Below are 54832 nucleotides of genomic sequence, written 5' to 3'. Positions count from 1 at the left end.
CAGCAGCTCGTGCCACGCCAGCTCGCCCGCCACGCCCCAGCCGTTGCTGGTACGCTCGAGGTTATCGTCGTGCAGCAAAAAGATTTGCCCGTCCTTCGACAGCTTGGCGTCGAACTCGATCATGGTATGACCAAAGCGAGCGCCGGTGTCGATAGCGGCGAGGGTATTCTCCGGCGCCAGCTTTCCGCCGCCGCGATGGGCGACGATATGGGGGTAAGGCCAGTTACTCATGCGCGTTGTCCTGTTTCACCATCAAAGAGGTGCAGATGATCCTGCGGCAGATGCAGCCACAGCGTGCTGCCCGCCGCCGGGCGCTGCTGATGTGGCAGCCTGACGACCAGCTTCTGCTCGCCCCAGCGCCCGTGGGCGAGGTTATCGGCACCTAAAATTTCCAGCGTATCCATCACCAGCGGTACGCCGCCCTCCGTTTCGGGGCCTGCGGCAAAATGCTCCGGACGGATACCGAGGGTCATCTTACGCCCGGCGTGGCGACGATGCTCGCTATTGATCGGCAGGCGCAGGCCGCCTTCCAGTTCAAAACGGCTGCCGTCATCGCTGATGCGGCCGTCCAGCAGGTTCATCGCCGGGCTGCCGATAAAGCTCGCTACAAAGCGGCTGGCCGGCTTTTCATAAACCTCTACCGGCGTGCCAATCTGCTCGGCCACGCCTTTATTCATCACCATCACCCGCTGGGCAAGGGTCATCGCCTCGACCTGATCGTGGGTGACGTACAGCGAGGTGGTTTTCAGCCGCCGGTGCAGCTGCTGAAGCTCCAGGCGCATCTGCACGCGCAGCTTGGCGTCAAGGTTCGACAGCGGCTCATCAAACAGGAATACCGCCGGGTCGCGAACGATGGCGCGGCCCATCGCCACACGCTGGCGCTGGCCGCCGGAGAGTTCGCGCGGGCGGCGCTTGAGCAGGCCATCGAGCTCCAGAATGCGCGCTGCTTCCTGCACCCGCTCGTCAATCAGGCTTTTGCCCATCCCGCGAATTTTCAGCCCCCAGGCCATATTCTCCTCCACGCTCATATGCGGGTAGAGGGCGTAGTTCTGGAACACCATCGCGATGCCGCGATCCTTCGGCTCCATCTCGGTGACGCGCTGGCGGTTAATCCAGATATCGCCGCTGGTCACCCGCTCAAGCCCGGCCACCATCCGCAGCAGCGTCGATTTGCCGCAGCCGGAAGGCCCGACCATTACAATAAACTCCCCGTCCGCGACGTCCAGCGTCAGCGGCTGAATCACCTGGGTTTTGCCATCCCAGCTTTTGGTTACTGCCTGTAGTTTAAGTCCTGCCATTTTATTTCTCACTGTCCACTAAACCGCGCACAAACGCACGCTGCATGGCTAAAACGATAACAACCGGGGGAATCAGCGTCAGCAGCATCGCCGCCATCACCTGATTCCACTGCGTGGTGCCCTCGCCGGTGGCGATCATGCCTTTGATACCCGCCACCGCGGTGCCGAGATTAACGTCCTGAATAATCAGCAGCGGCCACAGATACTGGTTCCAGCCGTAGATAAAGGTGATCACAAACAGCGCCGCGAGATTGGTTTTCGATAGCGGCAGCACGATGTCGCGGAAAAAGCGCATCGGCGAGGCGCCGTCGATGCGCGCCGCTTCAATCAGCTCATCCGGCAGGGTCATAAAGAACTGGCGGAACAGGAAGGTGGCGGTCGCCGAGGCCATCAGCGGCAGCGTCAGGCCGGCGTAGCTATCGAGCATCTTCAGGTTGGCAATCACCTCCACCGTCGGGAAGATTCGCACCTCAACCGGCAGCATCAGGGTGATAAAAATCATCCAGAAGAACAGGTTGCGCAGCGGAAAGCGGAACCAGACGATGGCGAACGCCGACAGCATCGACACCACGATTTTGCCCACCGTAATACTGAACGCCATGATGAAGCTGTTGAGCATCATCAGCCAGAACGGCGCGCTGTTGGCCCCCACGCCCTGTTTCCAGATAATGGCCATATTTTCCAGAAGATGGCCGCCGGGGATCAGCGTCATCGGCGTCTCGAAGACCGCCTTGTTGTCCAGCGTGGCCGCGACAAAAGCGACGTACAGCGGAAACAGAATGACGGCAATCCCCGCAATCAGCATGGTGTGGCTGAAAATCGTCAGCCCGGGGCGGTTCTCAATCATTGGTAGCGCACCTTACGTTCAACATAGCGGAACTGAACCACCGTCAGCACAATCACCAGCATCATCAGCACCACCGACTGCGCGGCGGAAGCGGAGAGATCGAGCCCGGCAAAACCTTCACGGTAGATCTTATAAATCAGCGTCGTCGTCGCCTGAACCGGACCGCCGGCGGTGGCGGCATCGATAACCGGGAAGGTATCGAAGAAGGCGTAAACCAGGTTAACGACCAGCAGGAAGAAGCTCACCGGCGCAATCAGCGGCAGCGCCAGCTTGAAGAAGCGGCGGATCGGACCGGCCCCGTCAATTGCCGCGGCTTCCACCAGCGAGCGCGGGATCGACTGCAGCGCGGCAAAGAAGAACAGGAAGTTGTAGCTAATCTGCTTCCATACCGACGCAAACACCACGAGGAACATCGCCTGGCCGCTGTTTTGCGCGTGGTTCCAGTCGTAGCCCATCTCGGCGAGGAAATGGGTGATCAGCCCGCGCCCCGGGTTAAAGAGGAAAATCCACAGCACCGCGGCGACCGCGGGCGCGACGGCGTAGGGCAGCAGCATCAGCGTCTGATAAAGGCGGCTGCCGCGTATCACGTAGTCGACCAGCGCGGCGAAGAACAGCGAAACGATCAGACCGCTGAACGTCACCAGCGAGCTGAACTTGATGGTGGTCCAGAATGAGTCCAGATAGTACGGGTCGTGAAACAGAGTGACGAAGTTATCCAGGCCGACGAACTGGCTGGAGAGACCAAAAGGATCGACGCTCTGCAGCGAATACCACAGCGCTTCGCCGGCGGGCCAGATAAAGAAAATAATGGTGATAATCAGCTGCGGCGCAACCAGCAGATAGGGCAGCCAGCGCGAGCGGAATACCGGACGGGTTGATGACATGAGGTTACTCTTTTGCTCAATGAGGCCAAATGATTCGCTGTTGGCGGCGATCGCCAAAGGCAGAATCCCCCGGTAAGCGCAGCGCTACCGGGGAACGTCCGTTGTATCTACTGCCCTGAATCAATCGGCATCAATACGTTACGACTTAGTCGACTGCTCGAAACGACGCAGCAGCTGGTCACCGCGCTCAACCGCTGAATCCAGCGCCTGCTGCGGGGTTTTCTTGCCGGTCCATACGCTTTCCAGCTCCTCGTCCACAACGTTGCGGATCTGCGGCATATTGCCCAGGCGCAGGCCTTTGGTGAACGGCAGCGGCGGCTTGTTCAGCATCTGACGGGTGGCGATATCGGCGCCGGGGTTCTTATCATAGAAGCCCTGCTGACGGGTCAGATCGTAAGCGGCGGTAGTGATCGGCAGATAGCCGGTTTTCTGGTGCCATTCCGCAGCGATTTCCGGTTTTGTGAGGAACTCGAGGAATTTCGCCACCCCGGTGTAGGTCTCTTTATCTTTGCCCTGCATGACCCACAGGCTCGCCCCACCGATAATGGCGTTCTGCGGCGCGCCCTTAACGTCGGCATCGTACGGCATCATGCCGACGCCGTAGTTGAATTTGGCGTACTGGCGGATATCAGCCAGCGAACCGGAGGAGGCGGTGGTAATCGCGCAGTCGCCGTTATAGAACTTCTCGGTGGACTCGTCTTTACGCCCGAAATAGCTGAAGTCGCCCTTCTTGTTCATCGCTTCCAGCATGGTGATATGCTTCACCTGCTCCGGCTTGTTGAACTCCAGAACCGCGTCGGTACCGTCGAAGCCGTTGTTCTTAGTGGCCACCGGCAGACCGTGCCAGGCGCTGAAGTTCTCAATCTGAATCCAGCCCTGCCAGCCGCTGGCGTAGCCGCACTTCATTCCGGCGGCCTTCAGCTTCGCGGTATAGGCGGCCAGATCCTGCCAGGTTTTCGGCGGCTGCTCCGGGTCTAAGCCGGCTTTTTTGAAGGCGTCTTTGTTGTAGTACAGCACCGGAGTGGAGCTGTTAAACGGCTGGGAGAGCAGATGGCCGGTTTTAGAATCGGTGTAGTAGCCGGAAACGGTCGGCACGAACTGCGACTCATCAAACTTAATGCCCGCATCGGTGAAGACCTGATACACCGGCTTGATGGCCTTCGACGCCATCATCGTCGCGGTGCCCACTTCATAAACCTGGAGGATCGCCGGGGCGTTGCCGGTACGGAATGCGGCGATACCGGCGCTCAGGCTCTGCTCGTAGTTACCTTTGTACACCGGCGTAATTTTGTAATCCGGATTGGCTTCGTTGAAACGCTGCGCCAGAGAATCAACTTCCTTACCCAGCTCCCCTTCCATTGAGTGCCAGAACGGAATGGTAGTTACTGCGAGGGCCTGGCCGGCAAATGCCAGGCTAAGCGCCAGTCCTAAAGCCGTATGTCGTAACGATATCATCGGTTATCTCTCTTGTTGTTCCAGATGCGCGATTTCACGCGTTTGATGTTCGCGGGGGTAACATGACATGCTCGAATTACAGAAAAATAACTCTTTTATTACAAAAAAAAGATAGTAAGGCGTCAGAGAGATGGCAAGACGATGAAAGATCGGAGACTGGAAAGTGGGAGCTGCGACACGTCAAGGGGATATCCCGGCCGGGTGGCCGGGAATTAGCGTGAAAGGATTGGATTATCCTCCCAGATAGGCACTACGCACCGCTTCGTTAGCCAGCAGGGCATCGCCCGTATCCTCAAGCACCACGTGGCCGTTTTCCAGCACGTAGCCGCGATCGGCGAGCTTCAGCGCCTGGTTGGCGTTCTGCTCAACGAGGAAAATGGTCATTCCCTGCTCGCGCAGCTGTTCGATGGTGTTGAAAATCTGCTGAATAATAATCGGTGCCAGGCCCAGAGAAGGCTCATCAAGCAACAGCAGGCGCGGCTGGCTCATCAGCGCGCGGCCAATCGCCAGCATCTGCTGTTCGCCGCCGGACATGGTGCCCGCGCGCTGGATGCGGCGCTCAAGCAGACGCGGGAACAGTTCGTATACCCACTTAATGCGGGTCTGGAACTGGTCACGGTCGGCAAAGAAGCCGCCCATCGCGAGGTTCTCTTCAACCGTCATACGCGAGAAGACGCGACGCCCTTCCGGAACAATCGCCACCGCTTCACGCATGATTTTCGCGGTCTGCCAGTCGGTAATATCATTACCGTCAAACACCACCTTTCCGCTGCTGGCGCGCGGGTCGCCGCACAGGGTGCCAAGCAGCGTGGTTTTACCCGCGCCGTTGGCGCCAATCAGGGTCACAATCTCACCCTGATTGATATGCAGGCTGACGTTATGCAGCGCCTGAATCTTGCCGTAGTGGGCGCTTACGTTGTCAAAAGATAACATCACTTTTTCCATGCTTATGCCTCACCAAGGTATGCGCGGATCACGTCCGGGTTGTTGCGGATCTCTTCCGGCGTTCCGTTGGCCAGCGGCGTGCCCTGGTTTACCACGTAAATGCGATCGGAAATGCCCATCACCAGCTTCATATCGTGCTCAATCAGCAGGATGGTGGTGTTGTGATGACTGCGCAGCTCGGCGATCAGCTCGTCGAGCTCCTTGGTCTCTTTGGGGTTCAGACCCGCCGCCGGTTCGTCGAGCATCAGGATTTCCGGCTGCGTCACCATGCAGCGGGCGATCTCCAGCCGCCGCTGATCGCCGTAGGCGAGGTTGCTGGCCTGGCGGTTAGCCTGCTCCAGCAGGCCGATACGCTCGAGCCAGGCGGCGGCGCGATCCAGCGCTTCGCTCTGCGCGCGGCGGAAGGTCGGCGTTTTCAGCAGCCCGGAGAAGACGCCGGTTTTCAGCTGCTGATGCTGCGCCACCAGCAGGTTTTCAATCACCGTCATCTCGCGGAACAGGCGCACGTGCTGGAAGGTACGCACGACGCCCATGCGGGCAATCTGCTGACCCGGCAGCCCTTCCAGGTGCTGGTCGCGCAGCATAATCGAACCGCCGGTCGGCTTATAGAAGCCGGTGAGGCAGTTAAACACCGTGGTCTTCCCGGCGCCGTTAGGGCCGATCAGCGAAACAATTTCCTGCGGGCGCAGCTCGAGCGACACGTTGTTGACCGCCAGCAGGCCGCCAAAGCGCATCATCAGGCCGCTTACGGATAATAATGGCTGACTCATGCCTGCTCTCCTTTGGCCTGACCTTTTTTCAGCTTCAGCTGCGGGCGCGTCATCGGCAGCAGACCCTGCGGACGCCAGATCATCATCAGCACCATCAGACCGCCCAGCATCAGCATGCTGTATTCGTTGAAATCACGCATCAGCTCGCGCGATACCACCAGTAAAATAGCCGCCAGAATGACCGCGAACTGCGAGCCCATTCCGCCCAGCACGACGATGGCCAGCACGAAGGCCGACTCGGCGAAGGTAAAGGATTCCGGACTAACGAAGCCCTGGCGGGCGGCAAACAGCGTCCCGGCGAAACCGGCAAACGCGGCGCTGATGGTAAAGGCGGTCAGCTTGATGCGCGTCGGATTGAGGCCCAGAGAACGGCAGGCAATCTCATCTTCACGCAGCGCTTCCCACGCGCGGCCCAGCGGCATGCGCAGCAGGCGGTTAATCACGAACAGCGAGAGGACCACCAGCAGCAGCGCCACCAGGTAGAGGAAAATCACCCGATCGCTGGGGTCGTATTTGACGCCAAAGAAGTTGCTGAAGGTATCCCATCCGCCTTCGCGCGCGCTGCGGCTAAACTCGAGGCCAAACAGCGTCGGCTTAGGGATCTGGCTGATGCCGTTCGGGCCGCCGGTTACCTCGGTGTTATTGAGCAGTAAAATACGCACGATTTCACCGAAGCCGAGGGTCACGATCGCCAGATAGTCACCGCGCAGGCGCAGCACCGGGAAGCCCAGCAGGAAGCCCGCGGCGGCCGAGACCAGCCCCGCCAGCGGCAGGCAGGTCCAGAAGCCGAGGCCGTAATAGTGGTTCAGCAGCGCGAAGGTATAGGCGCCGATAGCGTAGAAGCCGCCGTAGCCGAGCACCAGCAGGCCGGACAGCCCCACCACCACGTTCAGCCCCAGGCCGAGGATGATGTAAATCATGGTCAGGGTGGCGATATCCACCGTGCCGCGCGATACCATAAACGGCCACGCGACGGCGATGACCAGCAGCGCCACCAGGAACAGCTTCTGCTTAACCGTCGACCCGTCGATGGCCGGCAGAATAAACTTCGGCCCGGAGACGTTTTTCAGGGTTTTCTGGAACAGCGGGCGCATCAGCTGGAAGAGGAAGACCACCGCCGTGCCGATGAAGATCCACTGCCAGCGGATATCCGCCGCGGTATCCACGACCAGCCGGGTGCCGTCCAGCTCCAGCTGCACGCCCATAAAGACGCCAGCCAGAATAAAGAACATCACCGCAGAGAGCAGCGCCATTGCAATATGCATCGGTTTCATACTTTCTCAACCTCCGGGCGACCGAGGATGCCGGTAGGCATCACTAACAGCACCAGAATCAGCAGCGCGAAGGAGACCACGTCTTTATATTCGGTGCTGAGATAGGCGGAGGAGAGCGCTTCGGCGATCCCCAGAATCAGGCCGCCGATCATCGCGCCAGGAATACTGCCGATACCGCCCAGTACCGCGGCGGTAAAGGCTTTCATCCCGGCCATAAAGCCAATATAGGGGTTGATAACGCCGTAGAACTGGCCGAGCAGTACCCCGGCGACCGCCGCCATCGCGGCGCCGATAACAAAGGTCAGGGCAATCACGCGATCGGTGTTAATGCCCAGCAGGCTGGCCATCTTCAGGTCTTCCGCGCAGGCGCGGCAGGCGCGGCCCATGCGCGAGTAGCGGATAAACAGCGTCAGCGCCAGCATCGCCACAAAGGTGACGATCCAAATCACCAGCTGCATGGTGGTGATCGTAGCAGAGAAGTTTTCGCTGCTGCCCACCGTCCACTGGCCGTTAAACAGGCTCGGCAGCGCCACGTCGCGCGACCCTTCCGTCAGGCTGACGTAGTTTTGCAGGAAGATTGACATCCCGATAGCGGAAATCAGCGCAATCAGGCGCTTGGAGCTGCGTACCGGTCGATAGGCCACGCGTTCAATGCTCCAGCCATAGGCGCTGGCAATAATGATCGCCCCGACGAATCCGGCGGCAACCAGCAGCCAGCCGGTGTCGATGCCCATCATCATCAGCGCGGCAATGATCATGAAGGAGACGTAGCTGCCTATCATATACACCTCGCCGTGGGCGAAGTTAATCATGCCAATAATGCCGTATACCATCGTGTAACCGATGGCGATCAGCGCATAGGTACTGCCCAGCGTGACGCCGTTAAACATCTGCTGCAGAAAGTAGAGAAACTGCTCGGACATAAGGTAACCTTTCTAAACCCGACAAGGCGGGATGTTGAATCCCACTCTCAACGACTCGAGCGGCGGACGGACGGCAAACTTTCCCCTCCCCGGGAGCTCCGGGGCGGATAAGCGTCGGCGACGCATCCGCGGCTCAAACCATGACGAGTGGTTGTCTTATTTTGCGGCCGAGGATGACCCATCCGCGTGCCACTGGAAGACACCAAACTCAAATCCCTTCAAATCGCCTTTTTCGTCCCAATTCAGCGGCCCAATCACGGTTTTCGCGCCGTGAGCTTTCAGATCTTTGATTAAGTCCAGCGGCTCCTGGCTGCTGCTTCTGTCCATCGCCTGGGCTAAGGACTGCACGGCAGCGTAGGTAATCCAGACGTACGGCCCGCTCGGATCTTTTTTCTCCGCTTTCAGCGCGTCAACGATAGCGCCGTTTGCCGGATCCTGGTCATAGCGTTTTGGCATCGTCACCAGCATGCCTTCCGCCGCGGCGCCCGCGATATTAGACAGCGAGGCATTGCCCACGCCCTCAGGACCCATAAAGACGGTTTTCAGCCCGTTGGCCCGCGCCTGGCGCAGCATCTGGCCCATTTCCGGGTAATAGCCGCCGTAGTAGACGAAATCAATATTCTCTTTCTGCAGGCGAGAAAGCAGCGCCGAGAAGTCTTTCTCACCGGCGGTAATCCCGTCGAAGAAGACGATGTTGGCGTTGCCTTTTTTCAGATTCTCCTGGACCGAACGCGCCAGGCCTTCACCGTACTGCTGCTTGTCATGAATGATAGCAATACGCTGCGGTTTAACCTTTTCCAGAATATATTTTGCGGCGGTCGGCCCCTGCGAGGAGTCGAGGCCGGCGGTGCGCATGATGTACTGATAGCCGCGCTGGGTCAGCTCGGGGTTAGTGGCCCCCGGAGAGATCATCAGAATGCCTTCATCTTCGTAGATATCCGAAGCCGGCTGCGTTGAGGAGGAGCAGAGGTGGCCGATAACGTATTTAATCCCTTCGTTAACGATTTTGTTCGCCACCGCGACGGCCTGTTTCGGGTCGCAGGCATCGTCGAACTCCACGCCAACCAGCTTATCGCCCTTAACCCCGCCCTGGGCGTTAATATCTTTAATTGCCTGACGCGCGCCGTTGAACTCCATATCGCCCCATTGCGCTACCGGGCCAGACATCGCGCCAACGACGGCGACTTTTATCTCTTTGGCAATTACCGCGTGCGACATGGTCAGTGCGACTAATCCCGCAATGATTGTTTTCGCATTCCTTTTCATGCTTCAGAACCCCGTTCGTGATTTGGTGTAAATATTTTGTATTTTTATGGTTAAAAAGCATTCTGTGCTTTTATTAAACAACGCTACTTTTACCATGATCTTTAATGGTTTAGCGCAGTTTTTTACCTGAAACCAGATTAAAATCTCTATTTTTCAGGCGATTAAGCAGAGATAATATTCTGTATTAACCAGAAGATAAACAAAAAAAGACCCGTTTCCAGCATAAAATAACGATACATATGGCGGAATAAAACGCTGCATTTTAGGTTAAAACTCTGCTTATTTTTCGATCCATGACGTATTGCGCTAGCCTGCCCGTACCAGGAAAACGAATCACCTGATGAAGTCGCCAAAAACAGCGCTCCGCCGGGGAGTCATTTTCGGTACACTGGCGCATCCGTTTTGACTGGACTTGCCGCACATGAAACTGACCATTATTCGTTTAACGCACTTCAGCGATCAGGATCGCATTGATTTAGGGAAAATCTGGCTATCGCGCGATCTGGCCGAGGTTCCCGTGGATGAGAGCCACGCTATTTACGCCGCCCGCTTTAACGAGCGCCTGCTGGCCGCCGTTTGCGTGACCTTAGACGGCGCCGAGGGCGAGCTGAGCGCGCTTTGCGTGCGTGAAGTCACCCGTCGTCGCGGCGTCGGGCAGTATCTGCTGGAAGAAGTGCTGCAAAGAAATCCACAAATCATTCGCTGGCGGATGGCGAATAGCGACATTGAAGACCCACGCGTCATGTCAGCGTTTATGCAGGCCCTGGGCTTCAGCGCCCATGACGGCGGTTGGGAAAAGCATTAAAAACGCAGCGGGAGAATCCCGGATAGCGGCACATCACACCTTATCCGGGCGATGATTGCTTCAGCTTATTCAGCATGACCTTTATCCAGGCAACGATATCACTCTCATTTCACCCATAACCACCCTCTTTTCCAGGTAGCAAATTGACCATTCATTTAACCAGGATTTTTCTCTTATCCGGCCTACAAATTGACAATTTATTTAACCGAGAATTTCGCGCTACAGGCAGGCGGCAAGCTCTGAAATCCCCGGAAGCTTACATTAGTAAGTGACCGGGGTTGAGGAGCGCAGCCAACGCACCTGTAGCGTGAAAGGCGAAGGTTAAATTATTTGGCGTCGGTGGCGGTGCCATCCGCATGCCAGGTAAACACGCCGAACTCGAAGCCTTTCAGGTCGCCCTTCTCATCCCATGACAGCGGTCCCATCACGGTATCAACGGAGTTTGCCTTCAGGTATTTCGCAATGGCCGACGGGTCTTCAGACTGGTTCAGGCCCGCCTGCAGCGACTGGATCGCCGCGTAGGTAGTCCAGACAAACGCGCCGCTCGGATCCTGTTTTTTCGCCTTGATGGCGTCAACGATCGGTTTGTTCGCCGGCACCTGGTCGTAGTTCTTCGGTTTGGTGACCAGCATGCCTTCAGCGGACTGACCGGCAATGTTAGACAGGGAAACGTTCGCTACGCCTTCCGGTCCCATAAACTGCGTTTTCAGGCCGGCCGCACGCGATTGACGCAGAATCTGTCCCATTTCCGGGTGATAGCCGCCGTAGTAGACGAAGTCGATATTCTCTTTCTTCAGGCGCGCCACCAGCGTGGAGAAATCTTTCTCACCGGCGGTAATACCGTCAAAGAACACGACGTTAGCGCCGCCTTTTTTCAGGCCATCCTGCACCGCACGCGCCAGGCCTTCGCCATATTGCTGCTTGTCATGCACGATCGCGATACGCTGAGGTTTAACTTTATCGATGATATATTTCGCCGCCGTCGGGCCCTGGTCAGAATCAAGGCCGGTGGTGCGCAGAATCATTTTATATCCGCGCGCGGTCAGCTCCGGCGCCGTTGCGGCCGGGGTGATCATCAGAATGCCTTCGTCTTCATAGATATCGGACGCCGGCTGGGTAGAAGAGGAGCATAAGTGGCCGATCACGTACTTAATGCCGTCGTTGACGACCTTGTTGGCCACCGCTACCGCCTGTTTCGGGTCGCAGGCGTCATCATATTTTACGATTTGCAGCTTATTGCCTTTGATGCCGCCCTTCGCGTTAATATCGCTAACCGCCTGCTCAGCGCCGGTAAACTCCTGATCGCCATACTGCGCCACCGGGCCAGACATCGCTCCCACTACGGCAATTTTGATATCTTCCGCCAGCGCTGCGTTGCTCATTATCAAGGCGATACATCCTGCCAGTAACGCTTTACCCTTCATATTCATCCTGAAGCTCCCCACTATTATGGTTTTTTGCATTTGTTGTGATGTTGTTTTTTAGCGCATTATTCTAATTAATCACATAAGAAAAGCATATGATAGCTAGATTAAGGTCTGCCGCTCGCGCCTTTGCAGCACACTATGCTAGAACATATGCCATTTTTCAGAATTTGAAACAACAATTTTTTAGGTTATGTAACAGTTATGTGACTGAAGCAGAACGCCACTCCGCAGAGTGGCGAGATGTGAGGTTACGCGGCCAGCGCGCGCTGGATAATCGTCAGCGCCTGGCGGAATTGCGCATCGGGGATGGTTAGCGGGTAGAGGAAGCGGATAACGTTGCCGTAAACGCCGCAGGTCAGCAGCAGCAGCCCTTCAGCCAGAGCGCGCTGCTGGACGGTCTGGGCGAACGCGCTCGACGGCTCGCCGGTTTGCGGATCGAAAAACTCTACCGCAATCATCGACCCCCGCCCGCGGACGTCGGCAATCTGCGGGCACGTCGCTTTAGCCTGCTCAAGGACTTCAACCAGATGGTGGCCGAGCTCGTTTGCCCGCTGGCAAAGCTGCTCTTCGGCGATCACATCCAGCACCGCGTGGGCGGCGGCAATCGCCAGCGGGTTGCCGGCGTAGGTTCCGCCGAGACCGCCCGGCGCCGGGGCATCCATCACCTCCGCCCGCCCGGCAACCGCCGACAGCGGCATTCCGCCCGCCAGGCTTTTCGCCATGGTTATCAGGTCTGGCTGCACGCTATGGTGCTCCATCGCAAACAGCTTGCCGGTTCGCCCAAAGCCGGACTGCACCTCATCCGCAATCAGCAGGATGCCGTGGGTATCGCACAGCGCGCGCAGCGCCTGCATAAACCCAGCTGGCGCAACGTTAAACCCGCCCTCGCCCTGCACCGGCTCAATAACGATGGCCGCCACCTGATCCGCGGCGATATCGGCTTTGAAGAGGCGCTCGAGGCTTTTTATCGCCTCTTCGCTGCTGACGCCGTGCAGCGAATTGGGGTACTGAGCGTGGAAAACGGAACCCGGGAACGGACCGAAGCCGATTTTATAGGGAGCCACCTTACCGGTCAGCGCCATCGTCATGTAGGTTCGGCCGTGGAAAGCGCCGCCAAAGGTGATGATTCCCGGGCGGCGGGTCCAGGCGCGGGCAATTTTGACCGCATTCTCTACCGCTTCCGCGCCGGTAGAGAAGAAGGCCGTTTTCACGGCGCCGGAGACCGGAACCAAAGCGTTGATGCGTTCCGCCAGCGTGACGTAGCCGGCGTAGGGGACAATCTGATAGGCCGTATGGGTAAAGGCCTCCAGCTGCGAGGCCACCGCGGCGACAACTTTGGGATGCCGGTGCCCGGTATTAAGCACCGCAATTCCCGCCGCGAAATCGATAAACTCCCGGCCTTCGATATCCCACAGCGTGGCGTTCTCGGCCTTTTGCGCGTAGAAATCGCACATCACGCCCACGCCGCGCGGCGTCGCCTGCTGGCGACGCTGATTAAGATCGTTATTTTTCACCCGCCTTCTCCCTTCATGAATTGAGTAAGCCATGCCTCTCTAAAAACAATAGCGCCTGCCCGGCATTCAAGCCCAGCGGAAGAAGAAATTAATATGGCAGAAGCGTGGAGGGATAAAAAACAAAAAGCCCCGCTGGGGTAGCGAGGGCTTCTTTTGGTACCGATCGGATTTACGCTTCGATGGCGGTACGCAGTTTCTTCATGGCGTTCTTTTCAAGCTGGCGCACGCGCTCGGCCGATACACCGTAGCGATCCGCCAGCTCCTGCAGCGTGGACTTGTTGTCTTCATCCAGCCAGCGGGCGCGAATAATATCCTGGCTACGCTCGTCCAGGCCCTGCATCGCGTCGGTCAGCTTGTTTGCCGCCTGCTCTTCCCAGTTATCGTCTTCAATGCCGTCGGCAAAGTTGGACGTTTTATCCTGCAGATAGAGCACCGGCGCCATCGGCTGGCTATCGGACTCGTCGTCCGACGACATGTCGAAGGTCATGTCCTGCGCCGCCATACGCGATTCCATCTCGCGCACGTCTTTGCTCGACACGCCCAGCTCGCGGGCCACCATTTCGACTTCATCCTGGTTAAACCAGCCCAGACGCTGCTTGGTTTTACGCAGGTTAAAGAACAGCTTACGCTGGGCTTTGGTAGTCGCGACTTTCACAATACGCCAGTTACGCAGAACGTATTCGTGAATTTCGGCCTTGATCCAGTGCACGGCAAAAGAGACCAAGCGCACGCCGACTTCCGGATTAAAACGGCGTACGGCTTTCATCAGGCCGATGTTGCCTTCCTGAATCAGGTCCGCCTGCGGCAGGCCATAGCCCGAGTAGTTACGAGCAATATGAACAACAAAGCGCAGGTGAGACAGGATCAGCCTTTTCGCTGCTTCCAGATCGCCCTGGTAATGCAGCTTTTCAGCAAGCTCCCGCTCTTCATCGGCCGATAACATCGGCCATGTGTTCGCAGCCCGGATATAGGATTCCAGGTTACCAACGGGGGCTAAGGCTAAAGTTTGCATATCTTTGGTCATTCAAATCCTCTCAATCGATATCGTCTGGCGCGACAGTTCCCGCTTAGACAGCCGGGCAACAAACATGCCAGCGTTTATGAGCAACGAGAATATCACCCACATTAGTATCAGACAGTGATTTTATCCACAAGTTCCATGCAACGGTGTGAATACATTACGCACAAAATGTGACATGGAGATGAAGCGTAGGGAAGAGACGACCGGGACTCTTTCCCTGCAGAGAGACATTCAGTCAGTGCAGGGAAAGATTATACCAGAAAATTTTTAATCGGGAGTAAAGTGACGTAAATGTTGCACCGTCGCCAGCCAGGCCGCGACCCAGCCGATCATCGAGCAGACGATCAGCATCAGCAGACACTCGTCGAAGCCTAAGCCGCTGAGCTCAAACTGAGTACCGAACACTTTCGCTACTTCCGTTACCGCCGATGACAGGCGCATCACCATAATCTCCGACAGGATCAGCGACAGGAACGCGCCGCAGAAGCCCAGCAGCGCGCCGCCGTAGAGGAACGGACGCAGGATAAAACCGTCGGTCGCGCCAATCAGCTTCTGCACGTTAATGGTGTCGCGGCGGGCAAAGATGCTCAGACGCACGCTGTTGCCGATCACCAGGAACACGGCGGCCACCATCAGCACGCCGATCAGCGCCGAGACGCGGCCAACCAGCCCGGTCAGCGAGGAGAGGCGCGCAAACCAGCTGTCATCCATACGGACTTCGTCGATTCCCTGGATATGCTTAATCCGATCGCGCAGGGTGTTGAGCGAGTCGGTTCCCTGAAAATCCAGCTTCGGCACGACAATCGCCACCGCCGGCAGCGGGTTCTCTTCCAGCATATCCAGCGCGCCGCCAAAGCCGGACCAGTTGCGGAACTCGCCTAAAGCTTCATCCCGCGACAGATAGTTGACCTTCTCCACGCCCTGCTCTGCCTGCAGCTGCCCGACCACCCGCGCCGCGGCGTCATCGTCCAGCGTCTTCTCCAGATAAACGGTGATCTGCGGCGATGGATAGTACTGCGATGCCGCGCTGTTCACGTTTTTGTACACCATGTAGCACACGCTCGGCAGCGTCAGCGAAATGGCGATAACCATGACGGTCAGGAAGGTCGCCAGCGGCGTGCTTTTCAGATCCTGAACCGCGCCGTGCCAGGCGTAGCGCACCTGCTCATTGAAAACGTTACTTTTACGAGAAGCCGGATTCGGCGCCGCTTTCGGCCGCTTCGGCGCATTGCGCCCGCCGCCTGCCCCTGCGGCATTGCGGATGCGGTCAAATCGGCTGCCAAACTGGCGAATGTGGTTTATTGCGTCGCGCTTATTCACCCCAGTGGCCTCCGTGCATATGCCCGTCGCTCAGGGTCAGCATGCGATACGAACGACTGGAGATCAGCCCCAGGTCGTGCGTCGCCATCAGAACCGTGACCCCTACGCGGTTAAACTCTTCAAACAGACGTAAAATCCCCTCCGAGAGCGCCTCATCGAGGTTACCGGTCGGTTCATCCGCCAGCAGCACCGCCGGCTTGTTCACCACCGCCCGGGCGATGCCCACGCGCTGCTGCTCGCCGCCGGAGAGTTGGATAGGAAGATTTTTCGCTTTGTCCAGCAGCCCGACTTTATCCAGCGCGGCCGATACCCGGCGGCGAATATCGTCGCCGCTGGCGCCGGCAATAATCAGCGGGATCGCCACGTTATCAAACACCGTGCGATCCATCAGCAGGTGGTGATCCTGGAAAATCATGCCGATCTGGCGGCGCAAAAACGGCACCTCGCGGCTCTTCAGGCGGCTGATATCGTGGCCGCCGAACAAAATTTTGCCGGCGCTCGGCCGCTCGATGCCGCAGATAAGCTTGAGCAGGGTACTTTTCCCCGCGCCGGAGTGGCCGGTCAGGAACGCCATCTCGCCCGACTGCAGGTGGAAGTTCACCCCCTGCAGCGCTTGTCTCCCACCGAGATAGGCTTTGCTGACTTGTTCAAAGCGAATCATTATTAATCCTCTCGGGCAAAAAGTGCCTCAATAAAGTCGCCCGCGTTAAACGGACGTAGATCCTCAATACGTTCACCAACGCCAATATAGCGAATCGGAATGCCGAACTGGTCAGCGACCGAGAAGATAACCCCACCTTTCGCGGTGCCGTCCAGTTTGGTCAGCGTGATGCCGGTCAGGCCAACGGCCTCATGGAACAGTTTGGCCTGGCTAATCGCGTTCTGCCCGGTGCTGGCATCAATTGTCAGCATCACTTCATGCGGCGCATTTTCATCCAGCTTCTTCATCACGCGGACGATTTTCTTCAATTCTTCCATCAGGTGCGATTTATTCTGCAGACGGCCCGCCGTATCGGCAATCAGGACGTCAACGTTGCGCGCCCTGGCGGCCTGAATGGCGTCGAAAATAACCGAAGCCGAGTCCGCGCCGGTATGCTGCGCAATCACCGGAATATTATTCCGCTGACCCCAGACCTGCAGCTGCTCGACCGCGGCGGCGCGGAAGGTATCCCCGGCGGCCAGCATCACCGATTTGCCCTGCTGCTCAAACTGACGCGCCAGCTTGCCGATGGTGGTGGTTTTACCCACGCCGTTAACGCCAACCATCAGAATAACAAACGGCGTTTTCCCTTCAACGTTCAGCGGCTCGTCAACCTTAGCCAGAATATCGCCCATCTCTTCTTTCAACAGGCCATACAGCGCTTCGGCATCGCGGAGCTGCTTGCGGCTGGCGCCTTCGGTAAGGTGGCTAATAATCTTACGCGTCGTTTCCACGCCCACGTCGGCAATCAGCAGCTGCTCTTCCAGCTCGTCAAAGAGATCATCATCTATTTTTTTGCCGCGGAACAGACTGATAAATCCGGAACCGAGGTTCTGTTTGGTTTTAACCAGGCTGCGCTTGAGTCGGGCGAAGAAACCCTCTTTCGTCGGCTTTTCCTGCTCGATCTGAGCGGCTTCCTGCGGCTCGTCCTCTTCCTCGGCTTCCGCCGCCAGCGCCTGGGCTTCCAGCTCATCGTCCGACAGCGCAGGTTCGTCCTCAATCAGCGCCTCTTCCACGACGGCGGCCTGCGGTTGGGCGATAATTTCTTCCGGCAGCTGTTCAACAAGCGCTTCAGCAACCGCCGGCTGAGCAATCACCTCTTCCACCAGCGGCTCTTCTACCGGCGCTTCTTCGACGACGACCGGTGCAGCTTCCGGCTCTACGACAGCCGGCTCGGCGGCAAGTTCTTCCGTCGCTTCGCTAACGGCCGGCACAGCGTCTATCGCTGCCGCCGGCTGAACCGCCTCTTCCACGATGCTTTCTGCGACCGGATGAGGCTGCTCGCTTTCGACAACCTGTTCGGTAACCTCAACCACCTCAGCGGCAAAGGCCTCCGGGTCCGCTTGCTCCGGCGCCGGGGCGCGCTCCGTTTCGGCCTCAGGTGCAACGACGGCCTCAGCCGGCGCTTCCACGGCAGGAGCCTGCTCCGCAGCGTCCTGCTGCCCTTCTACTTTTTGCTCAACTTCCGTTTCCGGCGCCTGCTCTTTTTGTCCAAAGCCCAGCCAGGAAAAGAAGCCACGTTTTTTCTCTTTCGCCATTTGCGACTACACTCCTCGCTGATTATTCATGGCACAGCTTCGGCATATTCGGTCGCGGAAGCTGAAAAATAATGAAATTAGTCAGATAGTCTATCACTTAACGTAACGCGCATCACCGCCCCCGGATTAAGGTTTCGTCATCCGCCTTCGATCGCTAGAATAGCAGGCTGGAAGTTGAGACTTGAGCAGAGAGATGAAGAAACCAAACCACGCAGGCAGCGGCCAGATCCGCATTATCGGCGGACAGTGGCGGGGCCGAAAGCTACCGGTGCCGGAGAGCCCGGGCCTGCGCCCGACCACCGACCGGGTTCGTGAAACCCTTTTTAACTGGCTGGCGCCGTCTATGGTTGACGCGCTCTGCCTGGACTGCTTTGCCGGCAGCGGCGCGCTGGGGCTGGAGGCGCTTTCCCGCTACGCGGGCAGCGCCACGCTGCTGGAGATGGAGCGCGGCGTTGCCCAACAGCTGCAGAATAACCTGGCGACCCTGAAAGCCGGCAACGGCACGGTGGTCAACGCCAATACCCTGACCTGGCTTAATCAGCCCGGCACGCCGCACCAGATAGCGTTCGTCGATCCGCCTTTTCGCAAAGGGCTGCTGGAAGAGACGCTGCGGCTGCTGGAGAACAACGGCTGGCTCGCCGATGAGGCGCTGATCTACGTCGAGAGCGAAGTCGAAAATGGCCTACCGCCGGTACCGGAAAACTGGCACCTGTATCGTGAGAAAGTGGCCGGACAGGTTGCCTACCGCCTCTATCAACGAGAGGCACAAGGAGAAAAGAATGCTGATTAATCTGGGCCGGGCACTGATGCTGTGCGTATGGGCGTTTTTGCTGTTAAACCTGTTTCAGCCTTTCCCTAAGCCGCTGAATATTTTCGTCAACGTCGCGCTGATCTTTATGATCCTGATGCACGGCCTGCAGCTGACGCTGCTGAAGGCTACTCAGCCGAAAGATGCGCCGCCGCTGGGCCGCTTCGAGCAGGTGCGCATTTTTATCTTCGGCGTGTTCGAGCTGGTCGCCTGGCAGAAAAAGCTCAAGGCCACCCTGCGTAAGAAGTGATGGCGGCAGGCTCAGGGATCTGGCGTAAACGCGACGAACCTTGAGCCTCTGTAGCTCAGCACTCCCCTGTCACCCACGCTAAGCGCATAATACTGCGCCTCTTCGAGACGAAAACTGACTTCGAGCCCGCCGGTTTCCGGCCTGAAGCTGGCGTCATAGCGCATCTCGCTGCCGGCCGGAGCGACGGTTTGCTGGCGCGAGCGGCGATCGTTAATCACTCTTTCCCGCTTATTGCTCACCACTACCTGCCTTTGCAGCAGCGGCGCAGCGTCGTTGTCTCTATTTTCCCGTCGCTGCTGCGCGTAGCGCACCGATGCCGCTATCACAATGATGGCCACGACAATAATAAAAAACAGCGGGATCTTGCCCATTCGTCTTACTCCCAGGAATTCTCAGGAATCAGCATACCGCGCCTTGATTAACGTTGTCATCTGCCCGCCCGAGCCACTACACTGAGTTTTAGTACCATCAGTACAACTACTTATACCCTATGCATGGCGGGTTGCGGCCCGCAAGGCGAGGGGTATAGCGATAACAGATACAGGGACTCACTATGCTTTGGTCGTTTATTGCTGTCTGTTTTTCCGCATGGCTTTATGTCGATGCGTCCTACCGTGGACCAACCTGGCAACGCTGGTTGTTTAAACCCGTCACGCTGATTCTGCTGCTGCTCCTTGCCTGGCAGGCGCCGATGTTCAACGCCATCAGCTATCTGGTGCTGGCCGGCCTGTGCGCCTCGCTGGTCGGCGACGCGCTGACCCTGCTGCCGCGCCAGCGGGTGATGTACGCCGTCGGCGCCTTCTTCCTTTCGCACCTGCTCTATACCATCTGGTTTGCCAGCCAGATGACGCTGTCATTTTTCTGGCCGCTGCCGCTGGTGCTGCTGGTCGTTGGCGCGCTGCTGCTGGCAATTATCTGGAGCCGGCTGGAAGAGATGCGTCTGCCGGTCTTCACCTTTATCGGCATGACGCTGGTGATGGTCTGGCTGGCGGGAGAGCTGTGGTTCGTGCGCCCGACCGATACCGCCCTCTCCGGCTTTATCGGCGCCGCCTTCCTGCTGCTGGGCAATATTGTCTGGCTGGTCAGCCACTATCGCCGCCGCTTTCGCGCCGATAACGCCATTGCCGCCGCGTTCTACTTCGCCGGACACTTCCTGATCGTGCGCGCGCTATACCTCTAATTTAACCCTTGACTCTGGAGTCGACTCCAGAGTGTATCCTCTGGGCAATGAGAAAATTATCATTACCCGGAGGGTGTCATGTCGACTCCAGAAGCTCAGGACAAAAAAGTCCCCCAGTTCTCGTCATTCACATTAAAACCCGTAGCCGCACAGCCCGACGACTGCTGTACGGATGCCTCCTGCGCGGCGAAAACCCGCGAAGAGCCCCTGAACGATGCGCGCTACAGCTGGCTGGTCGACGGCATGGACTGCGCCGCCTGCGCCCGCAAGGTTGAGAACGCGGTACGCCAGGTGCCGGGCGTCAGCCAGGTGCAGGTGCTGTTTGCCACGGAAAAGCTGCTGGTGAACGCCGGGAGCGATATCCGCCCGCAGGTAGAAAGCGCGGTACGCTCGGCGGGCTACAGGCTGCGCGATGAAGATGCTCCGCAGCAGGAAACCTCCCGGCTGCGGGAGAATCTGCCGCTGATAACCCTGGTGCTAATGATGGCCCTGAGCTGGGGGCTGGAGCAGTTTAACCATCCCTTCGGCGAGCTGGCCTTCGTTGCCACTACCCTCGTTGGCCTGTGGCCGGTCGCGCGCCAGGCGCTGCGGCTGATCAAAAGCGGCAGCTGGTTCGCCATCGAGACTCTGATGAGCGTCGCCGCCATCGGCGCGCTGTTTATCGGCGCCACCGCCGAAGCCGCGATGGTGCTGCTGCTGTTCCTGATCGGCGAACGCCTTGAAGGCTGGGCCGCCAGCCGCGCTCGCCAGGGCGTCAGCGCGCTTATGGCCCTCAAGCCCGATACCGCCACGCGGGTCCGCGACGGCGTGCGGGAAACCGTCGCCCAGCGCGACCTGCGCCCCGGCGATCTGATTGAGGTCGCCGCCGGCGGGCGCCTGCCCGCCGATGGTCGGCTGATGACGCCGTTTGCCAGCTTCGATGAGAGCGCGTTAACCGGCGAATCGGTCCCGGTGGAGCGCAGCTCCGGCGAGCGCGTGGCGGCGGGCGCCACCAGCGTTGACCGTCTGGTGCAGCTGACGGTTATCTCCGAACCCGGCGACAGCGCGATCGATCGTATCCTCAAGCTGATTGAGGAAGCCGAAGAGCGGCGGGCGCCCATTGAGCGCTTTATCGATCGCTTTAGCCGTATTTATACCCCGGCCATTATGCTCGTCGCCCTGCTGGTGGCTATCGTACCGCCGCTGTTTTTTGCCGGCGCCTGGCTGCCGTGGATCTATAAGGGGCTGACGCTGCTGCTGATCGGCTGCCCGTGCGCGCTGGTCATTTCCACTCCGGCGGCAATCACCTCCGGGCTGGCGGTCGCGGCCCGTCGCGGCGCGCTGATTAAGGGCGGCGCCGCGCTTGAGCAGCTCGGGCAGGTTCGCCAGGTCGCCTTTGATAAAACCGGCACCCTGACCGTCGGCCAGCCGCGCGTGAGCGCGACGATTGTCACCGCCGACATCGATGAGAACGGCCTGCTGGCGCTGGCCGCCGCGGTGGAGCAGGGCTCCAGCCATCCGCTGGCCCAGGCCATCGTCCGCGAAGCGCAGCAGCGGGGGCTGAATCTCCCTGTCGCCAGCGGCCAGCGGGCGCTGGCCGGTTCCGGCATAGAAGCCGAAGTCGAAGGCCGTCGGGTGCTGATTTGCGCGGCGGGTAAAGGGGCGGCGGCAGAGTACGAAGAGCAGATTCGGCAGCTGGAGAGCGCCGGACAGACGGTGGTGCTGGTGCTGCGTGAGGATCTCCTGCTCGGCATTCTGGCGCTGCGCGATACCCTACGCGACGACGCCCGCCAGGCGGTGGACGCGCTGCGTCAGCTCGGCGTACAGGGGGTGATCCTCACCGGCGATAACCCGCGCGCGGCGGCGGCCATCGCCGGAGAGCTGGGGCTGACGTTCCGCGCCGGGCTGCTGCCTGCCGATAAGGTCACGGCGGTGATGGCGCTCAACGCCGAAGCGCCGCTGGCGATGGTCGGCGACGGCATCAACGACGCGCCGGCGATGAAGGCGGCCACCATCGGCATTGCGATGGGCAGCGGCACCGACGTGGCGCTGGAGACCGCCGATGCGGCGTTAACCCATAACCGCTTAACCGGCCTCGCGCAGATGATTTCGCTGGCCCGCGCCACCCACGCCAATATCCGGCAGAACATTGCCATAGCGCTGGGTCTGAAGGGGATTTTCCTGGTCACCACGCTGCTCGGCCTGACCGGACTGTGGCTGGCGGTGCTGGCGGATACCGGCGCCACGGTGCTGGTCACCGCCAACGCCCTGCGGCTGCTGCGCCAGAAGTAGCCGGGACGCTCCCCGGCGGCGCAGAGCTTACCGGGGAGCTCAGTGGTTTTTGCGAATCAGATAGCGGTAAGGCAGAGCGCTAATCTCCTGGGCAACCAGCTCATGCTCCATAAACCGGCAAAAACCGGGAATATCGCGGGTTGTCGCCGGATCGTCGGCGATAATCAGCAATGTCTCGCCCACCGGCATCGTGCGCACGGCCTTGCGCACCATCATTACCGGCTCCGGGCAGCGTAGACCCTGGGCATCCAAAGTGTGGTCAGGAGTGGAAAAAAGTTCGCTCATTATCATCTCACGTCAACAAAACGGCCCTAGTTTACCGCCCCCCGCACGCGACGCAAGCCAGGTTAACGTTTGCGCGAAAAACAACCGTTGCATTACGTCCGTAACGCAGTATCATGCAGCCGTTTTTAATTGGGTTCCCTCACCCCAAATTTCAGTCCCTCACTCATTCGTGTTGTAGACCAGCGGCGACGCCTCTGCAGCCTGAAGGATAACGGGCATAAAAAGGTCACAATATGAATCCCTTTACTACCGTACAGCGTAAAAAAGCGCTGGTCTGGCTATCGCTATTCCATTTGCTGGTGATCACCTCCAGCAACTATCTGGTGCAGCTCCCGATCTCCATTTTTGGTTTCCATACCACCTGGGGCGCGTTCAGCTTTCCGTTTATTTTCCTCGCCACCGATCTGACGGTACGCATTTTTGGCGCGCCGCTGGCGCGACGCATCATCCTCGCGGTGATGGTCCCGGCGCTGCTGATCTCCTACGGCGTCTCTGCCCTGTTTTATATGGGCGAATGGCAGGGCTTTGCCGCGCTCACGCACTTCAACCTGTTCGTGGCGCGTATCGCGGTCGCCAGCTTTATGGCCTATGCGCTGGGGCAGATCCTCGACGTCCACGTCTTTAACCGCCTGCGGCAAAATCGCCGCTGGTGGCTGGCGCCCACCGCCTCCACGCTGTTTGGCAACGTCAGCGACACCCTGGCCTTTTTCTTTATCGCCTTCTGGCGCAGCCCGGACCCCTTTATGGCAGCCCACTGGGGAGAAATCGCCACCGTCGACTACTGTTTCAAGGTGCTGATTAGCATCGTATTCTTCCTACCGATGTACGGCATGTTGTTGAATATGCTGCTGAAAAAAATGGCGGATAAATCTGATTTGTCCGCAATGCAGCCAGGTTAAGAGTACTCACAGACTGATGTGATAAGATAAGCGCATGAGCCGTTAATGGCCGTTTATCGAAAGGAAGATGTCAATGCGCAATTTGGTTAAATATGTCGGTATTGGCCTGCTGGTTATAGGCCTTGCGGCCTGTGATAACAGCGATTCAAAAGCGCCAACCGAAGGGGCTGCGGCTGAAAGCAACGCCAGCGGGCAAACCGTGAGCCTGCTGGACGGCAAGCTGACCTTCTCCCTGCCCGCGGGGATGACCGACCAGAGCGGTAAGCTCGGTACCCAGGCCAACAACATGCACGTCTATTCTGATGTAACAGGTCAGAAAGCGGTGATCGTGATTGTCGGCGACAGCACCAATGAAGATTTAACCGTACTGGCTCAGCGCCTGGAAGAGCAGCAGCGCAGCCGCGATCCGCAGCTGCAGGTCGTGACCAATAAATCGATTGAGATCAAAGGCCACACCCTGCAGCAGCTGGACAGCATCATCTCCGCCAAAGGACAGACCGCCTGGTCTTCGGTTCTTCTCGGCAAGGTGGATGATAAATTGCTGACCCTGCAGATCACTCTGCCGGCAGACAACCAGCAGCAGGCGCAAACCGCGGCGGAAAACATCATCAATACCCTGACCATTCAGTAATTCGCGGTCAGACGTTATGGCCTCCGGTGTCGCCATCGGGGGCCATTTTTTTTAGCCGCCATCCCAGCAGTAGGGCTATCGCCACCAACCCCGCCGCGGCCAGATAAATTGTCGATATCCCCGCCCACGTCATCAGCAGTCCGGCTAACGGTCCGGTAAGCCCCAACGAGAGATCCATAAACACCGTATAGGTCGCCAGCGCCGAGCCCTGATTTTGTTGCGGTACTGCCTTAACCGCCACCACGCCAAGCGCCGGAAATACCAGCGAAAAGCCGGCGCCGGTAAGGAAGGTTCCCGCTTTAGCCACCAGCGGCGTCTCCGCTACTCCGACCAGCAGCAGCCCAATAAGCTCAACGCCAAAGCACAGCATCGCCACGTTCAGCCCGCCGAGGCGATGAATACCGTTGGGGAAAAGCAGCCGCGTACCGACAAACGCGCAGCTGAACAGCGTCAGCGCAAAAGCCGCGCCGTCCCAGCCTTTGGCGTCATAAAACAGGGTAATAAAGGTGGCGATCACGCCAAAGCCTGCGGAAGCCAGCGCCAGGGCCATTCCGTACGGCCAGACCCGGCTCAGCACCGCACGAAACGACATCGCTTTGCCTTTCATTGCCTTAACCGGGGTCCGCGGCAGCGCGCAAAGAATAGCGGTCAGCGCCACCAGCATAATGGTCAGCGCCAGCCCATAAAGCCCGCCAAAGGAGAAGCACAGTACGCCGAGCGGCGCACCCATCGCCATTGCCCCGTAGGTGACGATACCATTCCACGAAATGACCCGGCCGATATGCAGCGATCCGACAACCCCAACGCCCCATAACGTCGAACCGGTGCCGGCGAAGCTTTGACCAATACCAAGGATTACGCGGCCAAGGCACAGCAGCGCCAGGCTTAAAATCGGCCAGCCGCTTGCGCCCGCAGCGAGCAGGTAACACAACCCGCTAAGCAGGCAGCCGCATAGACCAAACACCACAATTTTTTTCGGCCCCAGCAGATCGGCGTAGCGTCCGGCATGAGGGCGGCTCAGGAGGGTCGCGAAGTATTGCAGGCTGATCGCCAGCCCGGCCCAGAAAGCGCTAAACCCCATCACCTCATGGACATAGCCAGGCAGTACCGCCAACGGCAGGCCGATCGTCAGGTAGCTGGCAAAATTAAAAATAACCACCGAGACAATCCGCAGATTGAGGCGGAATCCGCTAAGCGCCGTTTCGGCAACGGGTTCGGGCATTGGGCTCACCAGATTTATACCACTCAGTTTTTCACTATTACCATGTCATCCATTGAAAAGCAGCTACCAGAACAGAATATTGATTTACGCTTTCCGTCACGCAGTCAGGGGAATAAAGCTGAACTCCCCTGCGTTCTGAGCGCCAGGATATAATGCCCCCATTATATAGCCGGGTAATAGTTTGCTTATTATTAAACGATGTGAATGATATAACTGAATAAGCCGACTGATTAATTTGATGGTGAAGAATAGCGATGATTGTATAATTTTTGTGAACTTTAGGCTCTCAAAGGAAATTTTAAACGTCTGAAATCCATCATCATTACTCATTACCGCTGGTGACCTCGCGCTCTATGCTTTATGATGAAAACCCTTCTCGCCCGACGTCAAAACGGAAACGCGCGAGATATTTACCTGGGACATAATTCCGGCCCGGTGAGACTGATATTAATTATTCTTAGCATTGGGCATCTCATCATATAACCCATAATTCGACAGGAAGCGTTCATGAAAAAGGTTGTTAAGTGGCTGGCGGCTATTGCCGTTATCGGGACATTGGCAGGCTGCGCCCGTACGGCGCCCATCGAACAAATTCAGACAACGGTCAGCGCAGGTCATACCGATGCTCAGGTAAAAAACGCTATTCTCAGAGCCGGCGTACAGCGCCAGTGGATAATGTCGGAAACGGCGCCGGGTATTATCAAAGCCCGCCAGCAGGCGCGCGATCACGTCGCTGAAGTGCAAATTAACTATTCCGCAACCGGTTATTCCATTCATTACGTCAGCAGCCTCAACCTGATGGCCTCCGGCGGTGAAATCCATAAAAACTATAACCGCTGGGTACATAATTTGGATAAAGACATCCAGGTTAATTTGGCGGCGGGAAGCGCCCTGTAAGCGTTCGCTCCCCGCGCTCCGGCACGAAGTGATTTAGGAACAGGTCGTTTTCTTACCCCTAAAGAGGAATATAGCGCCCGGCGCTATATCGGCATCATCCCGCTAACGCCAGCCGGCAATCGCCTGAAGGCGCGCGGGATATGCCGGGCCGCCATTTGATTCGGCATTATCCTATGTATTCGCGAACCGCCCTGTACGATATGCGGTTGGCACCGCAGACAATGCGCGTCGGCCCGCGGGCAGAACGATGAAAATATTCGGCTCATGCTCTTAGATTTGTCACAATAAATTGCACTGATGCGCGAAAATATCGAAAATACGCGAAATCGATCGGCAAATAATGCGGGCAGCGGCGCTGCCCGATAACCTGGCGCCGGTCATACTGTATTGGCAGGCCAGCAGAAAAATAACAAGGTCGCGTTAAAATCGCTACCGGAATCACCGATTTACCGCGGACTCGCGTTGATGAAATTTGCACTAAACATAATTGACTGGCAGGGCAGAGCCCCAGGACTTAGCGAAACGACGCAGTGGCAGCAGTGGTCACGGCTTTCGCACGCCATCGATCCGGCGGCGCCTCAGGCAAAGCTCAGCGAATTGCCGATGATGACCGCCAGACGACTCAGCTCCGGCAGCAGGCTGGCCGTTGAGTGTGGGCTGGCGATGCTGCGCCGCCATCCCATCGATGCCGTGCTGTACACCAGCCGCCACGGCGAGCTTGAACGCAACTACCGCATCCTGCACGCGCTGGCGACGGAGCAGGCGCTCTCCCCTACCGACTTCGCGCTCTCCGTACACAATTCAGCGGTCGGTAACCTGACCATTGCTGCCCAAAGGCCGGTCGTCTCCTCTTCGCTCTCCGCCGGGCGGGATACCTTCCAGCAGGGGCTGTGCGAAGCGATGTGCCTGCTGCAGGCGGGTTATCAGCGCGTGCTGATGGTCGATTTCGACGGTCATCTCCCGGAGTTTTATCACCCGTATCTTCCCCCCGCGATGCCGACCTGGCCCTACGCGCTCGCGCTGGTTATCGAAGCAGGCGAAGAGTGGCGCTGCTCGACGCAGCGCGCCGCGCCGGGCGAAGAGGCGGAGCTACCGCAGAGCCTGCAGTTTTTACGCCACTATCTGCAGGAGAACCCGGCCTTTACCCTCGCCGGCGAGCGCCTGCAGTGGCAGTGGAGCCGCTAATGAACGGCCTTCTGTCACGCATCAACCGCGCCTGGCGCGGGCTGATGACCGGCGTCTGCTTCGCGCTGTTCGGCCTGGGCGGGCTGCTGTTGTCCGTGGTCTGGTTTAACCTGTTGCTGGTGGCGATCCGAGATAAATCTCGCCGCCGTCGCCTGGCGCGACGCAGCATCTCGGCCAGCTTTCGCCTCTTCTTAACGGTGGTCAAAGCCGTCGGGGTGCTGGATTACCGGATCGTGGGCGACGATCTCCTGCGCCAGGAGCGCGGATGCCTGGTGGTGGCTAACCATCCAAGCCTGATCGACTACGTGATGCTGGCTTCGATCATGCCCGAAACCGACTGCCTGGTAAAAAGCGCCCTCCTGAAAAACCCGTTCGTCGGCGGCGTGATCCGAGCGGCGGACTATTTAATTAACGATCAGGCCGATGCGCTACTGCCTGCCAGCCGGCAGCGGCTGCAGCAGGGCGATACCATTTTAATTTTCCCTGAGGGAACCCGCACCCTGCCGGGCGAACCGATGGTCCTTCAGCGCGGTGCGGCCAATATTGCCGTGCGCTGCGCCAGCGATTTGCGCGTAGTGGTCATTCGCTGCAGCGAACATATGCTGGGCAAAAACAGTAAATGGTACGATGCGCCGGCGACCAGGCCTCTCTTTACCATCGAGGTAGGCGAGCGGGTGCCGATCGCCCAATTTTACGACGAAAACTCACAAGAACCGTCGCTGGCAGCAAGACAGCTAAATCGGCATATTTTGCTTCAATTACAATCAGGTACTACGCCTACTTCAGGAATTAATGATGCAAGCGCTCTATCTTGAACTGAAAAATCTCATCATCAACACGCTGAATCTGGAAGAGCTGTCGGCTGACGACATCGACGCCGACGCGGCGCTCTTTGGCGACGGCCTCGGCCTCGACTCCATTGACGCCCTGGAGCTCGGACTGGCGGTCAAAAACCGCTACGGCGTGGTGCTTTCCGCCGAAAGTGACGAGATGCGCCAGCACTTCTACTCCGTCGCGACCCTGGCCGCGTTCATCCACGCTCAACGTACCTGAGGCACGCCCCATGACTGAGTCACATGATATTTATGCAGAAGTCTCGGCGCTTCTGGTTAAGCTGTTTGAAATTGACCCGCAGGAGATCCGCCCGGAAGCACGTCTGTACGAAGATCTCGAGCTGGACAGCATTGATGCCGTCGACATGATCGTCCATCTGCAAAAGAAGACCAGCAAAAAGATAAAGCCGGAAGAGTTTAAGGCCGTGCGTACCGTACAGGACGTGGTTGATGCGGTTGAACGCTTGTCCCGAGAAGCCTGACCCGCATGTCGGGCGCCCCTTCATCAAAGAGCATACAGCTGCTGACGAGCCTGCTCCTGCTGGCCTGGCCGTTTTTAATCTGGCTGGGCCTCGCGCACAACAGCCTGCACTGGCTGCTTCCCTTGATGACGCTGATTTTGCTATTACGCTTTCGCCAGACCCGGCGACAGGCGGGGCCGCTGCGCGCCGTAACCCGGCTGGTGGCGCTGGCGGGTATTGCACTGTGCACCGCCAGCTATCTGCTAAAAACGCACCAGCTGCTGCTGTTTTATCCGCTGGTGGTCAACGCCGTGATGCTTGCCGTTTTCGGCGGCTCGCTGTGGTCCGCGATGCCGGTCGTTGAGCGGCTGGCGCGCCTGCGCGACCCGCAGCTTTCCGCGGCCGGCGTACGCTACACCCGCCGGGTGACGCAAATCTGGTGCGGCCTCTTTATTCTTAACGGCAGCATGGCGCTCTTTACCGCGCTGTATGGCGATATGGCGCTATGGACGGCATGGAACGGCATGATTGCCTATCTGCTGATCGGCGCGCTGATGGCCGCAGAGTGGCTGGTGCGCCGGCGGATGATAAAGCGAGAATCGTCATGATAGCGCCTCTCTCCCTGGCGTGCTGGCTGGACGCTTCGCGCCCGTCGGACACGCCGATCGCCTGGCTGGATGAACAAACATGGACCCTGGGCCATTTGCGCAACGACGTGGCGCTGTGGGTCGAGCGGCTGCAACAGCACGACGCCGAACGCTGGGCGCTGTGCTTTGAGGACAGCTATCTGTTTCTCGTCGCGCTGCTGGCTACCCTGCACGCGTATAAAATCCCGGTGATCCCAGGACATAGCCGCAGCTCGCTGCTGAACGAGCAGCGGACGCTGTTTGACGGCGTACTCAGCGACAGGCCCCTCGACTGGCACGGACCCTCGCTGGTCATCGGCAGCGCGCGGCGCGCGATGGCGGAGCCCGGCACGTTGCAAAGCATCGCCGAGGAGGCCTGCGTCGAGCTGTTTACCTCAGGCTCAACCGGAAAGCCGAAGCGGGTTATCAAACCGATCGCCCATCTTGACCGCGAGGCCGAACTGCTGGCCGCGCGCTTTGCGACCCGCCTTGAGGGCTGCCGCATCGTCGCCTCGGTGGTGCCCCAGCACCTCTACGGGCTTACCTTCCGCATCTTTCTGCCGATGGCCCTTGGCCTGCCGCTCCACGCGGCGATGCTCTTTTACGCATAGCGGTAGCGCCCTGAGCCAGCGCTACCGCTATGCGTTCATCAGCAGCCCGGCGTTTTTGAAACGCCTCGATCCCCATCTGACGCCGCCGCCGGTAGAGCTCATTCTCTCCGCCGGCGGCCGGCTTCCCGCGGAAGATGTCGCCCGGGCGGCCGACTGGCTGAAGGTCTGGACGGACGAAATTTACGGCAGCACCAAAACCGGCGTGATCGCCTGGCGTTCGCGGCGCCAGGAAGCGGCGGCCTGGCAGCCCTTTGCCGGCATCAGGCTGCTGCAACAGGGGGAATCTTTTCGCCTGTTTTCACCGCTTATCGCCGATGAAGACGGGCTGTTAATCGACGATACCCTGGAGTTTACCGCTAACGGCCAGTTCCGCCTGACCGGACGGCGTGGGCGGGTGGTCAAAATTGAAGAGAAGCGGATTTCGCTCAGCGAAATAGAGCTCAGGCTCCTGAACCTGCCAGGGATCCGCGAAGCGGCCGCTCTGCCGGTCACCCGCGGCGATCGCCAGGGGATTGGCGCGCTGCTGGTGCTGGATGCGCAGACCCGTCAGCGCTGGCAGCTCGAGGGCAAAACCCTTGAGCGCCAGTGGCGCCAGGCGCTGCGCCCGACGCTGGAACCGGTGGCGCTTCCCCGCTACTGGCGCGTGATTGACGACATCCCGGTCAACAGTATGAACAAGCGTGTCTATGCGCAACTACAGGAGTTTTTTCATGATACCCCATGAAATAGAGCGCCATCAGGCACAGCCGCAGCAGGTTGAAATCGTCCTGCACCTCGACCCTAACCTCTTCTGGTTCGGCGGCCATTTTGCCGTACAGCCGCTGCTGCCCGGCGTCGCGCAGCTCGACTGGGCGATGCATTACGCCACTACGCTGCTGGCGCCGGGCTGGCGCTTTCACAGCATTCAAAACGTCAAATTCCAGGCGCCGCTGCTGCCGGAGACCACCGTCACGCTGGCCCTGAGCTGGCAGGAAGCGCGCCAGATACTGACCTTTAGCTATCAGCGCCACGACGGCGAGGCGCGCCATACCGCCAGCAACGGGAAGATTCGCCTGTGTCGCTAACCTTCCGCCCCTGCGTGGTGATCCCCTGCTACAACCACGGGGCAATGATGGCGCGCGTGCTGGCCCGGCTGCAGCCGTTCGGCCTGCCCTGCATTGTGGTGGACGACGGCAGCGGCGAGGAGACCCGCCTACGGCTTAGCGAGCTGGCGGCCCAGGAGCCGAACCTCACGCTGATTCGGCTGCACGAAAACGCCGGCAAAGGAGTCGCGGTGATCCGCGGCCTGCAGGTCGCCGCCGAAGCCGGCTATAGCCACGCCGTGCAGGTTGACGCCGACGGCCAGCACGCCATCGAAGATATTCCGCAGCTGCTCGAGCTGGCCCGCAGCCATCCGGCGGCGCTGATTTCCGGCCAGCCGATTTACGACGACTCCATTCCCCGCTCGCGACTCTACGGACGCTGGATAACGCACGTTTGGGTGTGGATCGAAACGCTATCGCTGCAGCTGAAAGACAGCATGTGCGGGTTTCGCGTCTACCCGATAGCGCCGACGCTGCGCCTGGCGCAGCGCGTCGCCCTCGGCCAGCGCATGGATTTTGATACCGAAGTGATGGTCCGCCTCTACTGGCAGGGCAACCCCAGCTATTTTGTGCCGACGCGCGTCACCTATCCGCCGGACGGGCTCTCTCACTTTGACGCCTTCAGGGATAACTGCCGCATCTCCTGGATGCATACCCGCCTGTTCCTCGGCATGCTGCCGCGCATCCCCTCCCTGCTGCTGCGCCGCTCCCCCGTACACTGGGCGCGGCAGGAGGAGGTCAAAGGGCTGTGGGGCATGCGCCTGATGCTGCTGGTCTGGCGTCTGCTGGGGCGCAAAGCGTTTTCGCTGCTGCTCTACCCGGTAGTCGCCGTTTACTGGCTCAGCGCGCACCGCGCCCGCCGGGCCTCCCGGAACTGGCTCTCCCGCGTGCGGGCGCAGCTTATCGCCCGGCAGCAGCCGCTGCCTGCGCTGAACAGCTATCGCCACTTTCTGCGCTTTGGCCATGCGATGCTCGATAAAATCGCCGGCTGGCGCGGTGAGCTCCGCTTCGATCGCGACGTGGTTTTTGCGCCGGGCGCGCAGGAAACGCTGCACAGCAGCGCCCCTGGGGGCAAGCTGCTGCTGGCCTCGCATCTTGGCGACGTCGAAGCCTGCCGGGCGCTGGCGCAGCTGCAGGGTACCAAAACCATCAACGCGCTGGTGTTTAGCGACAACGCCCGCCGCTTTAAGCAAATCATGCAGGAGATGGCGCCGCAGGCCGGGCTGAACCTGATGCCTGTAACCGATATCGGTCCGGATACCGCCATCCTGCTGAAAGAGAAGCTGGAGCGCGGAGAATGGATTGCGATCGTCGGCGACCGCATCGCGGTGACGCCCCAGCGTGGCGGCACGTGGCGCGTCTGCTGGAGCCCGTTTATGGGCCAGCCGGCGCCGTTCCCGCAGGGGCCGTTTATTCTGGCATCGGTTCTGCGCTGTCCGGTGCAGCTCATCTTCGCCCTCCGCCAGCAGGACAAGCTGCACATTCATTGCGAACCCTTCGCCGACCCGCTGATCCTGCCGCGCGACGGGCGCGAGGAGGCGATACAACACGCGGTCGATCGCTACGCCAGCCGCCTCGAGCACTACGCCCTGCGCTCACCGCTGGACTGGTTCAATTTTTTCGATTTCTGGCAGTTGCCAGACGCCAAAGAGAAGGAGTAAAGGGTGCTGAACGATCCCCGTTTTACTGCTGAGGTAGAGCTGACCGTCCCGTTTCACGACGTCGATATGATGGGCGTGGTGTGGCACGGCAACTACTTCCGCTACTTCGAGATTGCCCGCGAGGCGCTGCTCAATCAGTTCGACTACGGCTACCGGCAGATGAAGGAGTCCGGCTACCTGTGGCCGGTCGTCGACACCCGCGTCAAGTACCGTGACGTGCTGACCTTTGAGCAGCGCTTTCGCGTACGCGCCCGCCTCGAAGAGTACGAGAACCGGCTGCGCATTGGCTATGAGATCGTTGACGCGGCCAGCGGCAAACGGACCACCACCGGCTACACCATTCAGGTGGCGGTGGAGGAGAAAAGCCGGGAAATGAGCTTCGTCTGCCCGGACGTTCTGTTTGAACGTATGGGGGTCATGCCATGAAACTCTGGCCCCTGCTGATGCTGCTCATTAGCCCGCTGGTCAGCGCGCTGACGCTCGACGACCTGCAGCAGCGCTTCACCGAGCAGCCGGTTATCCGCGCCCGCTTCGATCAAACCCGCACCATCAAGGATCTGCCGCAGCCGCTGCAATCCCAGGGAACGATGCTGATCGCCCGCGATAAGGGCCTGCTGTGGGATCAAACCCGGCCGTTCCCGATGCAGCTGCTGCTCGACGACCGGCGCATGGTGCAGGCGATTAACGGCCAGCCGCCGCAGGTCATCACCGCCGACAGCAACCCGCAGATGTTCCAGTTCAACCATCTGCTGCGGGCGCTGTTCCAGGCCGACCGCCGGGTGCTGGAGCAGAACTTCCGCGTTGAATTCAGCGATGCGGGCGCAGGCCGCTGGACGCTGCGCCTGACGCCGATAGCCACGCCGCTGGATAAAATCTTCGCCACCATCGATCTCGACGGGCAGACCTATCTGGAACATATTCAGCTGAACGATAAGCAGGGCGACCGCACCGATATCACCCTTTCTCAACATCAACTTACGCCAGCACAACTAACCGATGACGAACGCCAACGATTTGCTGCACGGTAACCGCAGGAGCTTCGCGCTGCTGTGGGGGTTCGCCTGCCTGGTGATGCTGGGCGTGCTGCTGACGCTGCTGCCCCAGTCGCGGATGAACAGCAGCGTGCTGGCGATGCTGCCGAAGCAGACGCTGGGCGCCGTTCCTCCGAGCCTCAATGAGGGCTTTATGCAGCGCCTTGACCGGCAGCTGGTCTGGTTGGTGAGCCCCGGCAGGCAGGCCGACCCGCAGGTGGCCCGCGAGTGGCTCAGTCTGCTGCAGAGTTCCCGCGCGCTGGCGACGGTGAAAGGCCCGATGGATGCCGCCGGCCAGCAGGCCTGGGGCGCTTTTTTCTGGCAGCACCGCAACGGATTGATTGACGATGCCACCCGCGCCCGCCTGCAAAACGGCGGCGAAGCCCAGGCGCAGTGGATCCTCTCCCAGCTCTATTCCGCGTTTTCCGGGGTCAGCGGCAAAGAGCTGCAAAATGACCCGCTGATGCTGATGCGCGGCTCGCAGCTGGCGATGGCGAAAAACGGCCAGCGTATGCAGCTGAAGGATGGCTGGCTGGTGACCGAGGATAAGCAGGGCAACCAGTGGTATCTGCTGCACGGCGAGCTGGCGGGGCCGTCGTTTGATATGCAGCAAACCCATCGCCTGGTGACCACCCTCTCCGGCCTGGAGGCGGAGCTCAAGGCCCGCTATCCGCAGGCTCGGCTGCTCTCGCGCGGCACGGTATTTTACAGCGACTACGCCAGCCAGCAGGCAAAACGGGATATCTCAACCCTCGGCGTCGCCACCATCCTCGGCGTTATTCTGCTCATCGTCGCGGTCTTTCGCTCGCTGCGCCCGCTGATCCTGAGCCTGATCTCCATCGGCATCGGCGCGCTGGCGGGCACCGTCGCCACGCTGCTGCTGTTCGGCGAGCTGCACCTGATGACGCTGGTAATGAGCATGAGCATTATCGGTATTTCCGCCGACTACACGCTCTACTACCTGACCGAGCGGATGGTACACGGCGGCGAGGTCACGCCGTGGCAAAGCCTCGCCAAGGTGCGCAACGCGCTGCTGCTGGCGCTGCTGACGGTCGTCGTAGCTTATTTGATCATGATGCTCGCGCCCTTCCCCGGCATTCGCCAGATGTCGGTATTCGCCGCCGCCGGGCTCAGCGCCTCCTGCCTGACGGTTATTTTCTGGCACCCGCTGCTCTCCCGCGGCCTGCCGGTGCGCCCGGTGCCGGCGATGGTCCTGATGCTGCGCTGGCTGGCGGCGTGGCGGCGCAATAAAAAGCTCACCATCGGCCTGCCGGTCATTCTGGCGCTGCTCTCTCTGGCGGGGATCGCCACCCTGCGCGTCGATGACGATATTTCCCAACTGCAGGCGCTGCCGCAGCCTCTGCTGGCGCAGGAAAAGACCATCGCGACCTTAACTGGCCAGGGCGCCGATCAGAAGTGGTTCGTGGTCTACGGGCGGACGCCGCAGCAGACGCTGGAGCGGCTGGAAACCTTTGTCCCCGCGCTGGAACAGGCGAAAAATAAGGGCCTGCTCAACGGCTACCGGACGATCCCGCTGAACTCTCTGGCCCGCCAGCGTCAGGATCTGGCGCTGCTGAAGGCGGCCTCCCCGGCGGTGAGCCATGTGCTGCAAAGCGCCGGGCTGCAGGCGATCAATCCGGACCTCAGTCCCATGCCGGTCAGCGTGGAAGCCTGGCTTGCCAGCCCGGCTAGCGAAGGCTGGCGCCTGCTGTGGATAACCCTGCAGGACGGCGAGAGCGGCGTACTGGTGCCGGTTGACGGCGTGAAGGCGAGCCCGGCGCTGAAGGCCCTCGGCGCAAAATATAGCGGCGTGGCGTGGGTCGACAGAAAAAGCGCGTTCGACGAGCTTTTCGCCCTCTATCGCCATTTGCTGACCGGGCTGCTGGGCATTGCGCTGGCCACCATCGCCTGCGGAGCCGTTCTGCGCCTCGGCTGGCGCAAAGGGCTTATCAGCCTCGTGCCGTCGGTACTCTCGTTAGGCTGCGGCCTCGCGGCGCTCTCCCTCAGCGGCCATACGCTCAACCTGTTTTCACTGCTGGCGCTGGTGCTGGTGCTCGGAGTCGGCATCAACTACACGCTGTTTTTCAGCAATCCGCGCGGCACGCCGCTAACCTCGCTGCTGGCCGTCAGCCTGGCCATGATGACCACGCTGCTGACCCTCGGCATGCTGGTATTTAGCTCAACCCAGGCGATCGCCAGCTTTGGCATCGTGCTGGTTAGCGGGATTTTCACCGCCTTCCTGCTATCGCCTCTGGCGATGCCCGGCAAAAAAGGGAAAAAAAGAAGATGATCAAATTCAGATTCGGCCGCGCCCTCGCGCTGATCGCCACCTTAGCCCTTGCCGGCTGCGGCCATTCGCAGAAGGCGCAGCAGGGCCGCCCGCAGGCGTGGCTGGAGCCGGGCACCCGCGTGACGCTCCCGGCGCCGGGCATCTCGCCGGCCCTCAGCTCGCAGCAGCTGCTGACCGGCAGCTTTAACGGCCAGACCCAGTCGCTGCTGGTGATGCTCAACGCCGATGCGCAAAAGCTGACGCTGGCCGGGCTCTCATCGGTGAGCATTCGCCTGTTCCTCGTTACCTATGATGAGAAAGGCGTGCATACCGAACAGTCGATCGTGGTGCCGCAGATGCCGCCCGCCGGCCAGGTGCTGGCCGACGTGATGCTCAGCCACTGGCCGATAGCGGCCTGGCAGCCGCAGCTGCCGAAAGGCTGGACGCTGACCGACGCCGGCGACAGGCGCGAACTGCGCAACGCCCGCGGCAGTCTGGTGACGGAAATCACCTACCTGAACCGCAAAGGACGCCGCGAGCCCATCAGCATTCAGCAGCGGGCCTTCGGCTACCACATCACCATTCAATATTTGGGCGACTGAGATGATCTACATTTCCGCTGTCGGCATGATCAACGCGCTGGGCAACAGCCTCGACGAGATAGCCTGCAACCTGACGCGCGGCATCGCCCCCGGTATGCGCCCGCGCGCCGGCTGGCTGCAGGGGCAGCCGCAGGCGGTGCTCGGCGGCGTTGACGGCGAGCTGCCCGCCATAGGCGACGCGTTTGCCGCCCACCGTTCGCGCAACAATCAGCTGCTGCTGGCGGCGCTGGCGCAGATTCAGCCGCAGGTGGACGACTCTATCGCCCGCTACGGCCGCGACCGTGTAGCGGTAGTGCTCGGTACCAGCACCTCCGGGCTCGATGAGGGCGACAGGCACGTGGACTTAACCCTCAATGCAAAAGCGAGCGCGGCCTGGCACTACCCGCAGCAGGAGCTAGGCGACCCGTCGCGCTTTCTCAGCCGCTGGCTGGATCTCGACGGCCCGGCGTTTACCCTTTCCACCGCCTGCTCCTCCAGCGCCCGCGCGATAATCAGCGGGCGGCGGCTGATTGAGGCCGGCCTCGCGGACGTAGCGATTGTCGGCGGCGCCGACACCCTCAGCCGAATGCCGGTAAACGGCTTCCACAGCCTGGAATCCCTCTCCACAACGCTGTGCCAGCCCTTCGGCCGCGACCGCAGCGGGATTACGATCGGTGAAGGGGCGGCGCTGATGCTGCTGACCCGCGAGCCGCAGCCCGTCGCCCTGCTCGGCGTGGGCGAGTCCAGCGACGCGCACCATATTTCGGCCCCCCATCCGCAGGGGGAAGGAGCCATCCGCGCCATTCGCCAGGCGCTCGACGACGCCGGTATCTCCGCCGACGCGGTGGGCTACATCAACCTGCACGGTACCGCGACGCCGCTTAACGATCTGGTGGAGTCGCAGGTCGTCAGCGCGCTGTTTGGCGAGCGGGTGCCGTGCAGCTCTACCAAGCATCTGACCGGCCATACGCTGGGCGCGGCGGGGATTACCGAGGCGGCAATCTCTATGCTGATTCTGCAGCGCAGCCTGCCGCTGCCCGCGCAGGATTTCAGCCTCTCGCCGCGCGACCCGGCGCTGCCCGCCTGCGGCATTATCGATAAAACGCAGCCGCTGGCCCGTCCGACTATCCTGTCCAACTCGTTTGCCTTTGGCGGCAATAACGCCAGCATTCTGCTCGGGAGAGTGTTATGAACCACTATTTATCGCCCGGCGACTATCTGCCGCACGACGCGCCGATGCTGCTGCTGGAAGAGGTGCTGGAGGTCACTGATGAAACCGCCGTTTGCCGTGTTGCCGTCACCAGCGGCGGCGTACTGGGGCCGTTTCTTGACGCCGAAGGCAACCTGCCCGGCTGGTTCGCGCTGGAGCTGATGGCGCAGACCGTCGGTGTCTGGTCGGGCTGGCATCGTCATCGGCAGGGGAAAAGCACTATTGCGCTCGGCATGGTGCTCGGCGCCAGAGAGCTGACCTGCGCCGCCGGGATTCTGCCCGCCGACCAGACGCTGACCATCAGCGTCAGCCTGCTGATGCAGGACGCGCGCTTTGGCAGCTTCGAGTGCGCCATCAGCGCCGGGGATGAGGCGCTGGCAACCGGCCGGGTGAATACCTTCCAGCCCACCGCCGAAGAGTTAACGACGCTTTTTAATCAGGGAGAGAAACCATGAGTCGCTCAGTATTAGTGACCGGCGCCAGCAAGGGCATCGGCCGCGCCATCGCCTGCCGGCTGGCGGCGGACGGTTTTACCGTCGGCGTTCATTACCATCGCGACGCCGAGGGCGCGCGGAAAACCCTCGAGACCCTGCAGGCCGCCGGCGGCAGCGGGCGGGTGCTGAGCTTTGACGTCGCCAACCGCGAGCAGTGCCGCGAGGTGCTGGAGCAGGATATCGCCGCCCACGGCCCGTGGTACGGCGTGGTAAGCAACGCCGGGATCGCCCGCGACGGCGCCTTCCCGGCGCTCAGCGACGACGACTGGGATTGCATTATCCACACCAACCTCGACAGCTTTTATAACGTCATTCAGCCGTGCATTATGCCAATGATCGGCGCCCGTCAGGGCGGGCGGATTGTCACCCTATCATCCGTTTCCGGGGTGATGGGCAACCGCGGCCAGGTCAACTACAGCGCGGCGAAGGCGGGCATTATCGGCGCCACCAAGGCGCTGGCCATCGAGCTGGCGAAACGCAAAATCACCGTCAACTGCATTGCGCCGGGGCTGATTGATACCGGGATGATCGAGATGGAAGAGGCCGCGCAGAAAGAGGCGATGGCGCTGATCCCGATGAAGCGTATGGGCCAGGCGGAGGAAGTGGCCGGGCTGGCCAGCTATTTAATGTCCGACATTGCGGGTTACGTTACCCGCCAGGTTATTTCCATCAATGGAGGTATGTTATGACACGCCGTGTCGTGATTACAGGGATGGGCGGCGTCACCGCCTTTGGGGAAAACTGGCAGGACGTTTCCACCAGGCTGCTCGCCTACGAGAACGCCGTGCGCAAGATGCCGGAATGGCAAATCTACGATGGCCTGCACACCCTGCTCGGCGCGCCGATCGACGATTTCACCCTACCGGAGCACTATACCCGCAAGCGTATTCGCGCCATGGGTCGGGTATCGCTGATGTCCACCCGCGCCAGCGAGCTGGCGCTGGAGCAGGCCGGCCTGATTGGCGAAACGGTGCTGACGAACGGCGAAACCGGTATTGCCTACGGCTCGTCGACCGGCAGCACCGGCCCGGTGAGCGAGTTTGCCACCATGCTGATGGAAAAGCATACCAATAACATTACCGGCACCACCTACGTGCAGATGATGCCGCACACCACCGCGGTCAACACCGGGCTCTTCTTCGGCCTGCGCGGGCGGGTGATCCCCACCTCCAGCGCCTGCACCTCCGGCAGCCAGGCCATCGGCTACGCCTGGGAAGCCATCCGCCACGGCTATCAAACGGTGATGGTGGCCGGCGGCGCCGAAGAGCTCTGTCCGTCCGAAGCGGCCATCTTTGATACCCTGTTCGCCACCAGCCAGCGCAACGATGAGCCGAAAACCACCCCCTCGCCGTTCGACGAGCGCCGCGATGGCCTGGTGATTGGCGAAGGCGCCGGCACGCTGATCCTCGAAGAGCTGGAGCACGCCAAAGCGCGCGGCGCGACGATCTACGGCGAAATCGTCGGCTTTGCCACCAACTGCGACGCCGCGCATATCACCCAGCCGCAGCAGGAAACGATGCAGATTTGCATGGCGCAGGCGCTCAGCATAGCCGGTTTACGCCCCGAAGATATCGGCTATATCTCGGCCCACGGTACGGCGACCGATCGCGGCGATATCGCCGAAAGCCGGGCCAGCGCCGCCCTCTTCGGCAGCCGCGTGCCGATCTCTTCCTTGAAAAGCTATTTTGGCCATACCCTTGGCGCCTGCGGGGCGCTGGAGGCCTGGATGAGCCTGCAGATGATGCGCGAAGGCTGGTTCGCCCCGACGCTCAACCTGCGTCAGCCGGACCCCCAGTGCGGCGAACTCGACTACATCATGGGTGAAGCGCGCAGGATCGACTGCGAGTACCTGCAGAGCAACAACTTCGCCTTTGGCGGCATCAATACGTCCATCATCATTAAGCGTTGGTCCTGATATGTATCGGCTTTTGCTGGGGAAAATTTCGACCTTAAACACCCGGGCGCTGCCGCCGGCGATCTCCGCCCTCGCGCCGCAGGGAGCGCGCCGCGCCGGCTGGCTGGCCGGCCGCGCGCTGCTCTCCCAGGCGATGACGCCGCTGCCCGAGATTATCTACGCCGAACAGGGCAAGCCGGGGTTTGCTGACGGGACGCCGCTGTGGTTTAACCTCAGCCATAGCGGCGACGATATTGCGCTGCTGCTCAGCGACGAGGGAGAAGTGGGCTGCGATATTGAAGTCATTCGCCCGCGTGAAAACTGGCGTCGGATCGCCAATGCGGTATTTAGCGCCGGCGAGCACGCTCAGCTGGAGGCCGAACGGCCGGAGCAGCAGCTGGCCGCGTTCTGGCGCATCTGGACGCGTAAAGAGGCCATCGTTAAGCAGCGCGGCGGCAGCGCCTGGCAGATCGCCAGCGTCGACAGCACCTTCCGCGGCCGGCTGTCGGTCAGCCAGCTCCAGCTTGGCGACCTCAGCCTCGCGGTCTGCACGCCGACGCCGTTCGAGCTCAAGGTCGAACGGTTGGGCTAAGCTATGCTTTGCGCTTCAGCGGCCAGAAGATGGTCAGCACGCCGGCGACGATAAGCAGCACGCCCAGCAGCGCGCGCCAGCGGAAGGCCTCGTGCCAGCCGGGCAGCCAGATCGCCGCGGCCCACACCACAATGTAGCTCAGGCTCAGCAGCGCATAGGCTTTGGCGAGCGGCAGGCGGTGCAGCGCAAAGTACCAGCACACCATCGACAGCAGATAGCCGCCCAGCCCCAGCGCCAGGCCGAAGGTGCCGGTCCGGAGATGGACAAGGTGGCTGATAAACGCGACCAGATCGGTCAGCGGCGGCAGTTCCACCATCGCGCCGCGCAGCAGCAGCTGCGCGGCGCTGACCAGCCCGACGCTGAGTAGCGCCCAGATTAAGCCCATCAGACGCTGCTCCCGAGAATGACGATCCCCACGACAATCAGCCCGACCCCCACCCAGTGACGGCGCGCCACCGGCTCGCGCCAGACGCCCCACGCCGCGAGGGTGACCCAGACGAAGTTGAGGCTCAGCATCGGGTAGGCAATGCTCACCGGGATCGCCTGCAGCACGCTCAGCCACAGCAGCATTCCGCCGCCGAGCGCCAGCAGCGCCAGCCCCAGCCAGCCGAGAATATGCCGTCCGCGCCGTCCGGATTTCGACGGGCGGGTGGCCTGTTTCTGGCACAATTGCCCGGCGCAGCTCAGCAGGCTGGCGAGGGCTAGGCAGATCCAGATGCTCATTGCGGCAGATACTGGATAAACACAACCCGCCCTAGCTCATAGGAGCTATCGGGTTTCGGTAGCGGCAGATCGTTCATGCTCTCCCCTTTATCCATCAGCAGAACCAGCGACACCGGCCCCTGCTGACGATGCGTCTCCAGCCAGCTAGCAAAGTCGCCCTCGCTTAGGTAGCGGCCCTGCGCGTCCGGCCAGTCGAGACCATATTTTAGCTCACCCTGCTTATCGAACAGGATGATATCGCTGCGCCTGAGCTCCCACGACAGGCCGCCGGCAATCCCGACGTTATTGGTCAGCACGTAGCGGCTCGGCGCCAGCGACTCGCCGACGATATCGACCATAAACTGCGGCTGCTTGCTATCAATAACCCGGTCGGGAATAGCGAAGCCCACCAACAGCGCCAGCCCCAGCGGGCAGCAGGCGGCGAGCGGCCAGCGCCGGGCGCTATTCTTCATCGACAGCCAGCCCACCAGCGCCCAGAGCGCGAAGATCAGGGCCGCCAGCAGGCATTTATACAGCTCAATCTGCGACCACACCGGCCTGTGCATAAAGCTCCACGGCGAGACCGCCGCCACCGCCAGCAGGCCGGCCAGGCCGAAGCCGATGTTGATCATGGCGTTGATGCGCAGCGCCCTGGCCCCCGCTTTCGCCGCCTCCAGCGCATAGCGGGCCATCAGAATCGCCAGCGGCCCGAAGCACGGCAGGATGTAGGTCGGCAGCTTGCCCCTGGCGATGCTGAAGAACAGCAGCGGCATCACCACCCAGCCCAGCAGATACAGCGCGCCGCGGGCGTCGTCGCGTTCGCTCCAGCCGCGCTTCAGCGCCCCGGGCAGCAGCGCCAGCCACGGCAGGCTTCCGGCCATCAGGAACGGAATGTAGTACCAGAACGGCGCCTTATGCTGGGCGTCTTGCTCGGCAAAGCGCTGAATATGCTCCACCCAGAAGAAGTAGCGCCAGAAGTCCGGCTCGCGCTGGGCAATAGCCAGCCCCCACGGCAGCACCACCAGCGCGCAGACGCCCACCGCCAGCCAGCCCCAGGTCAGCACTTCTCGCCAGCGCCTGCGCGCAATCACCCACGGCAGTACGCCCACCACCGGCACCGCCAGCGCGAGGAAGCCTTTGGTCATCACCCCCATCCCGCAGGCCACGCCCAGCAGAAGATAGCCGGCCATTTTGCCCTTCCGGGTCTGCGCCTGAGCGGCGCCCCAGAAGCTGCACATGGCGAGGGCCATCCACATGGCGATCATCGGGTCCAGCACCGCATAGGTGCCGATACCGTAGACCAGCAGCGCGGTGAGGAACATCACCCCGGAGAGGATCGCCAGCCGCTTATCGCGCCAGATTCGCCACGCCAGCCAGGCCACCAGCAGCGCGGTCACGCTGATGGAGAAGACCGAGCCAAAGCGCACGCCGAAGTTATTGTGGCCAAACAGCCACTGCCCGATGCTGTTAATCCAGTAGCCGGCAATCGGCTTTTCAAAGTAGCGCAGCCCGAGGAAATGCGGCACCACCCAGTCGCCGGAGGCCAGCATTTCGCGGCTGATCTCCGCGTAGCGCGTCTCGTCCGGCTGCCAGAGCAGGCGGAAATTCAGCGGCAGTATGTAATACAGGGCAAAGAGCGCCAGCAGGGAAAGGCCATAACGAATGCTTTTCATACGTCCGAACTCAATAATTGTTCACGCCCGAGCCAGCCTTCCCGGCCGGCCAGTTCACCGCGTACCACCTTGCCCACCGGCAGCACGCTAAAATCAGCGGGCAGCAGCTGGCTCAGCGGACAAAACTGAATCTCTTCCCGCGCCGCCATCGTCAGCAGCTCATCGAACTGCTGCGCAAAGGCGATGCCTTCTACTTCGGCGTGAATGGTATAGACCGGAACCCCCGCGTCGCGATGAATGCAGTCCAGCAGATAGCGGTTGAAGCCGCCGGCATCCACCACGCTGCCGACCGCCTCGTCCCAGGTGGGAAGCGTCACCGGGATCTGCACGGTCCCCAGCGTCTCGCTGCCGAGCTGCGGCCGGAAGGGGCGGCTGCCCCGGCAGTCGCTGTTGTAGAGAAAATCGAAGGACTCTTTGGCTTTGATAACCCGCTGGTCGGCGCGCCAGCCGGCGACGGCGGAGCAGGTCACCGGACGGCCGATAATCCGCTCCAGCTCCAGCAGGCCGCGCTCAACCTCCAGCACCAGCCGCGACTGCGGCCAGACGCCGCTCCACGCCTGCCAGCTGTAGTGATCCCAGGCGTGCAGGCCCACCTCATGCTCATGCGCCGTCGCGCGCAGCACCTCTTCATTGCCCGCGCCGATGCGCCGTCCGGGCCAGGCGGTACCGGCCAGAAGAATGTCCCAGCCGTACAGCGAGGCCGCCTTTGAGCGCAGCATCTTCCACAGAAACTTCGGTTTTATCAGGCGCCATAAATGGCGCCCCATATTGTCCGGCCCAACGCTAAAAAAGAAGCTTGCCTGAATCCCGTGCTGGGCCAGAAGGCTCAGCAGCCGCGGAACCCCGTCCCGCGTGCCGCGAAAGGTATCAACATCTATGCGTAAGCCGACCTGTTTCATGATCTCTTATCATCCGCCAGTTCAACGGTGCGCAGGAAGAAGTCGAGGGTATGCTCGACGGTCTCCTCCATCGGTACCGTCGGCGCCCAGTTCAGGCAGCGCTTCGCGTTGCGGATGCTCGGCTTGCGGTGCTCGACGTCCTGATAGCCTTTACCGTAGTAGTCGCTGCTTTCGACATCGCGGAAGCCGGCGAACGGCGGGAAGCTGCCGCGCAGCGGATGGCGCTCGAAGCACTCCAGCAGCATCTCCGCCAGCTCTTTAATACTGGCTTCGTTGTCCGGGTTACCGATGTTGATAATCTGCCCATCGCAGCGGCCGTCTTTATTCTCAATGATGCGGAACAGCGCTTCAATCCCGTCGCTGATATCGGTGAAGCAGCGCTTCTGCTTGCCGCCTTCGATAAGCTTAATCGGCGAGCCTTCAACCAGGTTGAGGATCAGCTGGGTAATGGCGCGGGAGCTGCCGATGCGCGCGGCGTTGAGGTTATCCAGGCGCGGCCCCATCCAGTTAAACGGACGGAACAGGGTGAAGCGCAGGGCGGCTTTATCGCCGTAGGCCCAGATCACGCGGTCGAGCAGCTGCTTCGATACCGAATAGATCCAGCGCTGTTTGTTGATCGGCCCCACCACCAGGTTCGAGGTGTCCTCATCGAAGTTTTTATCGGTGCACATGCCGTACACTTCCGAGGTCGACGGGAAGATAATGCGCTTATCGTACTTCACGCAGTCGCGGATAATCTTCAGGTTCTCTTCGAAGTCCAGCTCGAACACGCGCAGCGGGTTGCGGGTGTATTCAATCGGCGTAGCGATCGCCACCAGCGGCAGAACCACGTCGCATTTCTTAATGTGATACTCAATCCATTCGGAGTGAATGCTGATATCCCCTTCGACGAAGTGGAAGCGCGGATTCTCGAGGAAGCGGCTAATCGCATCAGAACCGATATCCAGACCGTAGATTTCGTAATTATCGTCCTGCAGTAAGCGCTCGGTCAGATGGTTGCCGATAAACCCGTTCACGCCGAGGATCAGCACGCGGGTGCGGCGCTTAATCGCCACCACCGGTTTGCTGCTCAGCACCGCGCCGGCGACCAGGCCCAGGGCCTGCGCCAGCTGGGTACCCTGAATATAGACGCCGCGATCGCTCTGACCGGTGACGATTTCCAGCGCCCCGTCCCGGCAGGCCACCACCAGCGGCGCGGTGGAGATCACCGTCCCCGGCTTCGCCGCCGGCAGATCGCTGCGGACGCGGGACGTCCAGACGATAAATTTGTTGGCGCCGGCATAGCCGAAGGCGCCCGGCCACGGATCGGATACCGCGCGGACCAGGTTATGCAGCGCCTGGGCTGGCTGCTCCCAGTCAAGACGGCCATCCTCCGGCGTGCGGCGGCCAACGTAGGTCGCCTGGCTCTCATCCTGGGCGCGGGGGTCGATTTTGCCTTCGCGGATCGCCGGCAGCGCCTGGCCCAGCAGCTCGGACGCCGCCGCGCACAGCCTGCGGTGCAGGGTCAGCGCCACGTCATCGGCCCCGATGGCCACCGGCTGCTGGGCGATGATATCGCCGGCATCGGCGCGATCGATCATGCGGTGCAGGGTGACCCCCGTTTCGCTCTCTCCGTTAACCAGCACCCAGTTCAGCGGCGCCCGGCCGCGGTACTTCGGCAGCAGGGAGCCGTGCAGGTTAAAGGCGCCCTGCGGCGCAAGATTGAGGATCTCATCGCTCAGCAGGTTGCGATAGTAGAAGGAGAACAGGACCTCCGGCTTCATGTCGCGGATACGTTCAATCCACAGCGGATGATTAACATCGTCTGGCGCCCACACCGGAATGCCTTGTTCCGCAGCGATACGCGCCACCGAAGCAAAGAAATGGTTTTCGCCGGGGTTATCCGGATGGGTGAAAATAGCGGCAATGTCATACCCGGCGTCCAGCAGGGACTGAATACCTGCGCAACCCATATCGTGATAAGCGAAGACTACGGCTTTCATGAACGATCTTCCTCTTGAGATGCCGTTTCCGGCTGACGAACAACACGTTGAATAAAGTAGCGGGGGCGAGCGCGCACATCGTTATAGATGCGGCCGATGTACTCCCCAAGCAGGCCCATGCCGACGAATTGGGCGCCAATAAACATAAACAGCACGGCAAAGAGCACGAACACCCCTTCGGCCGCCCACTGCGGGCCGAGTACCAGGCGCAGGACGATCAGCAGGATCGAGAAGGCAAAGCCCAGCAGGGCGATGACGCTGCCGAAAACGCTGAGCAGGCGCAGCGGCGTGGTGGTCAGGCAGGTCACCAGGTCGTACATCAGGTTAATCAGGCGCATAAAGCTATATTTGGAATCGCCGAACTCGCGCTCGGCGTGCATCACCGGGATCTCCACCGCCCGGCGGGCAAAGGTGTTCGCGAGGATCGGGATAAAGGTGCTGCGCTCGTGACAGTTGAGCATCGCGTCGATGATATGGCGACGATAGGCCCGCAGCATGCAGCCGTAGTCGCCCATCGCCTTGCCGGTGGTGCGCTGGATCAGGCGGTTAATCATCTTCGACGCGGTTTTGCGGAAGAAGGTATCCTGGCGGTTCTGGCGTACGGTGCCGACCACGTCGTAGCCCTCGTCCGCCTTCTCGACCAGCCGCGGGATCTCCTCCGGCGGGTTTTGCAGGTCGGCGTCGAGGGTGATGATCAGATCGCCAGTGACGTGGCTGAAGCCCGCCATGATCGCCGAGTGCTGGCCGTAGTTGCGGTTCAGCAGCACCGCCACGACGCGGCTGCCTTCGGCTTCGGCCGCCGCCGTCAGCATGCGGGCGGAGTCATCGCTGCTGCCGTCGTCGACCAGCAGAATCTCATATTCGCGCCCAAGGGTGGCGCAGGCGCTATCCGTGCGGCGAATGAGCTCCGGCAGGCTCTCCTGTTCGTTATAAACGGGGATGACCACCGAGACCTTCTTCACGGGAGGATAAGTAAACATATTAACGTCCTGACAGCTGGCGCAGAGCGGAGATAACGCGGGTGACATCGTCATCGGTCATATCCGGGAACAGCGGGAGTGAACAAATGCGCGCGCTATTCCATTCCGTATTCGGCAATGACAGCGTCGGGAAGCGCTCGCGGTAGTACTTCTGCGTATGCGCCGCGCGGAAATGCAGCCCGGTGCCGATGCCCATAGCTTTCAGCTGCTCCATTAAGGCATCGCGATTAATGCCGCAGAGGGCTTCATCGACGCGGATAATAAACAGGTGCCAGGCGTGCTGATGCTCCCAGTCCGGCGCCTGCAGCGGCGCGAACGGGGTATCCGCCAGCTCGCGCAGATAGCGGCGGGCGATGTCGGCGCGACGCTGGTTGGCGTGCGGCAGCTTCTCCAGCTGCACCAGCGCCAGCGCGGCGTTGATATCGGCCAGGTTGTACTTGAAGCCCGGAGAGATCACCTCCGCCTGCGGCGCCCGCCCGAGGGTCTGACGGTCATAGGCATCAACGCCAAGGCCGTGGAATTTGAGGCTACGGATGCGCGCAGCCAGCTCGTCGTCATCGGTGACGACCAGCCCGCCTTCGGCGCAGGTCATATTTTTAATCGCGTGGAAGGAGAAGATGGCGCTACCGCGGCTGCCGACGTGGCGGCCCTTGTAGTACGTCCCCGCCGCGTGGGCGGCATCTTCAATCACCGCGATGCCGTGGCGCTCGCCAACGGCGCGAATGGCGTCGATATCCGCCGGCGCGCCGGCGTAATGTACGGGAACGATGGCCCGGGTGCGGGGAGTAATCGCCGCTTCAACCGCGTCAGCGGTGATCATCAGGTTATCGCGATCGACATCGATCATCACCGGCGTCGCGCCCAGCAGACAGATCATGTTCAGGGTCGAGACCCAGGTCTGCGAAGGGGTGATCACCTCATCGCCGGCGCCGATGCCCAGCGCCATCAGCGTGACGTGCATGCCGCCGGTAGCCGAGCTGACCGCTACCGCGTGCCGGTTGCCGGTTAGCGTGCAGAAGGCCTCTTCCAGCGCCTGATTTTTCGGCCCGGTGGTGATCCAACCTGATTGCAAAACTTCACGCAGCGCGGCCAGCTCTGCGTCACCCATTGACGGGCGCGAAAACGGCAAAAATTCGCTCATCATTTTCCTGCTCTGTATATGGCCCGAACAAACTCAGACCGGTAGAAAAAAATATCCTGCGCCAGCGGACTTAAACAAAATGAAAATGAAGTTCTTTCAATGCGACATTTTCATTGCAGGGTATTTGCCGTTATTTAATTTAGACGGGGTTGCTTAGGATAATATTAAGAAATTAATATAGTTGGCGATCGTCAATACAACCAGTTGTTTTATAAATAAATTTATTAACTGTGATGGCTGTTTTAAGCGGCAAGGATTGAGTTCCTGGATCGGCAGCGGCCGGGAGCACAGCGCGGTAAATTAAACAAACATTAAACCGTTAAACAATAAATAAAATGTTACCCGCAGATACCAAAGAAAGAAATTTTACATAGATCACAAAATTATTTCCGGGGTATTACAGGTTTGCAAAAAAATCGGCGACTAATTGGCTAGCAGGATAATGAATAATAGCGTCATTATCGACGCCACCGCCGCGGATAAAAAGAGTTGCCGCAGGCGCATCGCTCCCTTCCGCCGACCGGGCCGCAGGATCGCTCCCGGCGCCGCGTCTATATGATTTTCTTATACTATTGGGCCATTGATTGATCTGAGTCACCCCTAAAGTATGATGAATTATTAAAAGCATCATACTTTTCCGTCCACTGAGATTAACGCCTTGTCGATCCTCCGCACCTTAATCCGCCCTCTTCTGACGGCGGTTTTCATCTGCCTGCCTCTGCTTACCGGCGCGGCAGCGCGTGAACTAGTGACCGCCTGGCCGGTTAACGTCGGCCCTCTGAATCCCCACCTCTATACCCCCAACCAGATGTTCGCCCAGAGCATGGTCTACGAACCGCTGGTCAAATATCAGCAGGATGGCTCGGTCAAGCCGTGGCTGGCGAGCAGTTGGAGCCACTCCGCGGACAGAAAAGTCTGGCTGTTTACCCTGCGCAACGACGTACAGTTCTCCAACGGCGAGCCGTTTAACGCCCGGGCGGCGGTGGCCAATTTTCAGGCGGTGCTGGCGAACAGGCAGCGTCACGCCTGGCTGGAGCTAACCAACCAGATCAGCGATGTCCGGGCGCTGAGCGATACCCAGCTGCAAATCACCCTCAAAAGCGCCTACTACCCTTTTCTCCAGGAGCTGGCGCTGCCGCGTCCGTTCCGCTTTATCGCCCCGTCACAGTTCGTTGACGGCGGCACCCTGCACGGCATTAAGGCGCCCATCGGCACCGGGCCGTGGGTGCTGAAAACCACCAAACTCAACCAGTATGACGTGCTGGTGCGCAACCCACGCTACTGGGGCGAAAAACCGGCGCTTGACCAGGTGACCGTGAAGGTCATTCCGGATCCGCTGACCCGCGCCGTGGCCTTTGAAACCGGCGATATCGATCTGCTGTACGGCAACGAGGGCCTGCTGCCGCTGGACACCTTCGAGCGTTTCAGCCATAGCCCGGCCTGGCGCACCCAGCTCTCTCAGCCCGTCGAAACGGTGATGCTGGCGCTTAACTCTGCCAAAGCGCCGACCAATGAGCTGGCGGTGCGGGAAGCGCTCAACTATGCGGTCAACAAAAAGTCGCTGATCGACAACGCGCTGTACGGCACCCAGCAGGTCGCCGACACGCTGTTCGCCCCTTCGGTTCCCTACGCCAATATCGGCCTGACGCCGCGCCGCTACGATCCGCAGCGGGCTAACGCCCTGCTGGAGAAGGCCGGCTGGCTGAGGCCCGCGGGCGAGCAGATCCGCCGGAAAAACGGCCAGCCGCTGCGCATAGAGATGTCGTTTATCGGCACCGACGCGCTGAGCAAATCCATGGCCGAAATTATGCAGGCCGATATGCGCCAGGTGGGCGTTGACGTCGTGCTCAACGGCGAAGAAGAGAGCAGTATTTACGCCCGCCAGCGCGACGGCCGCTTCGGTATGATTTTTAACCGTACCTGGGGCGCGCCGTACGATCCGCACGCCTTTATGAGCTCAATGCGCGTCCCCTCCCACGCCGACTATCAGGCTCAGCTGGGGTTAGCCGATAAGACACTTATCGACCAGCAGATTGGCAAGGTGCTGGCGACCGCCGCCGAAGCTCAGCGCCAGGCGCTGTATCGCGACATCCTGACCCGCCTGCATAACGATGCGGTCTATCTGCCCATCAGCTACGTCTCGACGATGGTAGTGGCAAAACCCGAGCTCGGCACGATCCCTTACGCGCCCATCGCCGCCGAGATTCCGTTCGAACTGATCCAGCCGGAGAAGCCCTGATGCGGCGCTACGCACTGCGGCGCATCCTGCTGCTGATGCCGATGATTTTCGCCGCCTCGGTGATTATCTTTCTTATGCTGCGCCTCGGCACCGGCGACCCGGCGCTGGACTATCTACGTTTATCAAATCTTCCGCCGACGCCGGAGATGGTGGCCTCCACGCGCGCGATGCTCGGGCTGGACCAGCCGCTCGTCGCCCAGTACGCCGGCTGGCTATGGCGGGCGCTGCATCTCGATTTTGGTCTCTCCTTCGCCACCCAGCGGCCGGTAATCGACGACGTGATGCACTTCCTGCCCGCCACGCTGCAGCTGGCGGGCGCGGCGCTGGCCATTATCCTGCTCACCTCCGTGCCGCTGGGGATTTGGGCCGCCCGCCATCGCGACCGCCCGGCGGATTTCATCGTGCGGGCGATCGCCTTTCTCGGCGTCTCGATGCCCAACTTCTGGCTCGCCTTCCTGCTGGTGATGTTTTTTTCCGTCTACTTGCAGTGGCTGCCGGCGCTGGGCTACGGCGGCTGGCGGCACCTTATTCTGCCGGCGGCGTCGATAGCCCTGATGTCGCTGGCCATCAACGCCCGCCTGCTGCGCGCCAGCATGCTGGAGGTTGCCGGCCAGCGGCACGTGACCTGGGCGCGGCTGCGCGGGCTGAGCGACCGGCAAACCGAACGGCGTCATATTGTGCGCAACGCCTCGCTGCCCGTGGTGACCGCTATCGGGATGCATATCGCCGAGCTGATTGGCGGGACGATGATTATCGAAAATATCTTTGCCTGGCCGGGCATCGGGCGCTACGCGGTATCGGCCATCTTTAACCGCGACTACTCGGTGATCCAGTGCTTCACGCTGGTGATGGTGGTGGTGTTTGCCCTCTGCAACCTGACGGTTGACCTGCTCAACGCCGCGCTGGACCCGCGCATTCGCCGCCATGAAGGAGCGCACCGGTGAACCTTTTTCTTTCCGCCCGCTGGCCGGTGCGCCTGGCGCTGATCGCCATTGTCCTGCTGGCGCTGATTGCTCTCACCGGCCAGTGGTGGCTGCCCTACGACCCGCAGGCCGTTGACCTACCGGCGCGGCTGCTCCCACCGGACGCCCGGCACTGGCTGGGTACCGACCATCTGGGACGCGATACGCTTTCCCGCCTGCTGGCCGCCACGCGGGTTTCTCTCGGCGCGGTGCTGGCCTGCCTGCTGCTGGTGCTGACGCTGGGGCTGGTCATCGGCGGCTGCGCCGGGCTAATGGGCGGCCGGGTCGACCAGCTCACCATGCGGGTGGCCGATATGTTTATGACTTTCCCGACCTCAATCCTGTCGTTTTTCATGGTCGGCGTGCTGGGGACCGGGCTGACTAACGTGATTATCGCCATCGCCCTGTCGCACTGGGCATGGTACGCGCGAATGGTGCGCAGCCTGACGATTTCGCTACGCCAGCGCGAGTTTGTGCTCGCCTCCCGGCTGTGCGGGGCGGGGCATGTCCGCGTCTTTGTCGATCACCTTGCGGGCGCGGTGGTGCCGTCGCTGCTGGTGCTCGCCACCCTCGATATCGGCCATATGATGCTGCACGTCGCCGGAATGTCGTTCCTTGGCCTCGGCGTCAGCGCGCCAACCGCGGAGTGGGGAGTGATGATTAACGACGCGCGCCAGTATATCTGGACCCAGCCGCTGCAGATGCTGTGGCCGGGCCTGGCGCTGTTTATCAGCGTGATGGCCTTTAACCTGGTGGGCGACGCGCTGCGCGATCGTCTCGATCCTCACCTGATCGTGGAGCATAGCCACTGATGCCACAGCAGATCGAACTCGAGCAGTTCACCCTCCACGCCGGGCAACCTGTGGTCCACGATCTGTCGTTGACGCTGCGCCGCGGCCAGGTGCTGGCGCTGCTCGGCAGCAGCGGCTGCGGAAAATCGCTGACCTGCGCCGCGGCCCTTGAGGTTCTACCGCCGGGCGTCCGGCAGAGCGCCGGGCGCATCCTGCTCGACGGTATGCCGGTCCACGGCCGGCAGCTGCGCGGAGGCACCGTCGCCACCATCATGCAGAATCCTCGTAGCGCCTTTAACCCGCTGCACACCATGGCGGCTCACGCCCGGGAAACCTGCCGCGCCGTCGGCCGGCAGCCGGATGAAGCCTTATTTATCGCCGCGCTGGAGGCGGTGGGGCTGGAGAACCCCGCCCGGCTGCTCAGGCGCTATCCCTTCGAGATGAGCGGCGGCATGCTGCAGCGGATGATGATTGCCCTCGCCGTGCTGAGCGAGGCGCCGTTTATCTTTGCCGATGAACCCACCACCGACCTCGATGCCGTCGCCCAGGCGCGCATTCTTGACCTGCTGGAAGAGATCGTCACCGCCCGCGGCCAGGGCCTGCTGCTGATCACCCACGATATGGGCGTGGTGGCGCGGCTGGCGCACGAGGTCGCGGTGATGGATAGCGGTCGTATCGTCGAGCGCTGCGATGTGGCAACCCTGTTCAGCGCCCCGCGGCATCCGGTTAGCCGGCGGCTGCTGGCGGCGCACCTGGCGCTGTATGGCATGGAGAACAGAGCGTGAATTTACTTAACGTCGCCGGCGTCAGCCACGGTTATCCGCACCACCCGGCGGTGCTGCAGCAGATCGACCTCAGCATTGCGCCGGGGGAGACCGTGGCCCTGCTCGGCCGCAGCGGCTGCGGCAAAAGCACCCTCGCGCGCATGCTGGTGGGGCTGGAGTCGCCGGACCGCGGCGTCGTCGCCTGGCGCGGCACGCCGCTCACGGCCCTCAAGGGTGAAGCTCTGCGCGCCTTTCGCCGCGATATCCAGCTGGTTTTTCAGGACCCGCTGAGCGCGGTGAATCCGCGTAAAACGGTGCTCGAGATTATCAGCGAACCGCTGCGCCACCTGTTCCGCTATTCGCGCGATGAGCGCATGGCGCAGGTGCAGGCGATGCTGCAGGCGGTCGATCTTTCCGCTGACCTGCTCCACAGGCGCCCGCTACAGCTCAGCGGCGGACAGCTCCAGCGCGTGTGCCTGGCCCGGGCGCTGGTGGTCAGGCCGCAGCTGCTGATCCTTGATGAGGCGGTGTCGAATCTGGATCTCGTGCTGCAGGCGGAGATCGTGGCCCTGCTCAAGCGTCTGCAGGCTCAGTTTTCTACCGCCTGCCTGTTTATCACCCACGACCTGCGGCTGGTCGAACGTTTTTGCCAGCGGGTGATGGTGATGGAGGGCGGGCAACTTGTTGAAACCACGGAGATAAGCTTCCCGCTGCGTCTTCAGTCCACCGCGGGCCGGGCGCTACAGCGCGCGGTACTTCCCGCTTTTCCAGCCTCCCTGACCAAAGAGAAACAGCCATGCAGCGCGTAACCCTGACTCTTGATGATGAGCTCCTTGCCACCCTTGATACCCTCAGCGAACAGCGGGGCTACAACAACCGATCGGAAGCGGTGCGCGATATTTTGCGCAATACCCTGATGCATGAACACGCGCAACAGAGCGAGCAGCGCGGCTACGCGGTGCTCTCCTACGTGTACGAGCACGAGAAGCGCGAGCTGGCGAGCCGGCTGATCGCCACCCAGCACCACCACCACGATCTCTCCGTCGCCACGCTGCACGTGCACATCAGCCACGATGACTGCCTGGAGATTGCGGTGCTAAAAGGGGAAATGGGCCAGGTGCAGCGCTTCGCCGATGAGGTGATTACCCAGCGCGGCGTACGCCACGGGCATTTGCACTGCCTGACCGCCGACGAGGAGCACGCCCACCCGTAGTCTCGCCGCCGTTTATCAACAGTTGATAAACCTGTTGAATCATAAGCATGATGAACTATTCCACTTCGTGAATAATGGCGCCTCATTTAACGATCTCGTTATGGCGAGGCTCCTGCACAAATATAAGTTACCGCCCTGCTGGTATCGAGAGAGACCACTCAGGGAAATACAGGCATCCATCGAATCAAGGTGTTGCCAAGGTAACTTCTGACGGCATTCGTGCCGGACGGATACGTTGTGTAGTTCGAGGTTGTGCCCCCTGATTATACGCGGCGTCGACGCTGAGCCAGAAGCGCGTAATCAAGGCGGAGGGGGCAGGGCATAGAAACCCTATGCCCAAGCCCGACAACGCAGAGTACGCGCTTCCGGCACGCGTCCCGAAGGGCTGGGGCTATTTTGGTCCAATACCGCGTTGCTCGCAGCGCATTTGGGCCCCCAAACTACACCGCTCGCGCCTTGCCTTGGGCCAAAATAACCGCCAGCGACGTTCACGTCTAATCAGGGGGCACAACCTAAACCAGGACGT

At 60.6% G+C, this 54832-nt stretch carries 56 protein-coding genes, 2 pseudogenes and 1 riboswitch (1 of these 59 running past the window's edge); of the genes and pseudogenes, 31 read left to right on the top strand and 27 right to left on the bottom strand.

From position 1 onward, the window contains the following. The 10 genes from ugpQ to livK all read right to left on the bottom strand — a co-directional run. Positions 1-231, bottom strand: the beginning of a protein-coding gene (ugpQ, locus tag AC1M2H_RS01715) for a glycerophosphodiester phosphodiesterase (protein ID WP_480150068.1). It extends 510 nt beyond the left edge of the window; 231 of the gene's 741 nt are visible here — the first part of the coding sequence; the start codon lies at positions 229-231; the stop codon falls past the left edge of the window. Continuing rightward, on the bottom strand, positions 228-1298 hold the full coding sequence (locus AC1M2H_RS01710) for a sn-glycerol-3-phosphate import ATP-binding protein UgpC (RefSeq protein WP_331850229.1): 1071 nt from the start codon (positions 1296-1298) through the stop codon (positions 228-230). The genes ugpQ and AC1M2H_RS01710 overlap by 4 nt, the downstream gene beginning before the upstream one ends. Position 1299: 1 nt before the next feature. After that, positions 1300-2145 (bottom strand): sn-glycerol-3-phosphate ABC transporter permease UgpE, encoded by an 846-nt coding sequence (ugpE, locus tag AC1M2H_RS01705; RefSeq protein ID WP_480150067.1) that lies wholly within the window; start codon positions 2143-2145, stop codon positions 1300-1302. Next, positions 2142-3029, bottom strand: coding sequence for a sn-glycerol-3-phosphate ABC transporter permease UgpA (ugpA, locus tag AC1M2H_RS01700; protein ID WP_480150066.1), 888 nt, complete (start codon positions 3027-3029; stop codon positions 2142-2144). The genes ugpE and ugpA overlap by 4 nt, the downstream gene beginning before the upstream one ends. Positions 3030-3167: 138 nt before the next feature. Next, positions 3168-4484 (bottom strand): sn-glycerol-3-phosphate ABC transporter substrate-binding protein UgpB, encoded by a 1317-nt coding sequence (ugpB, locus tag AC1M2H_RS01695; RefSeq protein WP_480150065.1) that lies wholly within the window; start codon positions 4482-4484, stop codon positions 3168-3170. Positions 4485-4715: 231 nt separating this feature from the next. After that, complete coding sequence (gene livF / locus AC1M2H_RS01690; RefSeq protein WP_480150064.1) at positions 4716-5429, bottom strand: high-affinity branched-chain amino acid ABC transporter ATP-binding protein LivF; 714 nt, start codon at positions 5427-5429, stop codon at positions 4716-4718. 2 nt (positions 5430-5431) lie between these two features. Beyond that, entirely contained in the window at positions 5432-6199 is a 768-nt protein-coding gene (livG, locus tag AC1M2H_RS01685; RefSeq protein ID WP_041143048.1) for a high-affinity branched-chain amino acid ABC transporter ATP-binding protein LivG, read from the bottom strand. Then, positions 6196-7473: a branched chain amino acid ABC transporter permease LivM gene (gene livM, locus AC1M2H_RS01680; RefSeq protein ID WP_480150063.1), complete on the bottom strand. Its 1278-nt coding sequence runs from the start codon at positions 7471-7473 to the stop codon at positions 6196-6198. The genes livG and livM overlap by 4 nt, the downstream gene beginning before the upstream one ends. Beyond that, positions 7470-8396 carry a high-affinity branched-chain amino acid ABC transporter permease LivH gene (gene livH, locus AC1M2H_RS01675; protein WP_426813917.1) on the bottom strand — a complete coding sequence of 309 codons (927 nt, stop codon included), beginning with the start codon at positions 8394-8396 and terminating at the stop codon, positions 7470-7472. Before livH ends, livM begins: the two co-directional genes overlap by 4 nt. A gap of 156 nt (positions 8397-8552) precedes the next feature. Next, positions 8553-9662, bottom strand: a complete 1110-nt coding sequence (gene livK / locus AC1M2H_RS01670) for a high-affinity branched-chain amino acid ABC transporter substrate-binding protein LivK (RefSeq protein ID WP_480150062.1) — start codon at positions 9660-9662, stop codon at positions 8553-8555. 421 nt (positions 9663-10083) lie between these two features. On the opposite strand from livK, the gene panM reads away from it, so the two are divergent. Continuing rightward, entirely contained in the window at positions 10084-10467 is a 384-nt protein-coding gene (gene panM, locus AC1M2H_RS01665) for an aspartate 1-decarboxylase autocleavage activator PanM (RefSeq protein WP_480150061.1), read from the top strand. 326 nt (positions 10468-10793) lie between these two features. Here panM and livJ read toward each other — a convergent pair whose 3' ends face one another. From livJ to ftsY, 6 genes are all read right to left on the bottom strand, one after another. Then, a complete protein-coding gene (gene livJ, locus AC1M2H_RS01660) occupies positions 10794-11897 on the bottom strand; it encodes a branched chain amino acid ABC transporter substrate-binding protein LivJ (protein WP_480151819.1) in 1104 nt (367 codons plus the stop codon). A 245-nt stretch (positions 11898-12142) separates the two neighbouring features. Beyond that, on the bottom strand, positions 12143-13408 hold the full coding sequence (locus AC1M2H_RS01655; RefSeq protein WP_480150060.1) for a 4-aminobutyrate--2-oxoglutarate transaminase: 1266 nt from the start codon (positions 13406-13408) through the stop codon (positions 12143-12145). A 169-nt stretch (positions 13409-13577) separates the two neighbouring features. Beyond that, on the bottom strand, positions 13578-14432 hold the full coding sequence (gene rpoH / locus AC1M2H_RS01650; RefSeq protein WP_041143056.1) for an RNA polymerase sigma factor RpoH: 855 nt from the start codon (positions 14430-14432) through the stop codon (positions 13578-13580). A 264-nt stretch (positions 14433-14696) separates the two neighbouring features. Further along, complete coding sequence (ftsX, locus tag AC1M2H_RS01645) at positions 14697-15749, bottom strand: permease-like cell division protein FtsX (RefSeq protein WP_480150059.1); 1053 nt, start codon at positions 15747-15749, stop codon at positions 14697-14699. Then, positions 15742-16410, bottom strand: coding sequence for a cell division ATP-binding protein FtsE (ftsE, locus tag AC1M2H_RS01640; RefSeq protein WP_004868565.1), 669 nt, complete (start codon positions 16408-16410; stop codon positions 15742-15744). The genes ftsX and ftsE overlap by 8 nt, the downstream gene beginning before the upstream one ends. Before the next feature lie 2 nt (positions 16411-16412). Then, positions 16413-17987: a signal recognition particle-docking protein FtsY gene (gene ftsY, locus AC1M2H_RS01635; protein WP_480150058.1), complete on the bottom strand. Its 1575-nt coding sequence runs from the start codon at positions 17985-17987 to the stop codon at positions 16413-16415. A 193-nt stretch (positions 17988-18180) separates the two neighbouring features. Between ftsY and rsmD the strand changes: the two genes are divergently transcribed. Both rsmD and AC1M2H_RS01625 read left to right on the top strand, forming a co-directional pair. Further along, a complete protein-coding gene (gene rsmD / locus AC1M2H_RS01630; protein WP_480150057.1) occupies positions 18181-18777 on the top strand; it encodes a 16S rRNA (guanine(966)-N(2))-methyltransferase in 597 nt (198 codons plus the stop codon). Then, positions 18767-19045: a DUF1145 family protein gene (locus tag AC1M2H_RS01625; RefSeq protein ID WP_480150056.1), complete on the top strand. Its 279-nt coding sequence runs from the start codon at positions 18767-18769 to the stop codon at positions 19043-19045. The genes rsmD and AC1M2H_RS01625 overlap by 11 nt, the downstream gene beginning before the upstream one ends. Before the next feature lie 11 nt (positions 19046-19056). Here AC1M2H_RS01625 and AC1M2H_RS01620 read toward each other — a convergent pair whose 3' ends face one another. Then, on the bottom strand, positions 19057-19407 hold the full coding sequence (locus AC1M2H_RS01620; protein ID WP_480151818.1) for a DUF2500 domain-containing protein: 351 nt from the start codon (positions 19405-19407) through the stop codon (positions 19057-19059). A gap of 191 nt (positions 19408-19598) precedes the next feature. Between AC1M2H_RS01620 and AC1M2H_RS01615 the strand changes: the two genes are divergently transcribed. Both AC1M2H_RS01615 and zntA read left to right on the top strand, forming a co-directional pair. Further along, a complete protein-coding gene (locus tag AC1M2H_RS01615) occupies positions 19599-20225 on the top strand; it encodes a lysoplasmalogenase (RefSeq protein WP_480150055.1) in 627 nt (208 codons plus the stop codon). A gap of 78 nt (positions 20226-20303) precedes the next feature. Beyond that, positions 20304-22496 (top strand): Zn(II)/Cd(II)/Pb(II) translocating P-type ATPase ZntA, encoded by a 2193-nt coding sequence (gene zntA, locus AC1M2H_RS01610; protein ID WP_480150054.1) that lies wholly within the window; start codon positions 20304-20306, stop codon positions 22494-22496. A gap of 39 nt (positions 22497-22535) precedes the next feature. Here the strand turns inward: zntA and tusA are convergent, their stop codons facing one another. Then, the gene (gene tusA, locus AC1M2H_RS01605) at positions 22536-22781 is read right to left on the bottom strand and encodes a sulfurtransferase TusA (RefSeq protein WP_095102993.1); all 246 of its coding nucleotides are present in this window, start codon (positions 22779-22781) and stop codon (positions 22536-22538) included. A 233-nt stretch (positions 22782-23014) separates the two neighbouring features. Here tusA and AC1M2H_RS01600 point away from each other — a divergent pair, with 233 nt between their 5' ends. Further along, a complete protein-coding gene (locus AC1M2H_RS01600; RefSeq protein WP_426813904.1) occupies positions 23015-23680 on the top strand; it encodes a 7-cyano-7-deazaguanine/7-aminomethyl-7-deazaguanine transporter in 666 nt (221 codons plus the stop codon). Between the two features lie 73 nt (positions 23681-23753). After that, positions 23754-24311 carry a DcrB family lipoprotein gene (locus AC1M2H_RS01595; protein ID WP_480150053.1) on the top strand — a complete coding sequence of 186 codons (558 nt, stop codon included), beginning with the start codon at positions 23754-23756 and terminating at the stop codon, positions 24309-24311. A gap of 15 nt (positions 24312-24326) precedes the next feature. On the opposite strand, the pseudogene AC1M2H_RS01590 reads toward AC1M2H_RS01595, so the two are convergent. Continuing rightward, a pseudogene (locus tag AC1M2H_RS01590) lies at positions 24327-25533 on the bottom strand (MFS transporter); the annotation flags it as partial. Positions 25534-26040: 507 nt separating this feature from the next. Between AC1M2H_RS01590 and AC1M2H_RS01585 the strand changes: the two are divergent. The 18 genes and pseudogenes from AC1M2H_RS01585 to acpT all read left to right on the top strand — a co-directional run bounded on the left by AC1M2H_RS01585 (position 26041) and on the right by acpT (position 40960). Beyond that, a complete protein-coding gene (locus AC1M2H_RS01585) occupies positions 26041-26430 on the top strand; it encodes an LptM family lipoprotein (protein WP_128876984.1) in 390 nt (129 codons plus the stop codon). Between the two features lie 465 nt (positions 26431-26895). Further along, positions 26896-27615 (top strand): beta-ketoacyl synthase chain length factor, encoded by a 720-nt coding sequence (locus tag AC1M2H_RS01580; protein WP_480150052.1) that lies wholly within the window; start codon positions 26896-26898, stop codon positions 27613-27615. After that, the gene (locus tag AC1M2H_RS01575) at positions 27615-28430 is read left to right on the top strand and encodes a lysophospholipid acyltransferase family protein (RefSeq protein WP_480150051.1); all 816 of its coding nucleotides are present in this window, start codon (positions 27615-27617) and stop codon (positions 28428-28430) included. Before AC1M2H_RS01580 ends, AC1M2H_RS01575 begins: the two co-directional genes overlap by 1 nt. Then, complete coding sequence (locus AC1M2H_RS01570) at positions 28411-28668, top strand: phosphopantetheine-binding protein (RefSeq protein ID WP_041143069.1); 258 nt, start codon at positions 28411-28413, stop codon at positions 28666-28668. Before AC1M2H_RS01575 ends, AC1M2H_RS01570 begins: the two co-directional genes overlap by 20 nt. Positions 28669-28678: 10 nt before the next feature. Then, positions 28679-28930 carry an acyl carrier protein gene (locus AC1M2H_RS01565; protein WP_045853985.1) on the top strand — a complete coding sequence of 84 codons (252 nt, stop codon included), beginning with the start codon at positions 28679-28681 and terminating at the stop codon, positions 28928-28930. A 5-nt stretch (positions 28931-28935) separates the two neighbouring features. Further along, positions 28936-29517, top strand: coding sequence for a COG4648 family protein (locus tag AC1M2H_RS01560; protein ID WP_480150050.1), 582 nt, complete (start codon positions 28936-28938; stop codon positions 29515-29517). Beyond that, positions 29514-30870 (top strand): annotated as a pseudogene (locus tag AC1M2H_RS01555) (AMP-binding protein). The gene AC1M2H_RS01560 and the pseudogene AC1M2H_RS01555 overlap by 4 nt, the downstream one beginning before the upstream one ends. Further along, positions 30857-31210 carry an ApeI family dehydratase gene (locus AC1M2H_RS01550; RefSeq protein ID WP_480150049.1) on the top strand — a complete coding sequence of 118 codons (354 nt, stop codon included), beginning with the start codon at positions 30857-30859 and terminating at the stop codon, positions 31208-31210. Before AC1M2H_RS01555 ends, AC1M2H_RS01550 begins: the two are co-directional and overlap by 14 nt. Beyond that, the gene (locus AC1M2H_RS01545; RefSeq protein ID WP_480150048.1) at positions 31201-32889 is read left to right on the top strand and encodes a glycosyltransferase family 2 protein; all 1689 of its coding nucleotides are present in this window, start codon (positions 31201-31203) and stop codon (positions 32887-32889) included. Before AC1M2H_RS01550 ends, AC1M2H_RS01545 begins: the two co-directional genes overlap by 10 nt. A gap of 3 nt (positions 32890-32892) precedes the next feature. Beyond that, positions 32893-33315, top strand: coding sequence for an acyl-CoA thioesterase (locus AC1M2H_RS01540; protein WP_426813854.1), 423 nt, complete (start codon positions 32893-32895; stop codon positions 33313-33315). After that, the gene (locus tag AC1M2H_RS01535; protein ID WP_480150047.1) at positions 33312-33917 is read left to right on the top strand and encodes a LolA family protein; all 606 of its coding nucleotides are present in this window, start codon (positions 33312-33314) and stop codon (positions 33915-33917) included. Before AC1M2H_RS01540 ends, AC1M2H_RS01535 begins: the two co-directional genes overlap by 4 nt. Further along, positions 33886-36210 carry an MMPL family transporter gene (locus AC1M2H_RS01530; protein ID WP_480150046.1) on the top strand — a complete coding sequence of 775 codons (2325 nt, stop codon included), beginning with the start codon at positions 33886-33888 and terminating at the stop codon, positions 36208-36210. The genes AC1M2H_RS01535 and AC1M2H_RS01530 overlap by 32 nt, the downstream gene beginning before the upstream one ends. Next, on the top strand, positions 36207-36791 hold the full coding sequence (locus tag AC1M2H_RS01525; RefSeq protein ID WP_480150045.1) for a DUF3261 domain-containing protein: 585 nt from the start codon (positions 36207-36209) through the stop codon (positions 36789-36791). Before AC1M2H_RS01530 ends, AC1M2H_RS01525 begins: the two co-directional genes overlap by 4 nt. 1 nt (position 36792) lies before the next feature. Further along, positions 36793-37962, top strand: a complete 1170-nt coding sequence (locus AC1M2H_RS01520) for a beta-ketoacyl-[acyl-carrier-protein] synthase family protein (protein ID WP_480150044.1) — start codon at positions 36793-36795, stop codon at positions 37960-37962. Next, complete coding sequence (locus AC1M2H_RS01515; protein ID WP_480150043.1) at positions 37959-38435, top strand: hotdog family protein; 477 nt, start codon at positions 37959-37961, stop codon at positions 38433-38435. The genes AC1M2H_RS01520 and AC1M2H_RS01515 overlap by 4 nt, the downstream gene beginning before the upstream one ends. Then, positions 38432-39163, top strand: a complete 732-nt coding sequence (locus tag AC1M2H_RS01510) for a 3-ketoacyl-ACP reductase FabG2 (RefSeq protein WP_480150042.1) — start codon at positions 38432-38434, stop codon at positions 39161-39163. The genes AC1M2H_RS01515 and AC1M2H_RS01510 overlap by 4 nt, the downstream gene beginning before the upstream one ends. Beyond that, positions 39160-40389 (top strand): beta-ketoacyl-ACP synthase, encoded by a 1230-nt coding sequence (locus AC1M2H_RS01505; RefSeq protein ID WP_480150041.1) that lies wholly within the window; start codon positions 39160-39162, stop codon positions 40387-40389. The genes AC1M2H_RS01510 and AC1M2H_RS01505 overlap by 4 nt, the downstream gene beginning before the upstream one ends. 1 nt (position 40390) lies before the next feature. Continuing rightward, the gene (gene acpT / locus AC1M2H_RS01500) at positions 40391-40960 is read left to right on the top strand and encodes a 4'-phosphopantetheinyl transferase AcpT (protein ID WP_480150040.1); all 570 of its coding nucleotides are present in this window, start codon (positions 40391-40393) and stop codon (positions 40958-40960) included. 1 nt (position 40961) lies between these two features. On the opposite strand, the gene arnF is transcribed toward acpT, so the two are convergent. The 8 genes from arnF to AC1M2H_RS01460 all read right to left on the bottom strand — a co-directional run bounded on the left by arnF (position 40962) and on the right by AC1M2H_RS01460 (position 48968). Then, the gene (arnF, locus tag AC1M2H_RS01495) at positions 40962-41345 is read right to left on the bottom strand and encodes a 4-amino-4-deoxy-L-arabinose-phosphoundecaprenol flippase subunit ArnF (RefSeq protein ID WP_480150039.1); all 384 of its coding nucleotides are present in this window, start codon (positions 41343-41345) and stop codon (positions 40962-40964) included. Continuing rightward, the gene (arnE, locus tag AC1M2H_RS01490; protein WP_480150038.1) at positions 41345-41683 is read right to left on the bottom strand and encodes a 4-amino-4-deoxy-L-arabinose-phosphoundecaprenol flippase subunit ArnE; all 339 of its coding nucleotides are present in this window, start codon (positions 41681-41683) and stop codon (positions 41345-41347) included. The genes arnF and arnE overlap by 1 nt, the downstream gene beginning before the upstream one ends. Beyond that, positions 41680-43335 (bottom strand): lipid IV(A) 4-amino-4-deoxy-L-arabinosyltransferase, encoded by a 1656-nt coding sequence (gene arnT, locus AC1M2H_RS01485; protein WP_480150037.1) that lies wholly within the window; start codon positions 43333-43335, stop codon positions 41680-41682. Before arnT ends, arnE begins: the two co-directional genes overlap by 4 nt. Then, entirely contained in the window at positions 43332-44234 is a 903-nt protein-coding gene (gene arnD, locus AC1M2H_RS01480) for a 4-deoxy-4-formamido-L-arabinose-phosphoundecaprenol deformylase (protein WP_480150036.1), read from the bottom strand. Before arnD ends, arnT begins: the two co-directional genes overlap by 4 nt. After that, a complete protein-coding gene (arnA, locus tag AC1M2H_RS01475; RefSeq protein WP_480150035.1) occupies positions 44231-46216 on the bottom strand; it encodes a bifunctional UDP-4-amino-4-deoxy-L-arabinose formyltransferase/UDP-glucuronic acid oxidase ArnA in 1986 nt (661 codons plus the stop codon). The genes arnD and arnA overlap by 4 nt, the downstream gene beginning before the upstream one ends. Then, positions 46213-47196 carry an undecaprenyl-phosphate 4-deoxy-4-formamido-L-arabinose transferase gene (gene arnC / locus AC1M2H_RS01470; RefSeq protein ID WP_480150034.1) on the bottom strand — a complete coding sequence of 328 codons (984 nt, stop codon included), beginning with the start codon at positions 47194-47196 and terminating at the stop codon, positions 46213-46215. The genes arnA and arnC overlap by 4 nt, the downstream gene beginning before the upstream one ends. 1 nt (position 47197) lies before the next feature. Further along, positions 47198-48337 (bottom strand): UDP-4-amino-4-deoxy-L-arabinose aminotransferase, encoded by a 1140-nt coding sequence (arnB, locus tag AC1M2H_RS01465; RefSeq protein WP_480150033.1) that lies wholly within the window; start codon positions 48335-48337, stop codon positions 47198-47200. Between the two features lie 397 nt (positions 48338-48734). Beyond that, positions 48735-48968: a hypothetical protein gene (locus AC1M2H_RS01460; protein WP_480150032.1), complete on the bottom strand. Its 234-nt coding sequence runs from the start codon at positions 48966-48968 to the stop codon at positions 48735-48737. Between the two features lie 48 nt (positions 48969-49016). On the opposite strand from AC1M2H_RS01460, the gene nikA reads away from it, so the two are divergent. The 6 genes from nikA to nikR are packed head-to-tail and all read left to right on the top strand — an operon-like array spanning position 49017 to position 54306. Next, positions 49017-50576 (top strand): nickel ABC transporter substrate-binding protein, encoded by a 1560-nt coding sequence (gene nikA / locus AC1M2H_RS01455; RefSeq protein WP_480151817.1) that lies wholly within the window; start codon positions 49017-49019, stop codon positions 50574-50576. Continuing rightward, positions 50576-51520, top strand: coding sequence for a nickel ABC transporter permease subunit NikB (nikB, locus tag AC1M2H_RS01450; protein ID WP_480150031.1), 945 nt, complete (start codon positions 50576-50578; stop codon positions 51518-51520). The genes nikA and nikB overlap by 1 nt, the downstream gene beginning before the upstream one ends. Next, the gene (nikC, locus tag AC1M2H_RS01445) at positions 51517-52350 is read left to right on the top strand and encodes a nickel ABC transporter permease subunit NikC (RefSeq protein WP_480150030.1); all 834 of its coding nucleotides are present in this window, start codon (positions 51517-51519) and stop codon (positions 52348-52350) included. Before nikB ends, nikC begins: the two co-directional genes overlap by 4 nt. Further along, positions 52350-53114, top strand: coding sequence for a nickel import ATP-binding protein NikD (gene nikD, locus AC1M2H_RS01440; RefSeq protein WP_480150029.1), 765 nt, complete (start codon positions 52350-52352; stop codon positions 53112-53114). Before nikC ends, nikD begins: the two co-directional genes overlap by 1 nt. After that, on the top strand, positions 53111-53902 hold the full coding sequence (nikE, locus tag AC1M2H_RS01435) for a nickel import ATP-binding protein NikE (RefSeq protein ID WP_480150028.1): 792 nt from the start codon (positions 53111-53113) through the stop codon (positions 53900-53902). The genes nikD and nikE overlap by 4 nt, the downstream gene beginning before the upstream one ends. Next, a complete protein-coding gene (nikR, locus tag AC1M2H_RS01430; protein WP_480150027.1) occupies positions 53890-54306 on the top strand; it encodes a nickel-responsive transcriptional regulator NikR in 417 nt (138 codons plus the stop codon). The genes nikE and nikR overlap by 13 nt, the downstream gene beginning before the upstream one ends. A gap of 87 nt (positions 54307-54393) precedes the next feature. After that, positions 54394-54577: riboswitch (M-box (ykoK) riboswitch) on the top strand. Positions 54578-54832: the final 255 nt, after the last annotated feature.

It is taken from the genome of Klebsiella sp. F11, assembly GCF_056712265.1.
This window is presented reverse-complemented; position numbering and strand designations above follow the sequence as displayed.

What these genes read in the sequence shown, in the direction of transcription:
- AC1M2H_RS01580 (WP_480150052.1), top strand. Translation starts at nt 26,896, where the DNA reads ATGAAATTTGCACTAAACATAATTGACTGGCAGGGCAGAGCCCCAGGA.
- livH (WP_426813917.1), bottom strand. Translation starts at nt 8,396, where the DNA reads ATGTCCGAGCAGTTTCTCTACTTTCTGCAGCAGATGTTTAACGGCGTC.
- AC1M2H_RS01535 (WP_480150047.1), top strand. Translation starts at nt 33,312, where the DNA reads ATGAAACTCTGGCCCCTGCTGATGCTGCTCATTAGCCCGCTGGTCAGC.
- AC1M2H_RS01520 (WP_480150044.1), top strand. Translation starts at nt 36,793, where the DNA reads ATGATCTACATTTCCGCTGTCGGCATGATCAACGCGCTGGGCAACAGC.
- livG (WP_041143048.1), bottom strand. Translation starts at nt 6,199, where the DNA reads ATGAGTCAGCCATTATTATCCGTAAGCGGCCTGATGATGCGCTTTGGC.
- AC1M2H_RS01575 (WP_480150051.1), top strand. Translation starts at nt 27,615, where the DNA reads ATGAACGGCCTTCTGTCACGCATCAACCGCGCCTGGCGCGGGCTGATG.
- AC1M2H_RS01560 (WP_480150050.1), top strand. Translation starts at nt 28,936, where the DNA reads ATGTCGGGCGCCCCTTCATCAAAGAGCATACAGCTGCTGACGAGCCTG.
- panM (WP_480150061.1), top strand. Translation starts at nt 10,084, where the DNA reads ATGAAACTGACCATTATTCGTTTAACGCACTTCAGCGATCAGGATCGC.
- AC1M2H_RS01595 (WP_480150053.1), top strand. Translation starts at nt 23,754, where the DNA reads ATGCGCAATTTGGTTAAATATGTCGGTATTGGCCTGCTGGTTATAGGC.
- nikB (WP_480150031.1), top strand. Translation starts at nt 50,576, where the DNA reads ATGCGGCGCTACGCACTGCGGCGCATCCTGCTGCTGATGCCGATGATT.
- AC1M2H_RS01565 (WP_045853985.1), top strand. Translation starts at nt 28,679, where the DNA reads ATGACTGAGTCACATGATATTTATGCAGAAGTCTCGGCGCTTCTGGTT.
- AC1M2H_RS01710 (WP_331850229.1), bottom strand. Translation starts at nt 1,298, where the DNA reads ATGGCAGGACTTAAACTACAGGCAGTAACCAAAAGCTGGGATGGCAAA.
- AC1M2H_RS01550 (WP_480150049.1), top strand. Translation starts at nt 30,857, where the DNA reads ATGATACCCCATGAAATAGAGCGCCATCAGGCACAGCCGCAGCAGGTT.
- ugpB (WP_480150065.1), bottom strand. Translation starts at nt 4,484, where the DNA reads ATGATATCGTTACGACATACGGCTTTAGGACTGGCGCTTAGCCTGGCA.
- arnB (WP_480150033.1), bottom strand. Translation starts at nt 48,337, where the DNA reads ATGAGCGAATTTTTGCCGTTTTCGCGCCCGTCAATGGGTGACGCAGAG.
- tusA (WP_095102993.1), bottom strand. Translation starts at nt 22,781, where the DNA reads ATGAGCGAACTTTTTTCCACTCCTGACCACACTTTGGATGCCCAGGGT.
- ftsY (WP_480150058.1), bottom strand. Translation starts at nt 17,987, where the DNA reads ATGGCGAAAGAGAAAAAACGTGGCTTCTTTTCCTGGCTGGGCTTTGGA.
- rsmD (WP_480150057.1), top strand. Translation starts at nt 18,181, where the DNA reads ATGAAGAAACCAAACCACGCAGGCAGCGGCCAGATCCGCATTATCGGC.
- livM (WP_480150063.1), bottom strand. Translation starts at nt 7,473, where the DNA reads ATGAAACCGATGCATATTGCAATGGCGCTGCTCTCTGCGGTGATGTTC.
- zntA (WP_480150054.1), top strand. Translation starts at nt 20,304, where the DNA reads ATGTCGACTCCAGAAGCTCAGGACAAAAAAGTCCCCCAGTTCTCGTCA.
- arnE (WP_480150038.1), bottom strand. Translation starts at nt 41,683, where the DNA reads ATGAGCATCTGGATCTGCCTAGCCCTCGCCAGCCTGCTGAGCTGCGCC.
- arnC (WP_480150034.1), bottom strand. Translation starts at nt 47,196, where the DNA reads ATGTTTACTTATCCTCCCGTGAAGAAGGTCTCGGTGGTCATCCCCGTT.
- ftsE (WP_004868565.1), bottom strand. Translation starts at nt 16,410, where the DNA reads ATGATTCGCTTTGAACAAGTCAGCAAAGCCTATCTCGGTGGGAGACAA.
- livK (WP_480150062.1), bottom strand. Translation starts at nt 9,662, where the DNA reads ATGAAAAGGAATGCGAAAACAATCATTGCGGGATTAGTCGCACTGACC.
- AC1M2H_RS01515 (WP_480150043.1), top strand. Translation starts at nt 37,959, where the DNA reads ATGAACCACTATTTATCGCCCGGCGACTATCTGCCGCACGACGCGCCG.
- livJ (WP_480151819.1), bottom strand. Translation starts at nt 11,897, where the DNA reads ATGAATATGAAGGGTAAAGCGTTACTGGCAGGATGTATCGCCTTGATA.
- nikD (WP_480150029.1), top strand. Translation starts at nt 52,350, where the DNA reads ATGCCACAGCAGATCGAACTCGAGCAGTTCACCCTCCACGCCGGGCAA.
- AC1M2H_RS01600 (WP_426813904.1), top strand. Translation starts at nt 23,015, where the DNA reads ATGAATCCCTTTACTACCGTACAGCGTAAAAAAGCGCTGGTCTGGCTA.
- AC1M2H_RS01505 (WP_480150041.1), top strand. Translation starts at nt 39,160, where the DNA reads ATGACACGCCGTGTCGTGATTACAGGGATGGGCGGCGTCACCGCCTTT.
- ugpA (WP_480150066.1), bottom strand. Translation starts at nt 3,029, where the DNA reads ATGTCATCAACCCGTCCGGTATTCCGCTCGCGCTGGCTGCCCTATCTG.
- nikR (WP_480150027.1), top strand. Translation starts at nt 53,890, where the DNA reads ATGCAGCGCGTAACCCTGACTCTTGATGATGAGCTCCTTGCCACCCTT.
- rpoH (WP_041143056.1), bottom strand. Translation starts at nt 14,432, where the DNA reads ATGACCAAAGATATGCAAACTTTAGCCTTAGCCCCCGTTGGTAACCTG.
- AC1M2H_RS01585 (WP_128876984.1), top strand. Translation starts at nt 26,041, where the DNA reads ATGAAAAAGGTTGTTAAGTGGCTGGCGGCTATTGCCGTTATCGGGACA.
- arnF (WP_480150039.1), bottom strand. Translation starts at nt 41,345, where the DNA reads ATGGGCTTAATCTGGGCGCTACTCAGCGTCGGGCTGGTCAGCGCCGCG.
- arnT (WP_480150037.1), bottom strand. Translation starts at nt 43,335, where the DNA reads ATGAAAAGCATTCGTTATGGCCTTTCCCTGCTGGCGCTCTTTGCCCTG.
- AC1M2H_RS01510 (WP_480150042.1), top strand. Translation starts at nt 38,432, where the DNA reads ATGAGTCGCTCAGTATTAGTGACCGGCGCCAGCAAGGGCATCGGCCGC.
- AC1M2H_RS01615 (WP_480150055.1), top strand. Translation starts at nt 19,599, where the DNA reads ATGCTTTGGTCGTTTATTGCTGTCTGTTTTTCCGCATGGCTTTATGTC.
- livF (WP_480150064.1), bottom strand. Translation starts at nt 5,429, where the DNA reads ATGGAAAAAGTGATGTTATCTTTTGACAACGTAAGCGCCCACTACGGC.
- acpT (WP_480150040.1), top strand. Translation starts at nt 40,391, where the DNA reads ATGTATCGGCTTTTGCTGGGGAAAATTTCGACCTTAAACACCCGGGCG.
- ugpE (WP_480150067.1), bottom strand. Translation starts at nt 2,145, where the DNA reads ATGATTGAGAACCGCCCCGGGCTGACGATTTTCAGCCACACCATGCTG.
- AC1M2H_RS01460 (WP_480150032.1), bottom strand. Translation starts at nt 48,968, where the DNA reads ATGATGCTTTTAATAATTCATCATACTTTAGGGGTGACTCAGATCAAT.
- AC1M2H_RS01625 (WP_480150056.1), top strand. Translation starts at nt 18,767, where the DNA reads ATGCTGATTAATCTGGGCCGGGCACTGATGCTGTGCGTATGGGCGTTT.
- arnD (WP_480150036.1), bottom strand. Translation starts at nt 44,234, where the DNA reads ATGAAACAGGTCGGCTTACGCATAGATGTTGATACCTTTCGCGGCACG.
- AC1M2H_RS01530 (WP_480150046.1), top strand. Translation starts at nt 33,886, where the DNA reads ATGACGAACGCCAACGATTTGCTGCACGGTAACCGCAGGAGCTTCGCG.
- arnA (WP_480150035.1), bottom strand. Translation starts at nt 46,216, where the DNA reads ATGAAAGCCGTAGTCTTCGCTTATCACGATATGGGTTGCGCAGGTATT.
- AC1M2H_RS01525 (WP_480150045.1), top strand. Translation starts at nt 36,207, where the DNA reads ATGATCAAATTCAGATTCGGCCGCGCCCTCGCGCTGATCGCCACCTTA.
- AC1M2H_RS01570 (WP_041143069.1), top strand. Translation starts at nt 28,411, where the DNA reads ATGCAAGCGCTCTATCTTGAACTGAAAAATCTCATCATCAACACGCTG.